Annotated in this window: 45 protein-coding genes (1 of these 45 running past the window's edge); 23 read left to right on the top strand and 22 right to left on the bottom strand. The window is 62.8% G+C overall.

The annotated features are described in order from the left end of the window. On the bottom strand, nucleotides 1–852 hold the 5' end (the start) of the coding sequence (locus tag AC3A4H_RS07605) for an NADP-dependent malic enzyme (protein ID WP_487766156.1). The gene continues 1,476 nt to the left of window position 1, outside the view; only the first 852 of its 2,328 coding nucleotides appear in the window; the start codon lies at nucleotides 850–852; its stop codon lies beyond the left edge, outside the window. 169 nt (nucleotides 853–1,021) lie between these two features. Beyond that, nucleotides 1,022–1,801: an SDR family oxidoreductase gene (locus AC3A4H_RS07600; RefSeq protein ID WP_487766155.1), complete on the bottom strand. Its 780-nt coding sequence runs from the start codon at nucleotides 1,799–1,801 to the stop codon at nucleotides 1,022–1,024. Between the two features lie 118 nt (nucleotides 1,802–1,919). Here AC3A4H_RS07600 and AC3A4H_RS07595 point away from each other — a divergent pair, with 118 nt between their 5' ends. Both AC3A4H_RS07595 and AC3A4H_RS07590 read left to right on the top strand, forming a co-directional pair. Then, the gene (locus AC3A4H_RS07595; RefSeq protein ID WP_487766154.1) at nucleotides 1,920–2,741 is read left to right on the top strand and encodes a UDP-2,3-diacylglucosamine diphosphatase; all 822 of its coding nucleotides are present in this window, start codon (nucleotides 1,920–1,922) and stop codon (nucleotides 2,739–2,741) included. A gap of 129 nt (nucleotides 2,742–2,870) precedes the next feature. Then, a complete protein-coding gene (locus tag AC3A4H_RS07590) occupies nucleotides 2,871–4,088 on the top strand; it encodes an MFS transporter (protein ID WP_487766153.1) in 1,218 nt (405 codons plus the stop codon). On the opposite strand, the gene dgcA is transcribed toward AC3A4H_RS07590, so the two are convergent. Further along, nucleotides 4,059–5,042, bottom strand: coding sequence for an N-acetyl-D-Glu racemase DgcA (gene dgcA, locus AC3A4H_RS07585; RefSeq protein WP_487766152.1), 984 nt, complete (start codon nucleotides 5,040–5,042; stop codon nucleotides 4,059–4,061). The two genes, AC3A4H_RS07590 and dgcA, sit on opposite strands and share 30 nt — an antisense overlap. A gap of 76 nt (nucleotides 5,043–5,118) precedes the next feature. On the opposite strand from dgcA, the gene AC3A4H_RS07580 reads away from it, so the two are divergent. Genes AC3A4H_RS07580 through AC3A4H_RS07565 form a run of 4 tightly spaced genes read left to right on the top strand, consistent with a single transcriptional unit; the run spans nucleotide 5,119 to nucleotide 9,201 of the window. Then, nucleotides 5,119–6,294 (top strand): ABC transporter permease, encoded by a 1,176-nt coding sequence (locus AC3A4H_RS07580; RefSeq protein WP_487766151.1) that lies wholly within the window; start codon nucleotides 5,119–5,121, stop codon nucleotides 6,292–6,294. 11 nt (nucleotides 6,295–6,305) lie between these two features. After that, nucleotides 6,306–7,124 carry an ABC transporter ATP-binding protein gene (locus tag AC3A4H_RS07575; protein WP_487766150.1) on the top strand — a complete coding sequence of 273 codons (819 nt, stop codon included), beginning with the start codon at nucleotides 6,306–6,308 and terminating at the stop codon, nucleotides 7,122–7,124. A gap of 14 nt (nucleotides 7,125–7,138) precedes the next feature. Next, entirely contained in the window at nucleotides 7,139–8,512 is a 1,374-nt protein-coding gene (locus tag AC3A4H_RS07570; protein ID WP_487766149.1) for an MlaD family protein, read from the top strand. A gap of 44 nt (nucleotides 8,513–8,556) precedes the next feature. Further along, nucleotides 8,557–9,201, top strand: coding sequence for an ABC-type transport auxiliary lipoprotein family protein (locus AC3A4H_RS07565; RefSeq protein WP_487766148.1), 645 nt, complete (start codon nucleotides 8,557–8,559; stop codon nucleotides 9,199–9,201). Between the two features lie 132 nt (nucleotides 9,202–9,333). Here AC3A4H_RS07565 and AC3A4H_RS07560 read toward each other — a convergent pair whose 3' ends face one another. Next, nucleotides 9,334–15,852, bottom strand: a complete 6,519-nt coding sequence (locus AC3A4H_RS07560) for a coiled-coil domain-containing protein (protein WP_487766147.1) — start codon at nucleotides 15,850–15,852, stop codon at nucleotides 9,334–9,336. A 276-nt stretch (nucleotides 15,853–16,128) separates the two neighbouring features. On the opposite strand from AC3A4H_RS07560, the gene AC3A4H_RS07555 reads away from it, so the two are divergent. The 3 genes from AC3A4H_RS07555 (at nucleotide 16,129) to AC3A4H_RS07545 (ending at nucleotide 18,037) form a co-directional block, all read left to right on the top strand. Then, nucleotides 16,129–16,503 (top strand): Hpt domain-containing protein, encoded by a 375-nt coding sequence (locus AC3A4H_RS07555; RefSeq protein WP_348777099.1) that lies wholly within the window; start codon nucleotides 16,129–16,131, stop codon nucleotides 16,501–16,503. A 108-nt stretch (nucleotides 16,504–16,611) separates the two neighbouring features. Continuing rightward, entirely contained in the window at nucleotides 16,612–16,932 is a 321-nt protein-coding gene (locus tag AC3A4H_RS07550; RefSeq protein WP_348777098.1) for a 2Fe-2S iron-sulfur cluster-binding protein, read from the top strand. A gap of 79 nt (nucleotides 16,933–17,011) precedes the next feature. Beyond that, a complete protein-coding gene (locus tag AC3A4H_RS07545; RefSeq protein ID WP_487766146.1) occupies nucleotides 17,012–18,037 on the top strand; it encodes an NAD(P)/FAD-dependent oxidoreductase in 1,026 nt (341 codons plus the stop codon). Nucleotides 18,038–18,073: 36 nt separating this feature from the next. Here AC3A4H_RS07545 and AC3A4H_RS07540 read toward each other — a convergent pair whose 3' ends face one another. After that, entirely contained in the window at nucleotides 18,074–18,691 is a 618-nt protein-coding gene (locus AC3A4H_RS07540) for a DUF922 domain-containing Zn-dependent protease (protein ID WP_487766145.1), read from the bottom strand. Nucleotides 18,692–18,814: 123 nt separating this feature from the next. On the opposite strand from AC3A4H_RS07540, the gene folP reads away from it, so the two are divergent. Together folP and folK are read left to right on the top strand one after the other, a co-directional pair. Then, nucleotides 18,815–19,660, top strand: a complete 846-nt coding sequence (gene folP, locus AC3A4H_RS07535; protein ID WP_487766144.1) for a dihydropteroate synthase — start codon at nucleotides 18,815–18,817, stop codon at nucleotides 19,658–19,660. A 46-nt stretch (nucleotides 19,661–19,706) separates the two neighbouring features. Next, entirely contained in the window at nucleotides 19,707–20,225 is a 519-nt protein-coding gene (folK, locus tag AC3A4H_RS07530; protein WP_487766143.1) for a 2-amino-4-hydroxy-6-hydroxymethyldihydropteridine diphosphokinase, read from the top strand. Nucleotides 20,226–20,249: 24 nt separating this feature from the next. Here folK and AC3A4H_RS07525 read toward each other — a convergent pair whose 3' ends face one another. The 6 genes from AC3A4H_RS07525 to AC3A4H_RS07500 all read right to left on the bottom strand — a co-directional run bounded on the left by AC3A4H_RS07525 (nucleotide 20,250) and on the right by AC3A4H_RS07500 (nucleotide 26,663). Further along, nucleotides 20,250–20,798 carry a DUF924 family protein gene (locus AC3A4H_RS07525; RefSeq protein ID WP_487766142.1) on the bottom strand — a complete coding sequence of 183 codons (549 nt, stop codon included), beginning with the start codon at nucleotides 20,796–20,798 and terminating at the stop codon, nucleotides 20,250–20,252. Beyond that, on the bottom strand, nucleotides 20,795–22,642 hold the full coding sequence (locus AC3A4H_RS07520; RefSeq protein WP_487766141.1) for a monovalent cation:proton antiporter-2 (CPA2) family protein: 1,848 nt from the start codon (nucleotides 22,640–22,642) through the stop codon (nucleotides 20,795–20,797). Before AC3A4H_RS07520 ends, AC3A4H_RS07525 begins: the two co-directional genes overlap by 4 nt. 204 nt (nucleotides 22,643–22,846) lie before the next feature. Then, nucleotides 22,847–23,401, bottom strand: coding sequence for a hypothetical protein (locus AC3A4H_RS07515; RefSeq protein WP_487766140.1), 555 nt, complete (start codon nucleotides 23,399–23,401; stop codon nucleotides 22,847–22,849). A 72-nt stretch (nucleotides 23,402–23,473) separates the two neighbouring features. Then, nucleotides 23,474–24,589 (bottom strand): YcjF family protein, encoded by a 1,116-nt coding sequence (locus AC3A4H_RS07510; protein WP_487766139.1) that lies wholly within the window; start codon nucleotides 24,587–24,589, stop codon nucleotides 23,474–23,476. After that, nucleotides 24,586–26,058, bottom strand: a complete 1,473-nt coding sequence (locus AC3A4H_RS07505) for a YcjX family GTP-binding protein (protein WP_487766138.1) — start codon at nucleotides 26,056–26,058, stop codon at nucleotides 24,586–24,588. The genes AC3A4H_RS07510 and AC3A4H_RS07505 overlap by 4 nt, the downstream gene beginning before the upstream one ends. A 101-nt stretch (nucleotides 26,059–26,159) precedes the next feature. Beyond that, entirely contained in the window at nucleotides 26,160–26,663 is a 504-nt protein-coding gene (locus AC3A4H_RS07500; protein WP_487766137.1) for a SixA phosphatase family protein, read from the bottom strand. A 287-nt stretch (nucleotides 26,664–26,950) separates the two neighbouring features. Between AC3A4H_RS07500 and dksA the strand changes: the two genes are divergently transcribed. After that, nucleotides 26,951–27,367 carry an RNA polymerase-binding protein DksA gene (gene dksA, locus AC3A4H_RS07495; RefSeq protein ID WP_348777088.1) on the top strand — a complete coding sequence of 139 codons (417 nt, stop codon included), beginning with the start codon at nucleotides 26,951–26,953 and terminating at the stop codon, nucleotides 27,365–27,367. A 186-nt stretch (nucleotides 27,368–27,553) separates the two neighbouring features. On the opposite strand, the gene AC3A4H_RS07490 is transcribed toward dksA, so the two are convergent. Continuing rightward, nucleotides 27,554–28,447 (bottom strand): hypothetical protein, encoded by an 894-nt coding sequence (locus AC3A4H_RS07490; protein ID WP_487766136.1) that lies wholly within the window; start codon nucleotides 28,445–28,447, stop codon nucleotides 27,554–27,556. A gap of 228 nt (nucleotides 28,448–28,675) precedes the next feature. Here AC3A4H_RS07490 and cckA point away from each other — a divergent pair, with 228 nt between their 5' ends. From cckA to hupB, 5 genes are all read left to right on the top strand, one after another. Then, nucleotides 28,676–31,273 (top strand): cell cycle histidine kinase CckA, encoded by a 2,598-nt coding sequence (cckA, locus tag AC3A4H_RS07485; RefSeq protein WP_348777086.1) that lies wholly within the window; start codon nucleotides 28,676–28,678, stop codon nucleotides 31,271–31,273. Between the two features lie 140 nt (nucleotides 31,274–31,413). Continuing rightward, complete coding sequence (locus tag AC3A4H_RS07480) at nucleotides 31,414–32,055, top strand: ATP-dependent Clp protease proteolytic subunit (protein WP_348777085.1); 642 nt, start codon at nucleotides 31,414–31,416, stop codon at nucleotides 32,053–32,055. A gap of 280 nt (nucleotides 32,056–32,335) precedes the next feature. Beyond that, complete coding sequence (gene clpX, locus AC3A4H_RS07475) at nucleotides 32,336–33,607, top strand: ATP-dependent Clp protease ATP-binding subunit ClpX (protein WP_487766135.1); 1,272 nt, start codon at nucleotides 32,336–32,338, stop codon at nucleotides 33,605–33,607. 255 nt (nucleotides 33,608–33,862) lie between these two features. Beyond that, entirely contained in the window at nucleotides 33,863–36,277 is a 2,415-nt protein-coding gene (lon, locus tag AC3A4H_RS07470; RefSeq protein ID WP_487766134.1) for an endopeptidase La, read from the top strand. A gap of 189 nt (nucleotides 36,278–36,466) precedes the next feature. Continuing rightward, nucleotides 36,467–36,739, top strand: coding sequence for a DNA-binding protein HupB (gene hupB / locus AC3A4H_RS07465; RefSeq protein ID WP_487766347.1), 273 nt, complete (start codon nucleotides 36,467–36,469; stop codon nucleotides 36,737–36,739). 99 nt (nucleotides 36,740–36,838) lie between these two features. Here the strand turns inward: hupB and AC3A4H_RS07460 are convergent, their stop codons facing one another. Together AC3A4H_RS07460 and AC3A4H_RS07455 are read right to left on the bottom strand one after the other, a co-directional pair. Further along, a complete protein-coding gene (locus AC3A4H_RS07460; protein ID WP_348777082.1) occupies nucleotides 36,839–37,102 on the bottom strand; it encodes a YMGG-like glycine zipper-containing protein in 264 nt (87 codons plus the stop codon). Nucleotides 37,103–37,228: 126 nt separating this feature from the next. Continuing rightward, a complete protein-coding gene (locus tag AC3A4H_RS07455; RefSeq protein WP_487766133.1) occupies nucleotides 37,229–37,702 on the bottom strand; it encodes an NUDIX hydrolase in 474 nt (157 codons plus the stop codon). Between AC3A4H_RS07455 and AC3A4H_RS07450 the strand changes: the two genes are divergently transcribed. Next, nucleotides 37,677–38,279: a universal stress protein gene (locus AC3A4H_RS07450; protein WP_487766132.1), complete on the top strand. Its 603-nt coding sequence runs from the start codon at nucleotides 37,677–37,679 to the stop codon at nucleotides 38,277–38,279. The genes AC3A4H_RS07455 and AC3A4H_RS07450 overlap by 26 nt on opposite strands. A gap of 30 nt (nucleotides 38,280–38,309) precedes the next feature. Next, nucleotides 38,310–39,353: a hypothetical protein gene (locus AC3A4H_RS07445; protein WP_487766131.1), complete on the top strand. Its 1,044-nt coding sequence runs from the start codon at nucleotides 38,310–38,312 to the stop codon at nucleotides 39,351–39,353. Here AC3A4H_RS07445 and AC3A4H_RS07440 read toward each other — a convergent pair. Next, nucleotides 39,298–40,278, bottom strand: a complete 981-nt coding sequence (locus AC3A4H_RS07440; protein ID WP_487766130.1) for a ribose-phosphate diphosphokinase — start codon at nucleotides 40,276–40,278, stop codon at nucleotides 39,298–39,300. The two genes, AC3A4H_RS07445 and AC3A4H_RS07440, sit on opposite strands and share 56 nt — an antisense overlap. Before the next feature lie 198 nt (nucleotides 40,279–40,476). Here AC3A4H_RS07440 and AC3A4H_RS07435 point away from each other — a divergent pair, with 198 nt between their 5' ends. The 3 genes from AC3A4H_RS07435 to chrA all read left to right on the top strand — a co-directional run bounded on the left by AC3A4H_RS07435 (nucleotide 40,477) and on the right by chrA (nucleotide 44,296). Next, entirely contained in the window at nucleotides 40,477–40,950 is a 474-nt protein-coding gene (locus AC3A4H_RS07435; RefSeq protein WP_487766129.1) for a host attachment protein, read from the top strand. A 37-nt stretch (nucleotides 40,951–40,987) separates the two neighbouring features. Then, nucleotides 40,988–42,895, top strand: coding sequence for an ATP-dependent zinc metalloprotease FtsH (gene ftsH / locus AC3A4H_RS07430; protein WP_487766128.1), 1,908 nt, complete (start codon nucleotides 40,988–40,990; stop codon nucleotides 42,893–42,895). Between the two features lie 174 nt (nucleotides 42,896–43,069). After that, nucleotides 43,070–44,296, top strand: coding sequence for a chromate efflux transporter (gene chrA / locus AC3A4H_RS07425; protein WP_487766127.1), 1,227 nt, complete (start codon nucleotides 43,070–43,072; stop codon nucleotides 44,294–44,296). Between the two features lie 44 nt (nucleotides 44,297–44,340). Here the strand turns inward: chrA and AC3A4H_RS07420 are convergent, their stop codons facing one another. Continuing rightward, nucleotides 44,341–45,546 (bottom strand): bactofilin family protein, encoded by a 1,206-nt coding sequence (locus AC3A4H_RS07420; protein ID WP_487766126.1) that lies wholly within the window; start codon nucleotides 45,544–45,546, stop codon nucleotides 44,341–44,343. 176 nt (nucleotides 45,547–45,722) lie between these two features. Between AC3A4H_RS07420 and AC3A4H_RS07415 the strand changes: the two genes are divergently transcribed. Next, the gene (locus AC3A4H_RS07415) at nucleotides 45,723–48,440 is read left to right on the top strand and encodes a bifunctional acetate--CoA ligase family protein/GNAT family N-acetyltransferase (protein ID WP_487766125.1); all 2,718 of its coding nucleotides are present in this window, start codon (nucleotides 45,723–45,725) and stop codon (nucleotides 48,438–48,440) included. 8 nt (nucleotides 48,441–48,448) lie between these two features. On the opposite strand, the gene AC3A4H_RS07410 is transcribed toward AC3A4H_RS07415, so the two are convergent. The 6 genes from AC3A4H_RS07410 to AC3A4H_RS07385 form a co-directional block, all read right to left on the bottom strand. Continuing rightward, nucleotides 48,449–49,765 carry a glucoamylase family protein gene (locus AC3A4H_RS07410; RefSeq protein WP_487766124.1) on the bottom strand — a complete coding sequence of 439 codons (1,317 nt, stop codon included), beginning with the start codon at nucleotides 49,763–49,765 and terminating at the stop codon, nucleotides 48,449–48,451. An 83-nt stretch (nucleotides 49,766–49,848) separates the two neighbouring features. Then, nucleotides 49,849–52,305 (bottom strand): phosphoketolase family protein, encoded by a 2,457-nt coding sequence (locus AC3A4H_RS07405; RefSeq protein WP_487766123.1) that lies wholly within the window; start codon nucleotides 52,303–52,305, stop codon nucleotides 49,849–49,851. A gap of 450 nt (nucleotides 52,306–52,755) precedes the next feature. Then, on the bottom strand, nucleotides 52,756–53,985 hold the full coding sequence (locus AC3A4H_RS07400; RefSeq protein ID WP_487766122.1) for a TadE/TadG family type IV pilus assembly protein: 1,230 nt from the start codon (nucleotides 53,983–53,985) through the stop codon (nucleotides 52,756–52,758). Nucleotides 53,986–54,186: 201 nt separating this feature from the next. Further along, entirely contained in the window at nucleotides 54,187–55,314 is a 1,128-nt protein-coding gene (locus AC3A4H_RS07395) for an ABC transporter substrate-binding protein (protein WP_487766121.1), read from the bottom strand. Between the two features lie 170 nt (nucleotides 55,315–55,484). After that, complete coding sequence (locus AC3A4H_RS07390; RefSeq protein WP_348777068.1) at nucleotides 55,485–55,856, bottom strand: hypothetical protein; 372 nt, start codon at nucleotides 55,854–55,856, stop codon at nucleotides 55,485–55,487. 57 nt (nucleotides 55,857–55,913) lie between these two features. Then, nucleotides 55,914–57,671, bottom strand: a 1,758-nt coding sequence (locus AC3A4H_RS07385; RefSeq protein ID WP_487766120.1) for a type I secretion C-terminal target domain-containing protein, incomplete at its 5' end; no start/stop codon positions are given.

Here is a 57,671-nt window from a genome sequence, read left to right as displayed (position 1 = left end):
CATGTGCTGCAGCAGTTCAGGGCGCAGCACGCCGGCGGCCGACAGCCCAAGGAAAACGTCGGTGCCGCCAATGACGTCGTCCAGCGTGCGCGCGTTGGTATCCTTGACGTAGGGGGCCTTCCAGCGGTCCATCTCTTCGACGCGCCCCTTGTAGGCTACGCCGTAGCGGTCGGTGACCCAGATGTTCTCGATCTTCGCGCCGAGCGAGACCAGCAGGTTGAGGCAGGCAAGAGCTGCAGCGCCCGCGCCGGAGGTGACGATCTTGACGTCCTCGATCTTCTTGCCGGCGAGTTCCAGCCCGTTGAGGACAGCTGCTGCGACGATGATGGCGGTTCCGTGCTGGTCGTCGTGGAAGACCGGAATGCGCATCCGCTCCTTGAGGCGCTCTTCCACCTCGAAGCATTCGGGCGCCTTGATGTCTTCAAGGTTGATACCGCCGAAGGTGGGTTCCAGCGCCGAGATGGTCTCCACCATGCGCTCGATTTCCGGCGCGTCGATCTCGATGTCGAAGACGTCGATGCCTGCGAATTTCTTGAACAGGACGGCCTTGCCCTCCATCACCGGCTTGGAGGCCAGAGGGCCGATATTGCCGAGGCCGAGAACAGCAGTGCCGTTGGAAATCACGCCCACAAGGTTCGCGCGCGCCGTATAGTCGGCCGCCGTGGCCGGTTCGTCGCGGATTGCAAGGCAGGGGGCTGCCACGCCGGGCGAATAGGCGAGCGCCAGGTCGCGCTGGTTGCCAAGCGGCTTGGTGGCCTGGATCTCCAGCTTTCCCGCTACCGGATATTTGTGGAAGAACAGCGCCGCCTCATCGAGGTCGGAGCGTTTGGTGTTGTCTGTTTCCGTGTTCATTTCCGCCGCTTACCCCGCGTACGGTCGCATTCGACCGCCTGTTGCCCTGTGCGATCCCCGCCCTTCAGACACCGGTGAGTGGTCGGAAAGGCACGAGGTCGATAATTCCAGTGATTCCAATTGCTTGGAACCACTATTTCGCCAATTGAGTCAGATGTGTGTCGTCGCGTCAAAACGCGCTGACATACAGGCCGCCATCCACCGGAATGTTCTGCCCGGTAATATAGCCGGCATGTACCGAGCATAGGAAGGCGCATATCTGGCCGAATTCTTCCGGCGTGCCGAGGCGCTTGGCCGGAATGTCGGCGCTCAGCCGCAGCTTGCGCTCGCGCGCGGCTTCCGGTGTTTCCTCCACGCCCGTTCCATGCGTGGTGCGCAGGCGATCGGTGTCGAGCTTGCCCGGCAGCAGGTTGTTGATGGTGACATTCCGGCTGGCCACCGTGCGCGCCACACCTGCCAGGAACGAGGTGAGACCGGCGCGTGCGCCCGACGACAGGTCGAGTCCCGGTATCGGGACATAGACGGACAGCGACGTGATGTTGACGATGCGCCCGAAGCCGCGCTCCGCCATGCCGTCAATCACTGCCTGCACGAGTTCGATCGGCGTGACCATGTTGTTGGTGACGCCTTCGAGAATCTTCTGGCGGTCGAGTTCGCGCAGCGGACGCGGCGGCGGTCCGCCATTGTTGTTGACCAGGATGTCCGGCGCAGGCGCGGCGGCGAGCAGATCCTTCTGGACGGCAGGGTCCGCGACATTGCCCGTAATCTCGATGACGTCGACGCCGAACCGGTCCCGAAGCTCGCGTGCGGTTGCCGCAAGTGCCGTCGGGTCGCGACCGTTGACGACGAGGTTGCAGCCCGCCTCGGCCAGCGCCGTTGCGCAACCGCGGCCCAGCCCGCGGCTCGACGCACAGACGATGGCCGTCTTTCCTCGAATGCCGAGATCCATGATTTGCTTCTCCTCTGCAGGGTTGCGAACCTAGCTTGCGTGGCAAAAACCGCAACCGTCATACGCCTGTTGCATGGGGGCTTCATAGGCTTGCGCGACAGCAACGGAACAGAAGCTCATGCCCGGCGAAGCGCCACGCAAATTCCGCACCCTGTTCATTTCCGATGTCCATCTCGGCTCCAAAGCGGCCAAGGCGGTGTTTCTGATCGACTTCCTGCGTCATCACGAAGCGGAGACGATCTACCTTGTTGGCGACATTGTCGATGGCTGGCGGCTGCGGCGGTCCTGGCATTGGCCGCAAAGCCACAATGATGTCGTGCAGAAGCTGCTGCGCCAGGCGCGCAAGGGCACGCAGATCATCTATATCGCGGGCAATCACGACGAATTCCTGCGGATGTTCCAGGGTGTTCATTTCGGCGGCATCGTCGTTGCCGACCGGGCTATTCACAAAGCCGCCGACGGCAAGAGCTATCTGGTCATCCACGGCGACCAGTTCGACATGGTCGTGCACAATGCGCGCTGGCTCGCCTATCTGGGCGACAAGGCCTACGACATGGCCATCATGGTCAATCGGATGGTGACGCGGCTGCGTCAGTGGCTCGGCATGCCCTATTGGTCGTTCTCTTCCTGGGCAAAGGTGAAGGTCAAGAAGGCGGTCAATTTCATTGGCTCGTTCCAGGACGTCTTGGCCGATGAGGCTCGACGTTCGGATGTCGATGGCGTGATCTGCGGGCATATTCACCACGCCGCGATCGAGGATTTCGGCGACGTGCGCTATGTCAACACCGGCGACTGGGTGGAGAGCTGCACTGCGGTGGTCGAGCATTTCGACGGGTCGATGGAGATCGTCCACTGGCCGCACGCGATCGCCCGGCCAGCACGCCGCAAGCCGCTCCGCGTGCCGGCCGAGATGGAAGAGGCCATCGGCAAGGCAGCCTGACGCCGCTCCCACCGCGCCGCACGGCCCGAAATCGGCGGCGTTGTTTGCCCGGTGGCGTCCCCATGCTATGGGGCGGCAGCGTGACCGATCCCATTTCGCATGAGTCGCGCTTTCTGGATCGCCCCCTCCATGTCGTCGTCGCAAACGCTCGCTGCGGCCCAGTTCGTGAAGCCGCGCTATTTCGAACTGCGGATATCGCTCATCTACCTGATGGTCTTCGTACCGGTGGGCGTGCACCTTCCGTATTTTCCGCTGTGGCTGGAAACCAAGGGATTCGATGCCGGCCACATCGCGATCATATTGTCGGCACCGATGTTCCTGCGCGTCGTGACCACGCCATTCATCACGAGCCTGGCAGACAAGGCGAACGACCGGGCCAATGTCCTGATTCTGACGGTAGCTGCCGCGCTGATGTTGTCGTCGGGCTACTTTCTGGAGCCCGACTATCTGACCGTTCTGCTGGTGTCCCTGGTTCTGGCCGTGTTCTGGACCCCGCACACGCCATTGGCCGATTCGCTCGCGCTCTCGGGCGTTCGGCGCTTCGGTTCGAACTATGCCGGGATGCGGATCTGGGGCTCCATCGCTTTCCTGGCCGCCAACCTCGCCGGCGGCGCCGTGCTTTCAGTCTATGGAGCGGACGCGGTTCCCGCGATGATCACCGGCGGTCTTGCCGCGATATTGGTCGTCGTGTGCTTTGCTCCGCGACTCGGGCGCCCGCGGCGTGCTTCGCCGCTTTCGGCGGCTGAGCTCCAGGACGCGGCGCCGAAGCTCCTCAATGCCTATTTCCTGTTCTTCGTCATCGGAGCGGGCATCATCGTATCCAGCCACGGCTTTCTCTATGGCTTCGTGTCCATCTACTGGAAGTCGATCGGCATCAGCGAAACGCTGGTCGGCCTGCTATGGGCCTGGGGTGTGGTGGCCGAAGTTGCCATGTTCATGGTTTTCACGAGGGTCTTCGGCCATATGCGACCCGTCGTCCTGCTGGTGATGGCCGGCGTGGCGGCAATGCTGCGTTGGGCCTCGTTTCCGCTGATCTGGCCAATGGGTGCGGGCGTTGCAGGTTTCTTCGCGTCGCAGACGCTGCATTCCTTCTCCACCGGCCTGATCTTGATCGGGGTGCAAAAGATGATTGCCGAGACGGTGGTTGAAGAACGCATGGGCGCGGCGCAAGGCATTGCTTTCTTCGCCAGCGGCTTCTCCATGGCAACGGTCACGCTGTTTTCCGGCGTGCTCTACGAACAGCTCGGTGTCGGCGGCTTTTATGTGATGGTGGCGGTGGCGGCGCTGGGCATCGCTTTCATCGGCCTGGCGGCGCGCTCAGCCCCAAAGGGCCGCCTGGGGCGGTGACACCAGAGAGCCTTCGTAGACCAGACCCGGCTCGCGGTCGCGCGCGAGCAGCAGCGGCCCGTCCAGGTCGACGAAATCGGCACCCTGCGCCAGCAGCACGGCTGGCGCCATTGCCAGCGACGTGCCGACCATGCAGCCGACCATGACGGAGAAGCCGAGTTCGCGTGCGCGGTCGCGCAATTGCAAGGCCTCTGTCAGCCCACCGGTCTTGTCCAGCTTGATGTTGATGGCGTCGTAGAGACCGATCAGCGACTCGAGATCTTCCACGCCGTGTCCGCTCTCGTCGGCGCAGATCGGCACGGGGTGCGGAATGTCGCGCAGGATCCCGTCCTTGCCCGCCGGAAGCGGCTGCTCGATCAACGCGATGCCGAGATCGGCCGCCAGTGCCAGGTTCTGCCGGATGTTTTCGTCGTTCCAGCCTTCATTGGCGTCGAGGATGATGCGGCTGTCGGGCGCAGCCTTCCGCACCGCCTCGATGCGCGCGATATCATTGTCGCTGCCGATCTTGACCTTCAGCAGCGGGCGCCAGGCATTTTCGGCGGCTTGGGCGGCCATGGCTTCAGGGCTTGAGAGCGACAGGGTGTAAGCCGTTTCAAGCGGTTGCGGCTGCGCGCCGGAAATGGTCTGCCACACGGGTATTCCCGAAAGCTTCGCTTCCAGATCCCACAGCGCGCAATCAATGGCGTTGCGGGCTGCGCCCGATGCCATCGACTTCACGAGGGCGTTGCGGTCCATGCCCGCCGCTATCCGGGGCGCCATCGCTTCGATTGCTTCGCGCACGCTTTCCATCGTCTCGCCATAGCGCTTGTAGGGCACGCATTCGCCACGGCCGACGGCCGGCCCCTCAGCGATTTCGCAGACGATCACCTCGGCCTCGGTCTTCGAGCCGCGCGAGATGGTAAAGGTGCCGGCGATCGGAAAGCACTCGGCATTGGCCGAAAGGACACGCGGCATGTTTTTTCTCCAAATTCTTGGACCGGCAAAGCTGAAAAAGTGACAGAGCCTCGATGACGGGATATGACAGGCTGTCATGACTATCAATGCTGCCGACGAAGCGAAAACCGCAAAAGAGCAGCCGCCCTTCATCGGCGAGGCGGAGCATGACGGCGTGCGCGCCTATGTCTTGTCGGGCACCTGGACGACGCGAACGGTCGCGCTGGTCGATGCTGAGATGCGCCGCCTCGAAACACGCAGGGACAGCGAGCCCGTGGTACTCGACCTTGCAGGGGTCGAAAAGATCGACACTGCCGGCGCCTGGCTGCTTGAAAGGCTGATCGCTGCGCGGGAGGCGCGCAATGCCGAGGTCAGGCTTACTGGCGCGAGCGAAGAGGCCGGCATCCTTCTCGGCGCGGTGCGCGATGCATCGCGGCGGGGCGGGGAGGTGGAACGGCCCAAGCCGCCCGGTCTCGTCATAGCCTCGCTGGAGGCGATCGGGCGCACGGTCTACACGATCCGAGACGACTTCCTCGCCTCCATGAACATCCTGGGCTCCACCATTCGCGGGGCGCAGTTGAAGCTTGGCCGCGGCCATGCCGTCAATCTGGCTGCGATCTTTCACCAGATCGACCGCATGGGCGTGGGCGCAGTGCCGGTCGTGGTGCTGATGTCGGCGATCGTGGGCGGCATCGTGGCCCAGCAGGGCGCCTACCAGCTTCGCTATTTCGGCGCCGACATCTTCGTAGTCGACCTGGTCGGTATCCTGATCCTGCGCGAACTCGGCGTGCTAATGACGGCGATCATGCTGGCAGGCCGTTCCGGCAGCGCCATCACCGCCGAGATCGGCTCGATGAAGATGCGCGAGGAGGTCGATGCGCTCAAGGTCATCGGGCTCAATCCCGTCGGAGTGCTGGTCTTTCCGCGCCTTGTTGCGCTGGTTATCGCGCTGCCATGCCTGGCCGTCATCGCCAACTTCGCCGCACTCGGCGGCGCTATCGTGATCTCGTACTTCTATTCGAACATCACGCCAACGGCATTTCTCGACCGGTTGCGGGTCGGCATAAGCCTCAGCACGATCTTTTCCGGGCTGATCAAGGCGCCTTTCATGGCCATGGTCATCGGCATTCTTGCCTCCGTGGAGGGGCTGAAGGTCGGCGGCAGTGCCGAGTCGCTCGGGCGCCACGTGACTGCCTCGGTGGTGAAGGCGATCTTCATCGTCATCATCATGGATGGCGCATTTGCCATCTTCTTCGCTTCGATCAACTTCTGAGGCGAGCGGCGATGGTCATCGAAACGACTACGGACCAGGTGAATGGATACGGCCGCCCGGACGGCGAGATCGTTCTGGAGGCACACGGCGTCACTGTCGGTTTCGGCGACAACATCGTGCTCGAGAACCTTTCGCTGGACATACGTCGTGGCGAGATCCTCGGTTTTGTCGGCGCGTCCGGCAGTGGCAAATCGGTTCTCCTGCGCACCGTTCTCGGCCTGACCAAGAAGCGCGCCGGCACGATCAGGCTCTTCGGGGTGGATGTCGACGAGGCCACCGACATGGAGCGGATGAGGCTGGACATGCGCCTCGGCGTGCTTTTCCAGCATGGCGCGCTGTTTTCCTCGCTGACCGTGCGGGAAAATGTCCAGGTTCCGATGCGTGAATATCTGGACCTGCCGAAGAAGCTGATGGACGAGCTGGCGCTCCTGAAGGTGGAACTGGTGGGGCTTCCACGCGATGCGGCAGAAAAGTTCCCGTCGGAACTGTCGGGCGGCATGATCAAGCGTGCGGCGCTGGCCCGCGCCTTGGCGCTTGACCCTGACCTCGTGTTTCTCGACGAGCCGACCTCGGGCCTGGACCCCATCGGCGCGGCCGACTTCGACGAACTCGTGTCCAAGCTACGGGACACGCTGGGTTTGACCGTCTACATGGTGACACACGATCTCGATAGTCTGTTCACCGTGTGTGACCGAATTGCCGTTCTCGGCAAGAAAAGAGTGCTCATCGAAGGCACGATCGAAAACATGCTTGCCAGCGAGGAGCCGTGGGTGAAGTCTTACTTCCGCGGCAAGCGCGCGCGGCACATCGATCTGTCGGCCAGGAGATAGAATAAAAGTCGCGAATGGAAACCAGAGCCAACTACGTAATCGTCGGAATTTTCACGCTCCTTGCGATCCTCTCCGCCTTTGCCTTCGTCTATTGGACCGCGGCGATCGGCGAGAGGGGCGAGACCGCGATGTTGCGCGTGCGTATTCCGGGGTCGGCATCAGGCCTGGGGCGCGGCAGCGCCGTGCTTTTCAACGGCGTGAAGGTTGGCGATGTACGGCGCGTCTTCATCGATGTCGAGAACCCGAGCGTGGCGATCGCCGACACCGAAATCGATCGCCTGACCCCGATCACCAAGTCCACTCAGGCCGATATCGGTCTCACCGGCCTTACGGGCCAGGCGAACATCGAGCTCAAGGGCGGCAATCCGCACGAGGTAAATCTGTTCGAGGAGGCCGAGTCGCAGGGCAAGGTCGCGGAGATTACTGCCAGCCCCTCTGCCGTGACCAATTTGCTGCAGACGGCGCAGGACATATTCAAGCGCGCCGATACTCTGCTCAGCCAGCTGGAAGGCTTTGTGAGCGACGTTCGCGTGCCGCTCACCCACACGGTTTCCAATGTCGAAAAGTTCTCCAACGCTCTTGGCCGCAATGCCGAGGGCGTGGACAGATTCCTTTCGAGCGTCAGCAAGCTCTCCGAGGAACTGGTGGGCGTCTCGGGGAGGCTGGATAGCACCCTGAAGGCGGCGGAGGATCTGCTCAAGGCGGTGGACAAGGACAAGGTTTCGCAGATCGTCACCAATGTCCAGAAGGTCACCCGCGATCTGAGCGAGAACACGAAGGAATTCGACCGGATCATTGCAGGGGCTCAGAAAGCCGTCGGCTCCATCAACACCTTTGCCGAACGGAGCACCAATACCCTGAACAAGGTCGACGGCATTCTGGATAGCGTCAATCCGGAGACGGTGCGCACCACGCTCGGCAACATCGAGTCTGCGAGCCGCGACGCCAAGAGCGCGGCAAGCGACGTCGCGAAAGTCACCGAGAAGTTCAGGGGCCGCTCCGGCGATATCGATCGCATGATCGGCGACGCGACCGAGCTGGCCCACCGCCTCAACGCCGCTTCGGTGCGGGTGGATGGCATATTGGCCAAGGTGGACAAGCTGCTGGGTTCCGGCCAGACGGAGGGCATGATGGCCGAGGCCCGCGACACGCTGAAGGCCTTCCGGCAGGTTGCCGACACGCTCAACGCGCGCCTGGGCACGATTTTGAGCGGCCTTCAGCAGTTTACGGGACCGGGCTTGCGTGACGTGGAATCTTTCGTGCGCGACGGTCGCCGGGCGATAAACCGGATAGAGCAGGCGATTACGGATCTGGAACGCAACCCGCAGCGCATCCTTACGGGTGGAGAGGGAACCGTCCGCGAATATGACGGACGCGCGCGGCGTTGACATTGACGGACGCCCATTCGAAGAAGGCGTTCTAGGGTGAGGGAATGACCGCCAGCTTCGTGCAAAGCTGGGATCGTGGGGACGGATTTGCGGTGAAAACGCTTCAATTGATGTCGGGCATTGCCTTTGTCGCATTGTCGCTGTCGGGTTGCGCCCTGCTGGGCGCCAAGCCCGAGCCACTCGACACCTACGAACTGTCGGCGCCGGCGGCCGAGGCGAAGCATGCGCGCCGGCGCATGCAGATACTCATCGCCGAGCCGCCCGCACTCAAGATGCTGGACGGTCAGAACATCGTCATCAAGCGCAAGTCGGGCGTCATCGAATATCTGAAGGGTGCGCAGTGGGCGGACCGGCTGCCGCGCGTCGTTCAGGCGCGGCTGGCCGAGACCTTCCAGCGTTCGGGCGCCTTTGCCGGCGTGGGATTGCCGGGTGAGGGGCTGGCGATCGACTATCAGGTCATTGCCGAGCTGCGCGCCTTCGAAGTGTATGTCGACGGCAGCCGCAGTGCGGATGTCGAGCTGTTCGTGCGGCTACTCAACGATCGCAACGGCGAGGTGCGCGCGTCGCGCAGCTTCAGTGCCACCTCGCCGGTCTCCGGCAGCGGCAACGATTCCTATATGCGCGGACTGGACCGTGCCTTTGGCGAGGTCGCGCTCGAAATCGTCAATTGGACCGAGTCGACGATCTGACCACGGTCCGGCTCTAACCACGTTGAACCGGCCAGGCGGCAGTGAAGCCCCGGAGCAAGTTTCACAAACAATCAGCAGGCAAAGAAAAAGGCGGGAAGTTCCCGCCTTTTTCTTTTTCCGGTGGACTGCCGCTTACCGCAGGCGCCCGCTGGCGTGAGCCAGCATGGTGTAGACCTTGCCGGTGTCAGACGACAGATAGGTCTGCGACATGACGTTGTCCTGGTCGTTCCGTGACACGTCCTTAAGCAGCTTATCGAAATCGTCGCAGTAGCGATCCACGGCGGCACGGAACTCGCCGTCGGCCTGATACTTGCGGCGGATCTCGTCGAAAGTCTGCTGCCCCTTCAGCGTGTACAGGCGTCGCGTGAACACGTCGCGTTCGCCACGGCGATAGCGGTTCCACAGCTCGATCGAGGCGTCATGATCGATGGCGCGCGCAATGTCGACCGAGAGCGAATTCAGCGATTCGACGACATGGGCCGGTGACCGCGCGGGCGCGGCAGGGCGGGGTGCGTCGGCGACCGCCGCCTTGCGCATGCTGTCCTCGCGCGACGCGCCGGTCAGCAGGTCGCGAACCCATCCACCAGGCTGGCTGCGTGCGCCTTCACGCGGGCGCGCAGTCCTCTCGGCATCGACATCCAGCGTACCGCGCAGGGCGAGGTCGCCCGCCTGCGTGGGCTGGGGCGCAGCCGGACGGCGTGCCGGCTCGGCCGGCCGCGGCTGAGGCGCACGTTCGCCAACGTCCATCGTGCGGCCGGACTTTGCGACGATGTCCGACAGCTCCTTCAGCGCCTTGATCTGCTCGCTCACGGCGCGGCGCATCGCGGTTGTCGACTGCTTCGCCTCCTCCGGCATTTCGAGCACGCCCTGCTTCAGCTCGGCGCGGGTCGCGTCTAGGTCGGTCTTGATGGAGCTGGCCGTGCGGCGCATCTCCTCGGTGGCGTCGGCGAAGCGCTTGGTGGCCGACTCGACCACTTCGGTGATCGCATTGCGGATCTTGTCGGTTGACGCGATGGTGCGGCCTTCCGCCTTCTCCAGCGCCTTGCCGACGAGGTCTTCGAACGAGCGCATGACGCGTTCGAGATCCTCCGACTTCTTGACCAGGCCGACGGCCAGGTCGTCCAGCGAGGATTGCCGCCCCAGCGTGTGCTCCAGGTTGTTCTGGGCCGCGCTGAGCAGTTCGGACGCGCTCGAGAGGAGGCGGCCGTGCTCGTCGAAGCGCGTTGCAATCGACGCCACTTCCTTCAGCGTGTTCGACGACAGGTCGGCGAGGCGGCCGGTGTTGGAGTCGATCAGCCGAGCCGAGCTTGCGAAGGTCTGCGCCGCCTTTTCGGTGGTCGCGGCGAAGCTCTGCGTGCTGCCGGCGAGACGTTCGTCGACATTGGCAAGGTTGGTGGCCGCGCGTTCGATGAGCTCATTGAGCTGCGCGCTGGAAACCGAAAGCCTGCCGATCAGGTCGCCGACGCCATCGGCCAGCGAACTGCGAGCGCCTTCCACTGCCGACAGCGTCTCCGCTGTGCGAGTGGCGAGCGCGTTGACGAGTGCGGCGTTCTCGGCACGCAGGCGTTCGGTGGCGCGCTGCGTGGCGTGCTCCAGGCCGCGCTGCAGCTCGTTGCCGCTTTCGGCCAGACGGTCCACCAGCGGGCGTGCGTTCTCGTCCAGGATCTTGCCGATCTCGGCCGAGCGCTCTGCAAGCATCGCGTTCAGTTCGCGGGTGTTGGCGCCGATGGTGCGGGCGGCCTCGTTGGTGCTCTGGCCGATGTGCTGTCCCACGGCGGTGAAGGTGTCGGCGATGGTGCTGGCACGTGCGACGAGCTGTGCCTCTGCCTGCGAAACCTGCTCGTTGAGCTTCTGGCCAACCGTTTCGGCGCTTGCGGCGAGGCGGTCTTCCGCTCGCGCCACATGTTCGTCCACGCGCGCGGCCGCCTGGTTGATGCCCGAAGCGAAGCGCTGGTCTGCGCCCGAAAGCGTCTCTTCGATCGCCTTGGTGCGTGCGTCCAGTTCGGCAGCCGTCTGCTGCGCGCGGGCAACCACTCGCTGCTCGGTTTCTGCAAGGGCGTCTGCAACGCCGGAGACCTGCGAGCCGATGACCGTGGCACCCTCGGCGATGCGAGCGGCGATGCGCTGATCGGCATTCTCGAAGATCTGCCCGATTTCCGAAGCGCGTCCGGCAAGCGATTCGGCGCTTTCGTTGATGCGGGCAGCGATTTGCTGGTCCGCGCTTTCGAAGACGCGGCTGATTTCGGCTGCGCGCCCCACCAGCGCATCGGCGCTGGTGTTGACGCGGGCGGCAATGCGCTGATCGGCGTTCTCGAAAACCTGTCCGATCTCCGCCGCGCGGCCGGCAAGGGCGTCGGCCGTTTCATTGACCCGGGCCGCCAACCGCTCGTCGGCTGCCTCGAAGTTTCTGACGATCTCCACCGCCCGTGCGCCCAGCGTGGTCGCACCGTCGGAGATGCGCGAGATGAATTGCTGGTCGGCTGCATCAAAGATGCGGCCGAGCTCGGCGGCGCGGGCGGCAAGCGCCTCGGCCGATTCGCCGATGCGCTGGCCGAGACGGTGATCGGCGTCCTCGAAGTTGCGCAGAATGTCGCCGGCGCGGGTTGCCAGCGAGTTAGCGGTTTCGATGGCACGGGCCACCAGCTTCTGGTCGGCATCGTCGAACGTGCGGACGAGATCGCCGGCGCGGGCCGCAATGGCCTCGGCGGTCTCTTCGGCGCGCGCAATAAGCGTTCCGGACGTTTCCTGGGCGCGGGCGGCGAGACGAGTGTCAGCCTCCTCGAAGGCGCGGGTGATGTCGTTGGCGCGTGCGAGCAGGGCGGCTGCGGTCTGTTCGGCGCGCGCCGCGATCTGGCGGTCGGCATCGGTGAAGGCGCGGCCGGCCTCCTCGTTGAGAGCCGCGGTAACCTCCATGACCTTCTCGCGCAGCGAGCCGGCAACCACCACGGCGCTGTTCTCGAGCACTGTGCGGACATTGTCCACGCCCATGGTCAGAGCGCGTTCCATGGTGCTGGTGCGCTCTTCGATGACGCCGGTCTGGCGGCGGAAGGCTTCCTCGATCTTCTCCACGTCGGAGGCGAGGGCCTCGGAAATGTCGATGCGCTTGTCGGCGATGATCTGGATGTGCGTCGAGACGGCGTCATCGATCTCGCGGCGCGTTTCAGCCAGACGCGTCAGGTCGTCGTCGAGGGCGCGGGTCAGCATGTCGCGGCCTTCGGCGAGCTTGCCGATTTGGCCCGCGATGATTTCGTCGATGCCCGAACGGCTGTCCACAACCTTCTGCAGGTCGGCTTCAAGCGCCTGGGTGAGGATGTTTCGGCCCTCTGTGATTTTTTCGACCTGGGCAGCGACCAGTCCGTCGATCTGCGAGCGCGAATCCGCCAGCTTCTGAAGGTCGGCCTCTAGAGCGCGCCTGAGAATGTCGCGACCCTCAGCCAGCTTCTCGACCTGGCCGGCCACAAGGCCATCGATGCCAGAGCGGCTCTCGGCCAGCTTCTGAAGATCTTCTTCCAGGGTGCGGGCCAGCATGGCGCGGCCTTCTTCCAGGCGGCGGGTCTGGCTGGCGATCAGGCCCTCGATATTTGCGATGTCGGCCTCCAGCGCGCGGGTCAGCACGCCGCGGCTCTCGCTCACCTTCTCGGCCTGGTTCGCGACGACGCCGTCGAGGCTGGCGACATCCGCTTCCAGCGCCCGCGAGAGCATCTTGCGGCCTTCGACCAGCTTTTCGGCCTGTGCGGCAACAAGCCCCTCGATGCTTGCAATATCGGCTTCCAGCGCACGGGTAAGCACGTCGCGGCCATGGGCGAGGCGTTCCAGCTGGCTGCTGACGACGCCATCGAGCGAGCCGTGGCCATCGGCCAGCTTCTGAAGGTCTTCTTCCAGCGAGGCCGTCAGCATGCGGCGGCTCTCGTTGAACTTCTCGGCGTGGCGGCTGATCATCGCGTCGATGCTGGCGACGTCCTGCTCCAGCGCGCGGCGCAGGATATCGCGCCCCTCGGCAAGCTTTTCGACCTGTCCGGCGACGAGGCCATCGATGCTGGCCCGGCTCTCGGCCAGCTTGCCCAGGTCGTCTTCGAGCGCGCGCGTCAGGAGTTCGCGGCCCTCCGCCAGCTTTTCCACCTGGCCGGTGACGAGCCCATCAATGCTGGCGCGGGTGTCGGCCAGCTTGTTGAGGTCCTGCTCCAGGGCGCGCTTGAGGATGTCGCGACCCTCGGCGAGCTTTTCCACCTGACCAGCCACGAGGCCATCGATGCTCGAGCGGGCTTCGGCCAGCTTTTCGAGGTCCTGCTCCAGCGCGCGCTTGAGGATGTTGCGGCCTTCGGCAAGCTTTTCGACCTGACCGGCAACGAGGCCATCGATGCTCGAGCGGCTTTCCGCGAGTTTGCTCAGGTCATCCTCGAGCGCACGTGTCAAACGCTCGCGGCCTTGATCCAGCTTCTCGATCTGGCCATCGACCAGATGGTCGATCGTGGAGCGGCTTTCGGCGATCTTACCGAGATCGGCTTCCAGGGCGCGCGTGAGCACTTCGCGTCCCTCGGCGATCTTTTGGACCTGCCCGACGACGAGATTGTCGATTTCGCTGCGGCTCTCGGCGAGCTTGTTGAGATCGGCTTCCAGGGCGCGAGAGAGAATGTTGCGGCCTTCACCGAGCTTGCCGACGTGGCTGGCGACCATTTCGTCGATGTTGGCCCGGGTCTGGGTGAGCTTGTCCGAATCCTCGGTGAGGGCGCGGGCGAGGCTTGCGCGGCTCTCGGCCAGCCGTTCCAGATGTTCGCCGAGCGAGGCGTCGATGGTGGCGCGCGATTCGTTGATCTTGCGCAGGTCCTCTTCCAGCGCCTGCGAAATCTGTGCACGGCCTTCTGCCAGCTTCAGAACCTGCAGGTCGACCGCCTCGTCGATGCCGGCGCGGCTTTCCTCGAACTTGGCCAGATCGGCCTGCAGCGTCGAGGCGATGCGCTCGCTGCTTTCCGCGAACTTGCTGGCGTGGGCGTCCACGGCTTGGTCGATGCCCTGGCGCGCATCCGCAAGCTTCTGGAGGTCTGCCTCGAAGGCATCGGACACGGTATGCCGCGCCGCTTCCAGGCGGTCGGCGAATTCGTTGGCGCGCGCCTCCAGCATGGTGGAGGTCGACATGACCATATCGCCCATCTGGGAACCAATTCTCGCGCGGCCTTCCTCGATCATCGCCGAGAGATTTTGGTTGCCGTCCGAGAAGGTGGTGGCGATCTCGCGAGTGCGCTCGACCAGGGTCTCGTTGATCTGGCGTGCGCGCGCCTCAAGTGCGGCGTTGAGCTTCTGCGTGCCGGTGTCGAGTGCCTCGGCCCGGGTCTGGAACTCGCTGATCAGCGCCTGGCCGCGCTCGGCCAGGGTGCGTTCGATGCCCTTGAGATTGGTGTCGAAGTCGGCGTTGAGCGTGCGCGTGGCGTCCCCAAGCAGCGAAACCATGCCGGCAGTGCGGTCGTCGAGCAGTTGCGACAGCGAGCGCGTCATGTCGTCGGCGCTCTGGTTCAGCTTGGCGATGCGGGTATCGAGCAGGCTGGCAAAGGCTTCGCCCGAGGTGCTGATGCGATCGCCGATCGTGTCAAGGCGCTGATCGATCGATTCGAACAGCGACGAGCCGCTTTCATTGATGCGATCGATCAGGGAATCACCGGAGTTGGTGATCGTCATCGACAGTTTGGTCGATGCGCCGAGAATGTTCTGACGGATGATGTCGCCGGCCGAATCGAGTTCGTCGCGGAGCGTTTCATGCGCACCGGCGATGGACGCGCGCACGCGCTCGGCGTGGGTGACGACAGCCTCGCGCTCGCTGCCCAGGCCGTCGACCAGCGTGCGGATGCGCGCTTCGTTCTCGGCATAGGAGCGCTCGATCTGGCTCACCTCGGTGTGTACCAGCGTTTCCAGCTCGACGGCGCGAGCGAGCGTGCGCTCGATGCCTTCGCCCATGGCCGCCACTTCGCGGCGCACGGCCTGGCCGACGGCCATGACGCGGTCCTGGGCCAGGTTTTCCGGCTCGGCGAGGCGGAACGCCACCTCGGTCATGGATTGCGCGGCAAGCCGCATTTCCTGGGCGCGGCGAATCATCAGGGCAAACGCCCAGAACAGGATGATCGGCGTGATCGTGGCCACGCCAAGCAGGATCATGTAGGGCTGCGCCAACACCTGGTCGATCGACCTGATCTCCAGGAGGCCCGGTGAAAACAGCTTGTTCGCCAGCAGGGCTCCGCCGCCCACCCAAATTGCTGAAAGCAGTGCGACAGCCCAATAGACACCGCTCGACGAACGGCGGTTTATGCTGCCGAGCAGCGTGCGGTAGTCCTTTTGCTGGTCGTCGTTCGCGGGCGAAAGGCCGTTCGGCCGCGGGCTCGAGGTTTCGACAGGGCGGAGGCTGCTCGGCAACGCGGGTGCCGTATGAACCGAGGGCTTGGGCTCCTGCTTGACGGGTGCACTGGCGGCGGCCGCAGCCTTTTCGGCGCGGCTCTCGCGGGCCAGTTCGTCAGCCGCCTGGGATATCTGCGCCTCCAGGTCTTCCATGGAGGCGGCTATGTCCAGCTCGTCAGCGCCGGCTGCCAGATCAAAATCGAGGGCTTCCTCAAGCTCCTTGGCAACGTCCAAATCGAGATTCTTCGTTGTCGAGCTTTTTTTCGCCATGTCGCCGTTACCCTGTACTCATTGCCGCGAGGCCGCCAAAAAAGTGGCTCATAAAAACTCGCGTCGAGGCTTTTTATGGACTTTACGTATCGTACTGGCACAGTCCGGTAAAGGAAACTTGAATCCCCGCCGATGCGTAAAAGTTTAAATATACGGTTAACGATGCCGGGATTTTGGCGGATTTGCGGACGGTTCCGCCACTTTGGCCATTAACCCGTTATCCACATGATTGAGTGAGTCTGGCGCCGCGTCAGGCATAGTCCAAAGAAGGCAGAAATGACACCCCTGGAACCCAACGCCGTCGCCTTTTCCATGCCGGGGGGCGAGGGTAGCTGCTCGACGCCGGCGCGCCCTGTGGATCTCGTCCATCTCGGGCGGCAGACCATGGGCGACCGCGCGCTTGAGCAGGAAGTGCTCGATATGTTCATGCACCACGCGCTGCAGGTGCGCGATCAGATCGCCGAGGCCACTGTAAACGAGCGCTTGAGCCTCGCGCATGGGCTGAAGGGTTCAGCGCGCGGTATTGGCGCGTTTGCCATAGCCGATTGGGCGTCGGCGATCGAGAGGCAACCGCAGGACCAGCACCTGCTGCAGCGCCTCGCCGACCTCATAGACGAGGTGCGGGACTTTATCGCCACAATCAACCGCTAGCAATTTCGCGGCAGCCACTGATTGCGTCGCAGGACGCCGCTTTTGCGCCGCAGTTGACTTGCGCGCCGGAGTGATTATCTCGGCAGCATACTCGTTTCAGGGGCTATAATGACCAAGCTTTCCTTCGTTGCCTTCGACGGCACCCGTTTCGATGTGGAGGCCGAGAACGGCTCGACCGTCATGGAGAACGCCATTCGCAATGCCGTCCCCGGCATCGAGGCGGAATGTGGCGGCGCATGTGCCTGCGCAACCTGTCATGTCTATGTCGACGAGGCGTGGACCGACGTGGTCGGCGAGCCGGAGCCGATGGAAGAGGATATGCTGGACTTTGCCTATGACGTGCGGCCCAATTCGCGGCTGTCCTGCCAGATCAAGGTCCGCGACGAACTGGACGGCCTCGTGGTGCAGGTTCCTGAAAGGCAAGGCTGACTGTCCGCCTCCCGGCGGGCAGGTTGCGGCGACGTTCCGGTGATTGCGGGCCGCCGATCGGCAAGCGGGGGGAAGGCAGATGGACACCTTCAAGACTGATGTTCTGATCGTCGGGGCGGGGCCGGTAGCGCTTTTTGCGGTTTTCGAGCTCGGCCTCTTTGACATGAAGTGCCTGCTTGTCGACATCCTCGACCGGCCCGGCGGACAGTGCACCGAGCTCTATCCGGAAAAGCCGATCTACGACATTCCGGCCTGGCCCTCGATCTCCGCGCAAGGTCTCGTCGACCAGTTGATGCAGCAGATCGAACCGTTCAAGCCGCAATTCCTGTTCAACCGCATGGTCAGCGGGCTCGAGCGGCTTGAGCAGGGCGGACTTCGCGCAACCACGGACGCCGGCGAGACGGTCGAGGCCAAGGTGGTTGTGATTGCTGCCGGCGCCGGCGCCTTCCAGCCGAAGCGGCCGCCGATCCCCGGCATCGAGGAATACGAGGGAACCAGTGTCTTTTATTCGGTGCGCCGGATGGAAGAGTTTCGCGGGCAGGACCTCCTCGTCGTCGGCGGCGGCGACTCCGCGCTGGACTGGACGCTCAACCTGCAGCCCGTAGCCAAGAGCGTGACGCTGGTGCACCGCCGGCCGGAGTTCCGCGCCGCGCCCGACAGCGTCAACAAGATGCTTGCAATGCGGGACGAGGGGCTGATCGACTTCCAGGTCGGCCAGGTAACGAAGTTGACCGGCGAGGGCGGCCAGCTGACTGCCGCCACGGTAAAGGGACCGGACGGAGATGTCGAGGTTCCCTGCACGCGCATGCTGCCCTTCTTCGGCCTCACCATGAAGCTCGGCCCGATTTCCGACTGGGGCCTCAACCTTCACGAGAACCAGATCCCTGTCGATACCGAGAAGTTCGAGACCTCGGTGCCGGGCGTCTTCGCCATCGGCGACATCAATTGGTATCCGGGCAAGCTGAGGCTTATCCTGTGCGGCTTTCACGAGGCGGCGCTCATGGCGCAGGCCGCCAAGAAGATCGTCAGCCCTGCCGAACGCATCGTGTTCCAGTACACGACCTCTTCATCGAGCCTGCACAAGAAGCTCGGGGTCCCCGACTAGCCCCGTGGCATAGGCTCCCGGCGGGACAGCCTTGGTTCAGCCGGGCAGGCGGCCCAACTTGATTTGCTGGATGCGGTATTTCAGCAGCTTCGTAATTCGGCTCTCGAAATTTTTCCCTTCGATCTTGTCGAAGTCAGCCTGCGCCTTGTCATGACGGGCGAGCACGCGGGCCGTGGTGGCCTTCGCCTTCTCGGACACGGTTTGGCAGTCCTTTTGCCGCCCTATCGCCTGCAACTTCTGCTCCAGTTCACGGGCATAGTTCTTGGCAATCACCAGATGGCTTTCCTCGTGCCGCTTGATGTCGGAAGCCAGTGTATCCCAGATCAACTTCACATCAGGGTCCGGCTTACGCGGCTTCCGCCATTTGGGAAGCATCACCTTTGCCGTGACGGTGGTCCTGGCATCCAGGACCTGGCAGGAATTCTTCCCCTGGGCCGTGATAAGCTTCGTCGTGAACTGCATCTGCGTGGCACCGGGGTGGCGGGCGTCCGATCCGGTGACGCGCGGCCCTTGCCGCGACAATTCGTCGACGATGTCGTCCAGGGTTTTTCCGCCGACAGAAAAATAATTGTAGGTCTTGGAAACGGAGGCGGAAGCCGCTGGCGTGGCCATGCAGGCGAGCGCCACGGCGGTCAGCAGGGTGGGTTTCATCATATTGCCTCTTAAATTGCCTTGCATTACGGGCATATGCCACGCAATGGAAATCGTGGCTTCCGCGTTCCATCTGAAGGAGCCGAATTTTTGTGACCCCGCTTCATCGGTAAACAACAGACTGCTATGACCATACGATGGCAATTGGCTCACGGGCGCTTTCTCGACATCGGCGCTAGCGCGCTGGTGATGGGCATCTTGAACATCACCCCGGACAGTTTTTCCGATGGCGGACAGTTCGTGGACCTCGAGCGCGCCGTCGAACAGGCCCGCCGCATGATGTCAGAGGGCGCCGTCATCATCGACGTGGGTGGCGAATCCACTCGGCCGGGTGCCACGCCGGTTTCACCCGAGGAAGAGCAGGCGCGTATCCTCCCGGTCATCAGCGCTCTGGCGAAATCCGGCGATGTGCTGATTTCCGTCGATACCTATCGCGAGGAAACCGCCCGGCTTGCCGTGGCCGCAGGCGCGCACATCGTCAACGACGTCTGGGGGCTCCAGCGCGAGCCCGGCATTGCCCACCTCGCAGCCGAGACAGGCGCCGGGCTGGTCGTCATGCATACCGGCCGCGAGCGCGAAAAGAATCCGGACGTGATCGTCGACCAGTTCGAGTTCCTGAAAGAATCGCTGCGCATTGCAGGCGAGGCAGGGGTGGCCAAAGAACAGATCGTGCTCGATCCCGGCTTCGGCTTCGCCAAGGACGCCGAAGAGAACCTGCAGCTGATGGCCCGTTTTGGCGAACTCCACCCGCTCGGCTTTCCCTTCCTCGTGGGCACTTCGCGCAAGCGCTTCGTGGGCCATGTCTCGGGGCGCGTTTCCGAAGCGCGGGATGCGGCAACGGCGGCAACCAGCGTCGTTCTGCGGCTCAAGGGCGCATCGCTGTTTCGCGTGCACAATGTCGCAATCAATGCAGATGCCCTGGTCGTGGCCGATGCTATCCTTGCACGCGAAACGCCGAAGTCAGGCTCCTGATCGTCTGATCCGTTCAATTCCGTTCTTCGATCAGTCGAGGTAAGGCTTGTCCAGTCACAGCAAAGAGCGCGTCTATCTCAGCCTCGGGGGCAACCTGGGCGATCCTGCCGCCACGATGGCGGCGGCACTTCGGCTGTTGGACGCGGACCCGCAGACCGAAGTCGTGGCGGTCTCCTCGCTCTATCGCACGCCACCGTGGGGCAAGCTTGACCAGCCGGATTTCCTCAATGTGGCGGCCGAGATCGCCACAAGCCGCTCGCCGCGCGAGCTGCTGGAGCTTTGCCTGGAGGCCGAGCACAAGCTGAAGCGCGTGCGCCAGGAAAGATGGGGGCCGAGGCTGGTCGACATAGACATCCTGGCCTTCGGAGATCGCACGATAGATGAAGCGGGCCTTGAGCTGCCGCATCCGCGCATGTTCGAGCGCGCATTCGTGCTCGTGCCTTTGCTGGAAATCGCGCCACACTTCGACGCGTGCGGCGTCAGCGCTGCCGATTGCCTGCCGCGCGTCGATCTTGCCGGCATCGAGAAGCTGCCGTCCGGCCGGGATTGGTGGCGCGACTCCTGACCGGCGTTCGCGCCCATGAAGGCGTCAGCCAGCAAAGCCGCCCGAATCCAGGAAAGCCTGTTCTTCCGGCGTGGTTTCGCGGCCGAGCATTGGATTGCGATGAGGGAAACGCCCGAAGCGCTGGATGATGTCGCGGTGCTCGAGGGCATATTTCATGTAGGACTCGTCGAGAAGCAGGGTGAGTTCTACCGAACGATACTGGTCTGCGATGTTTTCGGAGTGCTCGAAGGGCAGATACATGAACACCCGCAACTCCGGGTCCACCTGCTCGTCATGGCCCGCCCCGACTGCCTTCGTTGCGTAATAGCGGGCGAGCGGGTCGGTGGCGTACATATGCGCCGTCCCGCGGAAGCAATTTCGCGGAAACTGGTCGAGCAGGATGAGCAGGGCCAGCGACCCATCGGCGTGCTCGGCCCAGTGGTCGAGTTCGCGCCGGGCCGCCGCAAAATGCAGTTCGCGGAACAGGTCGTGAAACTCGGTATCGAAGACGTCGTCTTTCGAGAACCAGCGCTCGGGCCCTGCCTTGCGCCAGAAATCGATCACTTCCGCGGGACTGCAATTGGCCTTCATCATGCATCAGGTCCTTCTTTGGTTTCTGTAGATTTTCCGAGAACGCTTGCCGTTTCCTGGTCCATGGCGCGACCGGGGCGGCGCGGCGGCGTCAGCGGGGCGGGCACCGGCAGGTTGCCCTTCATGAAGATGCGCCCAGCCTGCAGGCCGCCGACGAGTTGAGCGTCGAGCCGCGCGGCGTCGCGCTCGCGTACGTCCTGGACGATTTCGGCGGCTTCGTCCCTGTCGATGCCCAGCTGTTCCAGCGTGGCCTGGCCGAATGCGAGAGCCGATTCGAAGGTTTCGCGGATCTGGTAGTCGACGCCTATCTGGATGAGGTCCATGGCGAAGCCGCGGTCGAAGGCGCGGGCAAGAACCGGCACGAGAGGAAATTCGGCCTTCATGTACTCGGCGATCTTCACCGCCGTGTCGCCCTTGTCGACGCAGATCAGCACGGCGCGGGCACGCCCGGCGCCGGCCGTGTGCAATATGTCCAGCCGCGTGCCATCGCCATAGTAGACCTTGAAGCCGAAGGTCGCGGCAGCCTGGATCATGTCGACATCGTTGTCGATGATCGTGACGTCGACGCCACGTAGCAGGAGCGGCTGGCTGACGATCTGGCCGAAGCGGCCGAACCCTATGATCAGGACGCTGCCATTGAGGTCCTCGGCAACATCGATGCCGTCGAGGCTCTGTTCGACCGTCGGCATCAGCCTGTGCAGGAGCAGGATCGCGAGCGGTGTCAGCAGCATGGAGATGATGACGATTGCCGTCAGGATGGCGTTTGCCTCGCCGTCGATGATGCCAACGGCCATGGCCGAGGAATAGAGCACAAAGGCGAACTCGCCGCCCTGGGCCATGGTGACCGCCCGTTCCAGCGCCATGCGGTTGTCGGTGCGGAGAAGGCGGGCAACGACATAGATGCCCAGCGCCTTAACCAGCATGTAGGCGAGCACATAGAAGGCGATCATGCGCCAGTTTTCAGCCACCACCCGCAAGTCCAGCGACATGCCGACGGCAAGGAAGAAAAGACCGAGCAGCACCCCGCGAAATGGCTCGATGTCGGCTTCGAGCTGGTGGCGGAAGGTGGATTCGGAAAGTAGTACACCGGCCAGAAACGCGCCCATGGCCATCGACAGTCCGCTGAGCTGCATTGCCAGCGCAGAGCCGAGCACGACCAGAAGGGCTGCGGCGGTCATGACCTCGCGGGCATGCGAGTCGGCCAATATGCGAAAGAGCGGGTTGAGCAGGTAGCGCCCGGCGATGATCAGGCCTACTATCGAGGCCACGCCCACGGTCACATTCGCCAGCCGATCCGCCCAGCCGGCATCGGGATGATAGGCGGGGGCGAGGAAGGCAACGAGTGCCAGCAGCGGCACGATCATCAGGTCTTCGAGCAGCAGAATGGAGACGATGCGCTGGCCGCCTTCGGAAGATATTTCGCCGCGCTCCTCCAGAATCTGCATCACGATGGCGGTGGAAGTAAGCACGAAGCCGGCCCCCGCCACGAAGGCCTGGGAGGCCGGAAATCCGGTCAACAGCCCGACGCCTGTAAGCAGGGCCGCGCAGACGCCGACCTGAAGCAGCCCAAGCCCGAAGATCTGCCGCCGCATGCTCCAGAGGCGCGACGGCTGCATTTCCAGGCCGATGATGAAGAGAAACATCACCACGCCGAGCTCGGCCACCTTGAGTATGGCAGCGGGGTCATAGAAGATTCCGAGCCCGAACGGCCCGATGACAAGGCCTGCAGCGAGATAACCGAGGATCGAGCCGAGCCCCATGCGCCTGAAGATCGGCACTGCCACCACGCCCGCGGCAAGCAGCGCCACAGCCTGGGTCAGATCGCTGCTGGAAGCCTCTACGGCCATGTGAATGCCTTGGTTCGCGCGCCCGACCACTGCGACGGATTGGGTCGAGCCAGCAAGATAGGTGCTTGCGACGTGTGCGGAAAGCCCGCTCGACCACCAGCGGGCCGATAAGCACGCCGCTTCAATCGGACTGTCGCCCGTTCGCCGCCGGATCAAACAAAAAACCGGGCGCGATGCCCGGTCTTTGAAACAGCCTGCGAAGCCCTACTTGCGGGCTATGGAGCCCACGGCCCCATTGTCGACGCGCTTCAGGCTCATGCCGATCACCGGAACGAGCTCCTCGTCCACGCGCACGGAAACCGTGACGTTCATTGTGTTGTCGTCGGGAATGCGCGCCTGCATCACGCCCTTGAGCTGGTTCCGGTTGAGCGCGAACACCACCTTGCGAGAGTCGACCACATTGCCGGAAATGATGTCGAGGCCCTTGCCGGCAGCGCCATCCAGGAAGCTGCCCTTGTAGCCCTTGCTGCCGCTGTGCTGGACGGTTGCGGACATCTTCTGACTGAACACGCCGACCCGGCAGTCGCCGTCGAGCGTCATGCCCACCGCGCCGGAGGGCGTAGAGCCGGTGAAGCTGCAGCTGAATTTGGTGCCCTTGTACTTGCCGGCGACGATCTCGCCAGGGCCGACCCATTCGCCTTCCACGCTTTCGAAGAACTTCTTGTCCCTGTCGGCGCCGCGCAGCGTCTCGGCCTTGCTCGCGCCGGCGGTGGCTATGGCCATGACAGGCAGCAGGGTGAACAGGAATGCGCGTTTCATCAGGGGACCCGAACTACAAAGAAGCGTTTTTACGACGTCTCGGAACCATGAACAAGATTGGTTAATGCTTCGTCACTCCGCCTTTCGGTCGCCGGCAGGCCGTTCTCGTTCCTTTCTGCCTTCCTTCGTGGCGAATGTGGTCAGTGCCGAGAGAAAATCGCCCATTCCAGGCCGGCTTACGGCGATGAACGGCAGGGGGCGGGCGGTTTCCATGGCAGCGATGCCGATCCGGGCCGTCATCATGCCGTTGACGACACCTTCTCCCAGCTTGGCCGAGAGGCGCGCGGCCAACCCGTGGCCCACGATCTGCTGCACGAAACTGTCGCCCACCGCAATCGATCCGGTCACCGCCAGGTGAGCCAGGACGCTGTTGGCCAGCCGGAAGAAGCCGAGCGTGCCGGGGCGGCCGCCATAGAGTTCGGCCAGGCGGCGGATCAGGCGGCTGGCTTCAAAAACGACATAGGCAATATCGACCAGCGCGCGGGGGCTGACCGCCGTGACGAGCGAAACCCGCTTGGCCGCGTCCAGGATCAGGGTCTTGGCGCGCGCATCGAGCGGGGTCAGGATTTCGGTTTCGGCCAGCCTTATCAGGTCGCCGCCGTCAATGATGTCGTCGCGCAATTCGGCAAGTATGCGACGGCCGGCCGCCGTTTCAGGCTTGGCTGCGACGAGGCCTGCCAGTTCGTCCACAACCACGCGCGCGGCGTGGGGATCGTTTCGAGCCATGGCGTCGGCCGCGCGGCGGCGCAGCTTCATCACGGAGGCGAGACGGATGAGCGCCAGGGCCTCGCGCAACAGGATCGCCACGAGCGCCACGGCAGCAATCGCCGCCACGCCGGCAGCAAGCCAGCCCAGCCATTCGGCCCGCTGGAACAGGTCTCTGACAAGGCGGTCGGTCCACAAGCCGATGGCGAGCGACGCCAGTACGCCGAGCGCCCCGAGGAAGACCGCGCCAAGCCTGGAGTGGCGTGGCGGGGCCGGCGCGGGCGGCGGCTCGCTGGTAACCAGGGCGGTCTCGTCGAATATGTCGACCTCGGCCGGGGTGACGATCGCAACCTCGGCCTTCACCGCGCGAGGCTTGCGTGGGTTGTTGCCCTCATGCGGCCGCTTCGCCGTGGCGGGAGCTTCGTCCTTGGCCGGTTCCGGTTGCTCGACGCGAAAGGCGGCCGGCTTGCGCGGAAAAGTCATGCCAGGCGATCTCCGATAAGGAACTGAAGTGCGCGGTCGAGCCGGATGTGCGGCAGAGACAGCGTGACGCCTTCCGCCGTCCGCTCTAGCCTTGGCGGACGAAAACGCACGAAGCGGATGGATGGATCCGCCTCGTCCTGGCGATGGTTGCCATTGGCGACTTCAAACACAGATTCCGCTTTTACCGGTAAGTCACCGGGAAATATGGCCGTTTCGGTTTCGCCGTCGAAGGTTTCTCCGGCGATCGTCTCGCCCTCGAGCGGCGTGCCGATGATAACGGGAAGAACCTCTCGGCCCTGCTTTACCGTGCCTTCACGCGTGGCGCGCACGGCCGCCATTGCCAGAACATCGACCTCGGCGCCCGAGAGATTGGCGCGCTGGGCGGCGCGTTCGGTCAGGCGCCGCACGATTGCCTGCAATCGGCTGTGGCTTTCGTGGTGAAGCTGGTCGGCCTTGGTGGCGGCTACGAGGATACGGTCGATGCGTCGCGAAAACAGGTCGGTGAGAAGGCTGCCGCTGCCGGGCCGGAAGCAGGCGAGGATTTCGGTCACGGCGCGCTCGAGATCGGCCATGGCGCCAGGCCCGGAATTAAGCGCCTGCATGGCGTCGATCAGCACGATCTGTCGGTCGAGCTTGGCGATGTGCTCGCGAAAGAACGGCTTGACCACATGTGTCTTGTAGGCCTCGTAGCGCCGCTCCATCATGGCGTGGAGCGAGCCGGGGCGAGGGCGTTCGCCAAGTCCGGGCAGCGGCGCGAAGGTCAATGCCGGCGATCCCTCCAGGTCCCCGGGCATGAGGAAGCGGCCCGGGGGCAGGGTGGACAGCGCCCGCTCGTCGAGCTTACAGGCCTTGAGATAGGCCGCAAAACTCTCGAACAGGTTGCGGGCAGTCATCTCGTCGGCGTCGGCATCGGGGTCTGCCGCCTGCGAAAGATCGCGCCATTCCTGGGAGAGATCGGCGCGCACCGGCAGTACGGCCATCTCAAGCGCCTCGCGCGAAAACTCGCGGTACGATTTGCCCAGAAGAGGCAGGTCGAGCAGCCATTCGCCGGGATAGTCGACAATGTCGACACAGAGCCTGCCGCGCGAGAACACTCTGTTCCAGCCCGACGCGGATTCATATTCGATGGTCAGGCGCAGTTCCGAGATGGCGCGGGTGGACTCCGGCCAGGTCCTGGCATTTACCAGCGCGTCGATATGGTCTTCGTACTGAAAGCGCGGGACGGCATCATCCGGCTGTTCTTCGAGAAAGGCCCTGGCAATGCGTCCCGACTTCTGCGCCTCGAAAAGCGGCAGCCTTCCGCCATGGATCAGATTATGGACGAAGGCAGAGATGAAGACGGTCTTGCCCGCGCGGGAGAGGCCGGTGACGCCTACACGCAGAGAAGGCGAGAAAAGGTCGGTCGCCCGGCTCGTTAGCGTATCCAGCGCAATCCGCGCCTCGTCGGTGAAAGTGGTCAGAGACGCCAAAGGCTGCACCCCGCTCCGTGGACGCCTCCGATATAGGCAATGATACCGCGATTTGAAATGGCTGCTCGCTGAGCGAGGCGTTTGCGCGAAGGCCTTCGCCTTCATGCGTCGGGCGGAGTAAGCACAGCCTCGAGAAAACCTTTGCCTGGTGCGGCTTCGGAAAGGCTGCCGTCGAACCGGATCACGGCCAGGCCGGAGGTGGGGAAGCCTGCATGGAGTGTAGCTCGCGCGTCGTCGTCTCCGTCTTCGGCCAGCGCGAGCGCAAGGTCTTCCATCATCGGGTTGTGGCCGATCACGAGTAGCGATCCGACACTGCCAACCTTTCGGATGATGGTGAGGTAGCCGGCAGCATCTTCGCTGTACAGGTCGTCGACAAACATCACCCGCCCTGTATCGGTGTTGCCGGCAATGCCCTCCAGCGTCTGGCGGGCACGCACGGCATTTGAGCAGACGGTGAGGTCGGGAATGTAGCCGCCGTCGCGCATGGCGATGCCGGTCGTCTCCGCGTCAGCCGCGCCCGTTGCGTCCAGGGGGCGATCGAAATCGCGCATGCCCGGCGAAGCCCAGGCGGCCTTGGCATGTCTGAGAAGAAAAAGCCTGCTCACGTCGCCCCCTCCGCCATTTTCGGCAATCGCTTCTGACCGCCGGACATCGACGAGGATTTAGTCATCGCAGCATTCTTGTGCAACAAAGCGCAAGACATGGAGAGTGTCTTTCCGCTTCTGCAGGCGGCTTTACAATGCAAGCGCACCCCGCCTTCGCGCCCCGAAGATCGGACACTTGGAACTGCCACTGACATTAGCGTGAGTGTAATGCTGATTGCGCTTGTGTGGTCAACGAACGGTGAATATATAGGCGCAAAAAAACGGGTAATGGTAATGGGGTGAATCGAATGAACGATCTCGTTGATGCCGCTTACGTTCCCTCGGAAGACGAACCGTTCATGAATGAACGGCAGAAGGCATACTTCCGCCAGAAGCTTACAGCCTGGAAAGCCGACATTCTCCGCGAAGCACGCGAAACGCTCGAAATTCTCCAGCAGGAAAACGCAAACCATCCCGACCTGGCCGACCGGGCGTCCTCCGAAACCGACCGCGCGATCGAACTCAGGGCGCGTGACAGGCAGCGCAAGCTGATTTCCAAGATCGACTCCGCCCTTCATCGCATCGATGAAGGCACATATGGCTTCTGCGAGGAAACCGGCGAGCCGATTTCGCTGAAGCGCCTGGACGCGCGGCCGATAGCGACGCTGTCGATCGAGGCTCAGGAGCGCCATGAGCGCCGTGAGAAGGTCTACCGGGATGACTGAGCCCGTCGCTTATGACACGCGGCTAACGAATTAAGGCGGCTTCGGCCGCCTTTTTCGCGCTCGCTGCTCAGGCTGGCAACGGCCAGCCAATCGGAGCGGTTTCGTCGCCTGTTCGTTCAGACGCAGGCGGCAATCACCTGCCGCGCTGCACTGTCAAACCGATGAGGTGAGCAGGCTCACCCCGTTTCATCGCTTCTGGTTCTGGTTCGAAAGCTCGCCCAGCAGCCTGGCCATCTCGTCGTCCAGCGAAACCTCCGGGGCGGCGTGGCCGCGCTTTTCCTCCTCCTGGAACGAAACTTCGAGTTCCTTCAGGAGAGACTCGTCGATGCCGTCATGCTCCGGAGAGGGCAACTGGGGCTCTGGCGCGGGTGAGGGAACCTGGGGCGCCGGTGCCGAAGGCGCCGGCTCCTGCCGGGCAACCGGCGGCACAGGAGGCGTGCTCAGCGGAATTCTCGGCTCCGGTCGCGGCATTGGCGCAGGCGCAGGTCTCGCCATCGGCTGTGGAGCAGCAGGCGGCACCGGCTGCGGAGGGAAGGGCGAGACTGGCTGCGGCGCGGCGGCCATTGGCTGTGGTGCGGCAGCCATCGGCTGCGGCGCAGCGTAGGGGGCGCTCGGCGCCGTGCCGGGCTGCCCCGGTGCCATGCCCGGCTGCGGCATCGGCCTTGCCACCGGCTCAGCGGCCCGAGGTGCCGGCGCGGGGCGAGGAGCAGGCTGCTGCTCCAGCGGGCGCGGCCGCGCAGGTTGATCGAGATTGTTTTCGCCCGCCAGCGAGGGGCGCCGCTGCTGGTTCAGCCTGATGTCGCGCTCGACCAACAGGTCGGTGGGGCCGCCGATCAGAAGCAGATGTTCCACATCGTCGCGGCGCACCAAAACGAGCCGCCTGTTGCTATCGACGGCCGTCGCGTCCATGACAGCCAGCCTGGTCTTGCGGTTGCGTCCGCCGGCGACGAAAGTGCCGGAGGTCAAGCTCCTGACCAGCTTGATGATGACAAGGACGATCACAAGCAGAATGAGAGCGGCAAACGTCCAAAGGAGCGCGGAAGTGTATCCTGCGCCAGCTATGTTATCCAACCAATCCATTCTTTATACCCCCGCTCGGTTCTATCGCCGGGCGCGACACTAGACCGCCTGACGTGATATCCGCAAGTTGCACTTCTTGTTCATCGGCGCTGAAAAGTGCCCCGAAAGGCAAAGCCAGGTTTTTCGCGGGGCTTTTTCAAGCTAGGCCTATGCGCGTTTGACAGAATGTGATTCAACCGCTTCCGTGCACTTACAACGCAGAGCCGGGCAAAATTAGGCAAGAGACGCATGGCCAAGGAAACGCGTGGCGATTTTTATCCGGTTCCGATCGTCGACCAGAATACGCGTCCTGGCGCGATAACGCGACTTGTCATCTTCATTGTGGTGCTTACCGCCGCCGCAATCGTGTTTGGCATCTTCCGCGAAAGGCTTGGCGATCCGTTCCTGCTCGGCATGCTGGGCGTGCTGGCGATGATCGGCGTGGGCTATCTTTTCGCCACCGCAATCGGCTTCGTGCAGATTGCGCCGCGCTCCACCACCGACGAATTGTCAAAGGCCTTTGTGGATTCGATGTCCCAGGGGCTGGTCGTCACCGATACAAAGGGCCGTGTGGTTTATGCCAACCGCGCCTATGCCGAGATGACCGGTGCGTCGACGGATGCCGATGTGAAGACCGTCGAGGCGTTGCTGTCCGATATTCCCGAGGCGGCGCCCACCGTGTATCGCGTCGCGTCTGGGCTTCGCGACGGCCAGGCGGGCGACGGCGAATTTCGCCTGTCGCAGTCGGTGCGGCCAGGCGCCGAGCCTGGCGCGCGCTGGTACAGCGTCCGTGGCCGCGCCTTCAACGTGCCGGGGCAGAGGCAGCCGTTGCTCGCGTGGCAATTGGCCGACATATCGCGGGAGCGGGCCGAACAGGAGCGCTTCTTCCTGGACCTGCAGAAGGCCATCGATCATCTCGACCACGCGCCAGCCGGTTTTTTCTCCGCCGACCAGGATGGGCGGGTCACCTATATCAACGCAACGCTGGCCGAGTGGCTCGGGGTGGATCTGGCGAGCTTTACGCCGGGCGCGATAACCCTGCGGGACATAGTCGCCGGCGATGGCATGGCGCTGGTGCGCTCGGTCAAGGCCGATCCGGGCTCCACGCGCAACGCCGTCATCGATCTCGACCTGGCGACCGCGACGGGCGAAGCCTTGCCGGTGCGCTTCATGCATCGCGTTTCCGCAAGCCGTGAGGGCGTGAGCGGTCCGAGCCGCACGATCGTCCTCAACCGTACCCAGGGCGAGGACGCCTCGGCCGAATTGCGCGCGTCTGAAGTGCGCTTCACCCGCTTCTTCAACTCGACGCCGATGGCGATTGCGGGCGTCGACAAGGACGGGCGGATCTTGCGCACCAATGCGCCGTTCCTTTCGCTGTTCTCTTCCGTCGTGGACCGTGATGCCGTCGACCGCCGCGTCAGGCTGGATACGGTCGTGCACGAGCGCGACAGGCCGGCACTTGCCGCAGCCCTCGAAAGGGCGCGGCAGCGCCAGGCCGACATTGCCCCTATCGAGACGGTGTTGCCGAACAACGAGGACCGCCACCTCCGCTTTTATGTGAACGCGATCGCCGATGGCGCCGGAGAAGAGGGCGCGGAGGAAGCGGCGATCGTCTATGCCGTCGAGACTACCGAGCAGAAGGCGCTCGAGAGCCAGATGGCGCAGAGCCAGAAGATGCAGGCCGTGGGGCAGCTGGCAGGCGGAATAGCGCACGATTTCAACAACGTGCTGACGGCCATCATCATGTCGTCGGACCTGTTGCTTACCAACCACCGGCCGTCGGACCCGTCGTTCCCCGACATCATGAACATCAAGCAGAACGCCAACCGCGCCGCCTCGCTGGTGCGTCAGCTGCTGGCCTTCTCGCGCAAGCAGACGCTGCGGCCCGAGGTGCTCAATCTTACCGACGTGCTGGCCGACCTGCGCATGCTGCTGGCTCGCCTGGTTGGCAACGCCGTCAGCCTCAAGGTCGATCACGGCCGCGATCTGTGGCCGGTGAGGGCTGACGTCGGCCAGTTCGAGCAGGTGATCGTCAATCTCACCGTCAATGCGCGCGACGCCATGCCCGAGGGTGGCGAGCTGACGATCCGCACCAAGAACATGGACGCCGACGACTGCAAGTCCTTCGGCTATCGCGAACTCGTGCCGGCCGACTACGTGGTGGTCGAGGTCGAGGACAGCGGCACCGGCATCCCGCCGGAGGTGGTGAAGAAGATCTTCGAGCCCTTCTTCACCACGAAGGAAGTGGGCAAGGGCACGGGCCTCGGCCTGTCGATGGTCTATGGCATAGTCAAGCAGACCGGCGGCTTTATCTATTGCGATTCCGAGGTGGGCAAGGGAACGGTCTTCCGCATCTTCCTGCCGCGTCATGTTGCAGAGGTTCGGGCTCTGCCGGAGGGCACGCAGGCTGCGGCCGTCGAGGCGGGCGCCGCGACGGCTCCCGCTGCCAAGGTCGCCGATGCCGCGCGCGACCTCTCCGGTTCCGCGACGGTTCTGCTGGTCGAGGACGAGGACGCCGTGCGCATGGGAGGCATGCGTGCGCTCACCTCGCGTGGCTACACGGTCCACGAAGCCACATCGGGCGTCGAGGCGCTCGAGGTGTATCGCGAACTGGAAGGCAAGATCGATATCGTCGTCTCTGACGTGGTCATGCCCGAAATGGACGGCCCGACGCTGCTTGGCGAACTGCGCAAGCTGCAGCCGGACATCAAGTTCATATTCGTGTCGGGCTACGCGGAAGATGCGTTTGCGCGCAACCTGCCTGCCGATGCGCAGTTCGGTTTCCTGCCAAAACCCTTCTCGCTTAAGCAGTTGGCGACGGTCGTGAAGGAAATGCTCGAGAAATAGAGCTGCCGATGTCCCTGGCGGCCCGGGCCCTTCAGCTCGGCCTTGCACAACGGGGACGCGGCATCCTATTTATCGGAGAACATTCAATCGCTGATTCCGCCGGCTGGCGCCGGGATCCCATCCTCGTAAAGGGACGTTTCATGAAGAACCCCGTGGAAACCGCAATGAACCTCGTTCCGATGGTGGTCGAGCAGACCAATCGGGGCGAGCGCGCCTACGACATCTTCTCGCGGCTTCTGAAGGAGCGCATCATCTTCATCACCGGCCCGGTCGAGGACGGCATGGCGACGCTGGTCTGCGCCCAGCTTCTCTTCCTGGAGGCCGAGAACCCCAAGAAGGAAATCTCGCTCTACATCAATTCGCCCGGCGGCGTGGTGACTTCCGGCATGGCGATCTACGACACCATGCAGTTCATCAAGCCGGCGGTTTCCACGCTGTGCATCGGCCAGGCGGCTTCGATGGGCTCGCTGCTGCTGTGCGCCGGCCATAAGGACATGCGCTTTGCGACGCCCAACGCCCGCATCATGGTGCACCAGCCTTCGGGCGGTTTCCAGGGCCAGGCTTCCGACATTGAGCGCCACGCCCAGGACATCATCAAGCTGAAGCGCCGCCTGAATGAGGTCTATGTAAAGCATACCGGCAAGGACTATGACACGATCGAGCGCACGCTCGACCGCGACCATTTCATGTCCGCCGATGAGGCGCAGGCCTTCGGGTTGATCGACAAGGTGATAACCAGCCGCGAGGCGATCGAGGCGCCGGAGGCTGTCCCGTCGAAGTGATGGCATACCGCAAAAGCCTAGTATGACGCAGTTTTGACTCGGCTTGCGGCATTTCCGTCACAATTTACTGTTTCCTCGACGGGGGCTCCGGCCTACGTTAAAGCTATATTGAGTTTCGGCGGCTTAGTTTCGGGCTTGGCGCCGTGAGGAATCGCACCGCTTTCCCTCCGTGTGGCAGAGGGGTGGCGGAGCGGGCGTAGGTGTCAGGCGGGATCCGCTGCGAAATGCGTATAGTTCAGCCAGCATACCGGCCGGGCAGCACTGAAAGGACTTGGATAAGATGAGCAAGGTCAGCAACGGCGGCGATTCCAAGAATACGCTCTATTGCTCGTTCTGCGGCAAGAGCCAGCATGAGGTGCGCAAGCTGATCGCCGGCCCGACGGTGTTCATCTGCGACGAGTGCGTCGAGCTTTGCATGGACATCATCCGCGAGGAAAACAAGACCTCGATGGTGAAGTCCCGCGAAGGCGTGCCGACGCCGCAGGAAATCCTCAAGGTGCTGGACGACTATGTGATCGGCCAGCCCTACGCGAAGCGCGTGCTTTCGGTGGCTGTCCACAATCACTACAAGCGCCTGGCGCATGCGTCCAAGAGCAACGACGTCGAACTGGCGAAGTCGAACATCCTGCTGATCGGCCCCACCGGCTGCGGCAAGACGCTTCTGGCGCAGACGCTCGCCCGCATCATCGACGTGCCCTTCACAATGGCCGACGCCACGACGCTGACGGAAGCGGGCTATGTCGGCGAGGATGTCGAGAACATCATCCTCAAGCTGCTGCAGGCGGCCGACTACAATGTCGAGCGCGCCCAGCGCGGCATCGTCTACATCGACGAGATCGACAAGATTTCGCGCAAGTCCGACAATCCGTCGATAACCCGTGACGTTTCAGGCGAGGGCGTGCAGCAGGCGCTGCTGAAGATCATGGAAGGCACGGTCGCCTCCGTGCCGCCACAGGGTGGCAGGAAGCACCCGCAGCAGGAATTCCTGCAGGTGGATACGGCCAACATCCTCTTCATCTGCGGCGGTGCCTTCGCAGGCCTCGACAAGATCATTTCCGACCGCGGCCGCAAGACCTCGATCGGGTTTGGCGCCACGGTGGCTTCTCCGGAGGATCGCCGCACCGGCGAGTTGTTCCGTATGGTCGAGCCCGAGGATCTGCTCAAGTTCGGCCTGATCCCCGAATTCGTCGGCCGTCTGCCGGTCCTGGCGACGCTGGAGGACCTCGACGAGCCAGCGCTGATCCAGATTCTGTCCGAGCCGAAGAACGCCCTGGTCAAGCAGTACCAGCGCCTGTTCGAAATGGAGAATGTCGAGCTGACCTTCCACGAGAACGCGCTTTCCGCGATCGCCAGGCGCGCGATCGAGCGCAAGACGGGCGCTCGCGGCCTGCGTTCCATCATGGAGGCTATCCTGCTCGACACGATGTTCGAGCTTCCGGCGCTGGAAGGCGTGCAGGAGGTGGTCATCTCCGAGGAAGTGGTGACCGGCAGCGCCCGGCCGCTCTACATCTATTCGGAGCAGAAGGAAAAGAAGGGCAATGTCAGCGCGTAATCGCGCCGTCTGCCGCGACACAGCAACGGCGCCGCAAGGCGCCGTTTCCTGTTCCAGCGAGATGGTCGATGAACGAGCACGGTTTTGTGCTTTGCCCTTGATCTTTGTTAGCCGCACATCCAACTAACACCGTGAAGGCCGTGGGCATTCCGTGCTACAGCCATTGTGCAAACAGTGGTAGGCGGAACGGTTCACGGCCGTTAATATGAGATTTGCGGTTGGCCAAGTTGCGACCGCGAAATGAAAGGTTAGACAATGGCCAAGGTAACCAGGTCTTCCGGCGACGGTGCATATGCGGTTCTGCCGCTGCGCGATATTGTCGTGTTTCCGCACATGATCGTGCCGCTCTTCGTCGGGCGGGAAAAGTCGATCAAGGCGCTGGAAGAGGTAATGGGCGCGGAGAAGCAGATTTTGCTCGCGACCCAGATGAATGCAGCCGACGACGATCCCGAGCCGGGCGCTATCTACGAGGTGGGCACGCTCGCCAATGTCCTGCAGTTGCTCAAGCTTCCCGATGGCACCGTCAAGGTGCTGGTCGAGGGGGCCGCGCGTGCGCAGATCACCGGCTTCACCGATCGCACCGACTTCCACGAGGCCGAGGCCACCGTTCTCGCCGAACCAGAGGAAGATGAGATCGAGATCGAGGCTCTGTCGCGCTCGGTCGTCTCCGACTTCGAGAACTACGTCAAGCTGAACAAGAAGATCTCGCCGGAAGTGGTCGGCGCGGCCAGCCAGATCGACGACTATTCCAAGCTCGCCGATACGGTGGCGTCGCATCTGGCGATCAAGATTCCCGAGAAGCAGGAAATGCTCGCTACGCTCTCCGTGCGTGAGCGGCTGGAAAAGGCCATGGGCTTCATGGAAGCCGAGATTTCCGTCCTGCAGGTGGAAAAGCGCATCCGCTCGCGCGTCAAGCGCCAGATGGAGAAGACGCAGCGCGAGTACTACCTCAACGAGCAGATGAAGGCGATCCAGAAGGAGCTCGGCGAGGGCGAGGACGGCCGCGACGAGGCCGCCGAGCTCGAGGCGCGCATCAAGAAGACCAAGCTTTCCAAGGAGGCCCGCGAAAAGGCGGACGCCGAGCTGAAGAAGCTGCGGTCGATGTCGCCGATGTCGGCCGAATCCACGGTCGTGCGCAACTACCTCGATTGGCTGCTTTCAATCCCCTGGGGCAAGAGCTCCAAGGTCAAGCATGACCTGAAGCTGGCGCAGGAGGTGCTGGATCACGACCACTACGGCCTCGACAAGGTCAAGGACCGTATCGTGGAGTACCTGGCCGTCCAGAGCCGGCAGAAGAAGATGAAGGGCCCGATCCTGTGCCTCGTCGGCCCTCCCGGCGTCGGCAAGACCTCGCTCGGCAAGTCGATCGCCAAGGCGACCGGACGCGAGTTCGTGCGCATGGCGCTGGGCGGCGTGCGCGACGAGGCCGAGATCCGCGGCCACCGGCGCACCTATATCGGCTCGATGCCCGGCAAGGTCATCCAGTCGATGAAGAAGGCCCAGAAGTCCAACCCGCTCTTCCTGCTCGACGAGATCGACAAGATGGGCCAGGACTTCCGCGGCGATCCGTCGTCGGCGCTGCTGGAGGTGCTGGATCCCGAGCAGAACTCGTCCTTCATGGATCACTACCTGGAGGTCGAATACGACCTGTCGAACGTCATGTTCGTGACGACGGCCAACACGCTGAACATCCCTGCGCCCTTGATGGACCGCATGGAGATCATCCGTATCGCCGGCTACACGGAGGACGAGAAGGTCGAGATTGCCAAGCGGCATCTGCTGCCCAAGGTGGTTCGCGATCACGCGCTGCAGCCGAAGGAGTTTTCGGTGAGCGAGGATGCCATCCGCGCGGTCATTCAGACCTACACGCGGGAAGCCGGCGTGCGCAGCCTGGAGCGCGAGCTCATGAAGCTTGGCCGCAAGGCGGTGACCGAGATCATCAAGACCAAGAAGAAGTCCGTGAAGATCACGTCCGACAATCTGGCGGACTATCTCGGCGTCCCGCGCTTCCGCTTCGGCCAGGTCGAGGCTGACGACCAGGTTGGCGTCGTGACCGGTCTTGCCTGGACGGAAGTGGGTGGCGAACTGTTGACCATCGAAGGTGTCATGATGCCCGGCAAGGGCAAGATGACCGTCACCGGCAACCTGCGCGACGTGATGAAGGAATCGATCTCGGCTGCGGCGTCCTATGTCCGCAGCAGGGCCATCGACTTCGGCATCGAGCCGCCGCTGTTCGACAAGCGTGACATCCACGTCCACGTTCCGGAGGGCGCCACGCCTAAGGACGGCCCGTCGGCCGGCACGGCCATGGCCACCGCGATCGTCTCGGTTCTGACCGGCATTCCGGTACGGGCCGATGTGGCGATGACGGGCGAAATCACGCTGCGGGGCAGGGTGCTGCCCATCGGCGGCCTGAAGGAGAAGCTGCTCGCGGCTCTTCGCGGCGGCATCAAGAAGGTTCTGATCCCGGAAGAAAACGCCAAGGACCTGGCTGAAATTCCGGACAACGTGAAGAGCGGAATGGAAATCGTTCCGGTCAGCCGCGTCGGCGAAGTGTTGCGCCATGCGCTGGTGCGCATGCCCGAACCGATCGAATGGGTGGAGCCGGTAGAGGCTGCTCCGGCGAAGGCCGAAGCGACCGACGAAACCGGAAAGACCCTCGCCCATTGAGGTGTCCAAGCGGCAATTGTGCCAAACAGGTGAGAAGCCGGGCCTCAGCGCCCGGCTTTTTCGTTGAAAAACCGCAGAAAACCAAGGAATCCTGGACTTTCCGGCTTGGTTGAAGCAGCGGTTCTTTCTAAAGTCCCTTCCTCGCCGGCTGAGTCTTTCGTCTCCGGTTTTCTCATGGAAGGAAATTTTATGAACAAGAACGAATTGGTTTCTGCTGTCGCCGAAGCTGCGAATCTCTCGAAGAGCGATGCGCAGTCCGCTGTCGAGGCGGTCTTTTCCGTCATTGCCGGCGAGCTGAAGAAGGGTGGCGACGTTCGTCTCGTCGGCTTCGGAAATTTCGCCGTGTCAAAGCGCGCCGCTTCCACGGGCCGCAACCCGCAGACTGGCGCCGAAGTGCAGATTCCGGCGCGCAACGTGCCGAAGTTCACGGCTGGCAAGGGCCTCAAGGACGCCGTTAACTGAACCATTGTTCCACAGCACAATGGCGAAAAGCCGGGCTCAGAGTGGCCCGGCTTTTCTTTTGTCGCGGCTTTCGGCCGATTGTTTTCTGACAGTTTCCAATTACCAATAACCGCGCGGGCAGCGCGCGATGTAACGAGCTCCGCGATAATCGCGATAAACACAACGGCCCCGCTCCGAGGCGCGGCCGATCAAAGCCCCGGCGGTTGCGCCAATGGCGCCGCCGACGACTGCGCCCTCGACATCTCCGGAAACCGCACCGCCGATCGCCGCGCCGGTGGCGCCACCGATGACGGCGCCGCGCTCCGTCTGGGTGCAGCCGGCAAGCGCCGCCGCAGCAGCCAAAGCTATAAGAGTATTTCGCATTTTGCGCTCCCTCTGACGTGACTAATGGACCCTCAACAGCCAGACACGGGAAATTGTTCCGCCCGTTACCGTAAGTGATTGTTACACTTGTCGCTTTGAGTTGATCGAAGAGCGGCGCCTTATCCGTCAGCGGCGATAGTCCGCAGCGAGCAGCTCTTCGAGCCGTTCGAGAAACGGCAGTTGCCCTTTCAGGATCTTTTCGCGGGCTTGCGGTATGGAGAACCAGGCTGCGCGGTCCACTTCCGGGAACGAGCGGATATGACCGCTGCGCGGTGGCCACTCGAGTTGAAACTGGTTGCTTACGACGGCACTCGGGTCGATCTCGCCCCTGAGCGCAAAGGCAGTGACGAGTTTTCCGCCGGGCTGGCGGTATTCGCCGAGAAGGTGCAAGTCTCCCGTCGGCTCTATGCCCGTTTCCTCGTGGAACTCGCGCCTGGCGGCCACATCGAGCGCTTCGCCGTCTAGCGGCTCCCCCTTTGGCATGGTCCAGGCACCAAGATCCTTGCGCTGCCAGAACGGACCGCCGGGATGGACCAGGAAGACCTCTATCGCTTCCGGCCTGCCTCGGAACATCATGATGCCGGCGCTCACTTTCGGCATTCTGCTTTCCGCCGAGTGTTTTCACATGGTCGCTGTTGTGCCGCCGCTGCTCACTAAAAGCGCCAACGGGACTTTTGATCCTGGTCAACGCACATTGATGCTGCTTCCGCTAGACAAATCGTGGAGGAGTGACGAGCCGATGTACAATCATATTCTCATTCCAACCGATGGTTCGCCGCTCTCTACAGTTGCGGTTGAAAAAGGCCTCGCCTTTGCCCGTGACGCCGGTGCCAAGGTCACCGTGTTGACGGTGGTGATGCCGTTTCACGTCATTTCGGGGCGCAGCGATCAGCTGTCCAGCACCCCCGCCGAGTACGAGCAGCAGTCGCAGGAAGCGGCTTCGGCCTATCTCTCGGAGGCGGAAATGAAGGCCAGATCGCTGGGGGTGCCTTGCGAGGCGGTTCTGGTGCGCCACGACCAGCCCTACAGGGCCATCATCGACACGGCCAAGGACAAGGGCTGCGACCTGATCGCGATGGCTTCCCACGGCCGTCGTGGGGTTTCCGCGATCGTGCTGGGCAGCGAAACCGTAAAGGTCCTGACGCACTCCACCATCCCGGTCCTGGTCTATAGGTGATGCATGCCTGATGGATGACGGGGCTGCTGAATGACGGGGCTGGCCGAAAAGGTGCGGTTTCTGAGCGACCCGGCATCCTATGCAGGCACGACGACGCATGTGGAGACCCACGAGACCCACATGTCATGGGTGTTTTTGACGGACAGGCGCGTCTACAAGCTCAAGAAGCCCGTGAAATACCCGTTCCTCGATTTCAGCAGCCTGAGGCGGCGGTATTTCTATTGCAGGGAGGAATTGCGGCTCAACCGCCGATTGGCGGAAGCAACCTACATCTCGGTGGTTCCACTCAGGCGAGACACGAGCGGCCACCTGTCGCTCGGCGGGCAAGGCATAATCGTCGATTGGCTTGTGGAGATGCACCGGCTTCCTGCCGCGGAGATGCTGGACGTCCGCATTCGCGACGGCCGCGTCACCGAGCAGGAAATCCAGCGTGTGGGCGAAATCCTGGTCGGCTTCTACTCGCACTGCCCGCCGGAGGTTGCGATGGGCGAGGCCTATCTGCATCATCTGGTCCGCGAACATGCAATCAACCGCTCAATCCTGGAGCGGCCGGAATTCGGCCTCACTGTCGCGTCCGCCGCTGCGCTGGAAAAGGTCGAGCATGCGCTGGATCGCTTACGGCCGCGCATCGAAGAGCGGATCGCCAGCGGATGGATCGTGGAAGGGCACGGCGACCTCCGCCCGGAGCACATTTGCCTGGCTGACCCGCCGCAGATTATCGATTGCCTCGAATTCAACCGCGCCATGCGCATCATCGATCCCTATGACGAGGTGAACTATCTGGGGCTCGAATGCGACATGCTCGGCGCTGGCTGGATACGGCCCATGCTGGGCGCCATACTGAGCAAGCATCTGGGGCATGCCCCGGACCCGGCGCTTCTGGCGCTCTACGGTGGGTTCCGCGCCCTTCTCAGGGCTCGCCTGTGCCTTGTCCATCTGCTTGAGAGCCACATGCGCCGCCCCGAGACCTGGCGCCCCCTGGCGATCCGTTACCTCGCAGAGGCGGACAGGGTGTGCGTCAATCTTCCATTCCCAGAAGGTCGCCGATCGACCCACGCGTATGGAGACGCCTGACGGCCTCCCCGATCAGGGGACCGCAGGGCAGAACATCCAGCTTCGCTGCAGGATGGCGCGCAACCGCCTGTTCCGCCGCGGGCAGACTGTCGGTTACGACGATGCGATCCAGGAGCGGACTGGCAAACAACTGTTCCACCCCCTTGCCGAACACGCCATGTGCGGCCAGGGCGTACACTTCCTTGGCGCCGCGCTCGCGGCACGCGGCTGCGGCGCGCAATATTGTGCCGCCGGTGTTGATCATGTCATCGACTATGAACACCGCGGCGCCGTCCACGTCTCCGGCAAACAGATCGCCGGACACGATGCCACGGCTCCGCCGTTTCTCCATGAACCCAAACCCGGCCTCTGCGCCGGTGTCGGCCTCAAAGGCCTGCTCGAGAAGCTGCGCCCGTTTCACGCCGCCTCCGTCGGGGGAGAAGATCGTAACCGGCAGGTCGGCGGCGAGCGTGTGGACGACCGGGCAAAACAGTTTTCGGGTGTCCAGGTGAACGGTTTCGCACCGGAACGCATTCTGGAACGCCGCGAAATTGTGCACGTCGACGACGATCACGCGGCCGGTCCCCATGGCTTCGAACAATTGCGCGACATAGCGCGTCGTGACAGGGTCGCGGGCCTTGGTCTGCCGGTCCTTGCGCGCATAAGCCATATAGGGCGTGATGGCGGTGACCCGTTCCGCCCCGTTCTCGCGGCAAGTGGCGATGAAGAACAGGAGCTTGCACAGCTTGTCATTGGCAGACGAGCCTGCGCTCCCTGCAAGACTGTGCAGCACGTAGACGTCCTCGCCGCGGACGCTCACCAGCGGGCGCGCCTTGTGCTCGCCATCCTCGAAGTCGCGCTCTTCATGCGGGTCCAGTTCGGTCCACAGGGCATGAGCCACTGCGGCGCCCAGATCTTCCGAACCTTTCAGCGCAAACAATCTCATGGGCTTCTACTATCATATCGCGTGCAAATAGATTTGACGCGCGTCAAAGGCGCAATGTCGAGCCCCATGCCTGATGATGGAACGGCATGCGGAATTTTTCGTTTCATCAGGATGATGCCGGCGCTGCTTTCTTGATTGGGATCAAGGCTGCGCCTTGCGAGACCATCGACACTTCGGGCGATGTCCGGGAGGTGAAACATGAAGCCGCTTCGAATCTGGGTTCTCGTGGCGGATGGCGCCCACGCCCGTATAGTGCGCAATGCGTTCCATCGCAGCGAGATGGGAGAACCGCTCGAGGAGCTTGTCTTCAGCGCTCCCCACAAACGGCTGAAGGAGATCATGGCCGACAAGCCTGGCCGCGCCTTCGCGTCAGCGGATTCGCGCAGCAGGTCGGCCATGGAGTACCGTTCCGATCCGGTGCATGAAGAACAGCAGGCATTTGCCGGCATGCTTGTCTCCGTGCTCGACGAACACCGGCTGGCCGGCGACTTCGACCGGCTGGCGATCATTGCCGCTCCGCGCATGCTTGGCGATCTGAGGGACGCCATGTCCGAGGGCCTGAGCGAAATCACGGTTGCGGAAGTGCCGAAGGACCTCACCAAGTTGACGGACCTGGAGCTGCGCGAGGCCATCGCGCAACTGGAAGTGAAGCAGGTGAGAAGCCCGGAATAGGAGCGGAAGCCCGATGCCAGGACTGGTGCCGCGTCAAATGGACAAGAAGCACACATTCAATTTCGGCTACTTGATCGCGGCCTTCCTGTTGATCACCCTTTTCCAGTTCTGGCTGGCATATCGTTCGGTGGAGCAAATCACCTACAGCGACGTCATGCGCCTTGTAAACGAGGGTAAGGTCGCTTCGGTTACGCTGACCGAAACCATGATCGAGGGGCATTTCAAGGAACCGCAGAATGGAAAGACGCTGTTCGTAGCCAATCGCGTCGACCCGGCGACCGCCGCGGTCTTCGAAAAGGCTGGCGTTCAGGTGTCGGGGGCAAGCGACAGCAACTGGCTGACGACGCTGCTTTCCTGGGTGGTGCCGGTGCTCATCTTCTTTGGCCTCTGGATGTATCTGTTCCGCGGGTTCGCAGAACGGCAAGGCATGGGCGGGCTGATCAATATCGGAAAGTCAAAGGCCAAGGTCTATCTCGAGCGAAAGACCGGCGTGACTTTCGACGATGTTGCCGGGGCGGACGAAGCCAAGGCGGAGCTGAGGGAAATCGTTTCCTTTCTGAAGGACAAGGACAAGTATGGGCGCCTCGGCGCGCGCATCCCCAAGGGAATATTGCTGGTCGGTCCGCCAGGCACCGGCAAGACGCTGATGGCGCGGGCTGTGGCGGGCGAAGCCGGTGTTCCGTTTTTCTCCATTTCAGGCTCCGAGTTCGTCGAAATGTTCGTCGGCGTCGGTGCGGCGCGCGTGCGGGACCTGTTCGAACAGGCGCGCCAGGCCGCCCCGTGCATCATCTTCATCGACGAGCTTGACGCGCTGGGGCGCGCTCGGAGCCCCTATGCCGGCTATGGCGGCGGCGATGAGAAAGAGCAGACACTGAACCAGCTTCTCTCCGAGCTCGACGGCTTCGACCCCCGCGTGGGTATCGTCCTGCTCGCGGCGACGAACCGCCCTGAGATACTCGACCCCGCTCTGCTACGTGCCGGGCGCTTTGACCGCCAGGTTGTGATGGACAGACCGGACCGCGAAGGACGGGTCGCGATCCTCAAGGTTCACATGAAGTCGATAGCCGTGGCGGAGGATGTCAGCGTCGACGAGATCGCGGGCATTACGCCCGGCTTCACCGGCGCAGACCTGGCCAATCTCGTCAACGAAGCGGCTATTTTCGCTACCCGGCGCGACGCGGACAAGGTGGGAATGGTTGACTTCACTAATGCCGTGGAGCGGCTCGTTGTCGGCCTGGAGAGGAAGAGCAGGCTTCTCGGGCCCCAAGAGCGCGAGCGCGTCGCCTACCACGAAATGGGCCACGCACTGGCTGCGACGGCGTTGAAGGGAGCCGACCCGGTCAGGAAGGTGTCGATCATTCCGCGCTCCATCGGTGCACTCGGCTATACGCTTCAGCGTCCGACCGAAGACCGGTTCCTCATCACCGAGGCGGAATTGAAGGACAAGATGATCGCCCTGCTTGCGGGCCGTGCGGCGGAAGAGATCATCTATGGCGAAATCTCAACAGGTGCCGCGGACGATCTTGCCAAGGCCACCGATATAGCGAGGCAGAGCGTCACGCGTTTCGGCATGAGCGGCACGGTGGGGCAGGCGGTGCTTGAAGAGCAGACATCGCAGTGGCTGGGTGAGCATCAGGTCGGCTTTCGACCCAGGGACTATTCCGAGGCCACCGCCCGCGAGGTGGATCTGGCGGTCCGCAAGATGATCGACGAAGCCTATCATGCCGCGCAGGAACTGCTGCGTGCCAGGCTGCCTGACCTGAAAGCCGGGGCCAAGCTGCTGCTGGAACGCGAGACCATAACGCCTGCCGATTTCCCGCCTTTGCAGCGCGCGGAGGAGCCGATCGCTGCCGTCATTCAGGAGCCGTCTCCCGCGGATGCATCGCCATCACCCGCACCGGCGGCGAAGCGAACACGAGTCGCAGCGGGAAACAAGCGAGCTTGATCGGCACGGTCGACGCCGCGCCGGTCCGCGCCCTCGAAAGCGCCAGCCGCGCCGCGACAAGAAACTGCTTTCGGGCAATGAAAGCAGCGAATAGGCCGTTCGGGCTTTGCAAACGACCATTCGGCACCTATGCATCCCTGGATGCAAAGGTGAGGGCGGGTGCCGCGGACGGCCATGACGATATCAAAGAATGCCGCAACCACGGCCGAACCAGGTTCCCATTCGCCTTTCGAGGTCTTTCGCGTTTTCCTGAAGCTCGGCCTGACCTCGTTTGGCGGGCCGATCGCTCATCTTGGATATTTCCGCGACGAGCTTGTCGTCCGGCGGCGCTGGATCGATGAGGCGGGCTATGCGGATCTGGTCGCGCTCTGCCAGTTCCTCCCAGGCCCGGCCTCCAGCCAGGTCGGCTTTGCGCTCGGAGTGCTGCGCGGCAATGGCCTGCTCGGCGGACTTGCGGCCTGGCTGGCCTTCACCATGCCCTCGGCGCTCATCCTGTTTGCGTTCGCGCTGGGTGCTTCCGGTTTCAGCGGCCCCGCCGCGGAAGGCTTCCTGCACGGGCTGAAGCTCGTTGCTGTCGCTGTCGTCGCGCAGGCAATCTGGGGTATGGCCCGAACGCTCACGCCGGACGCGCGGCGTGGCGCGATTGCCCTGATGGCCATCTTCATTGTGACCTTCATCGGCGGGTCTTTCGCGCAGATCGGCGCCATAGCGCTGGGCGGTGCGGCAGGCCTTTGGCTGTGCCGTCAGGAAGGAGCTGTCCTTTCCGGCCATTTGCGCTTCCCGGTTTCGCGCCGGCGCGGGGCCGTTTCTCTTCTGCTCTTCGCAGTTCTGCTTGTGGCGCTTCCCGTCGTGGTCAGCGCTACAGGCATACAGGGGCTTGCGCTCTTCGATGCCTTCTATCGTTCCGGGGCGCTGGTCTTTGGCGGGGGGCACGTGGTGCTGCCGCTTCTGCAGGCAGAAGTCGTTGCGCCCGGCTGGGTCACGAACGAGGCATTTCTTGCCGGCTATGGCGCCGCACAGGCTGTCCCCGGGCCGCTCTTCACTTTCGCGGCCTATCTCGGCGCAGTGATGGAACCGGCGCCCAATGGCTGGGTCGGCGCATCGATCGCGCTCGTGGGCATATTTCTGCCGGGCGTGCTGCTGGTCTACGGAATGCTCCCGTTCTGGGATACGCTTCGCCTGCGTTCCTGGGCCCAGGCGGTGATGCGTGGCACGAATGCAGCCGTGGTGGGCATTCTGGGGGCGGCCCTGTACAATCCTGTGTGGACCAGCGCCGTGAACGCCCCCCGCGATTTTGCGCTCGCTCTTGCTGGCTTTCTGCTCCTCACCGTGTGGAAGGCACCGCCCTGGACTGTGGTTGTGGCCCTCACGGCGGCCGCAATGGCGCTCCATCTGATCTGATTCTGATCCGCCGATAGCCTGCCCCCGTGCTTCCGCGCGCGGTGTCAAACCGTCTTGTCTTCGGCCGGTGGGGGCGGCGGCCCCTCCACGGGCGCCTGCTGCACGGGGCGGCGTGCCGCCAGGGCCTCCAGAAGCCAGATCACTATCCCGCCGAGGCCGAGAAAGAGGATGAGCAGATTGATCAGCCATCCGAAAAACGGAATGAAATTCAGGGCGGCCGCCACGATGAGGCCCACCGCGAGCACGACGAGCCGCGCCGCCGTTGTCGGTTCGAGAGTGCCAAGCCCGGTGGCCACCCGCCAGGAGAGCGCATAGATGCCCAACAGGTATCCGGCGATCCAGCAGACGACTATGGCGAAGAGCACCACCGGGATCAGCGGAATTCCCACCAACGAAATAGCGCTCAGCGGAACCAGGCCGATCAGGGTGCCGAGGCCGAGGACGCCAAGGCACATTGACAGGAACGGGCGGGTTATCGCGCGTTCGCGCATTCTTTCAACGCCGGCCGGCGCCGCCGCAAGCAGTATCGCCGCCACCACGAACAGAAACGCCAAGGTTATGAGGAAACCGAAGAAGATGCCGAGGAACGAGGGCCAAAAGCGCGGCATGTGATCGTGCATGGCTCTGTGGAAAGGCCCCAGCCGCTCCTGCATCTCCCACTTTTCGAAATGGACCTTATTCGGCGCTATCACGCTCGGCGCTATCTCGATAGGCTCGCGGGCGAAGTAGGTCAGGGTGCCGCCGATCTTCGCATCGGGGCCGAATTTGAGCTTGCCGGCGGCCAGCCTGGCGTCGCCGCCTATCTGGCCGTTGACGGTCAGCGTGCCCGCGGCCGCAAGCAGGCTGCCGGTTACCGGAGCGTCGACCACGAGGGTGCCGGCTGCAAGCCGCGCATTGCCGCCCACAGTCGCGTCCTTTTGCACAAGCACGTTGTAGCCGCTGGCGGAGAGATCCTCGCCGACCGGCTGACGGATATTCACGGAAAAGCCGGAGGCATAAAGGTCTTGTCCCACGGGCGCGTCGACATCGACGCTGAAGCCCATGGCATGGGCATCCTTCTCCACCTTTCCGGTGACGTCGACCGAAAACGCGGCTGCCATGAGGTCGCGCGGGCTAGGCTCTGAAAGCAGCACGTTCTGGCCCGAAGCATAGGTGTCGCCCCCGAGCACAAGCTGGTCGTCGGCGCGTGCGGCCGTGGCGAACAGAAATGCGCAGAAGACAGCCACGACATGCCGGTTTTGCAAGATCATGCCGAGCCTCCTCCAAGCCGCGTATGCGCAGAGCAACAACATAGCATGACAGTTCAAGGCTGCGGCGCATTGATCGCGCTCAACCCCACGTCGCACTGTGCCTGCATCGGGTTTGACGGAGCCCTGTGGTGCTCCATAATGTTTGTGCGGGTTCGGTGAGACGAAGGAAGACGGTTATGACCATCCGGAATCTCGAACATATGATCAATCCCGGGAGCGTCGCCGTCATTGGCGCTTCCGATCGCGAAGGCTCGGTGGGCCGGGTGGTCATCAGGAACATCATCAACGGTGGCTTTGAAGGCGAAATCTGGCCGGTAAATCCGAAGCATCGGGAGATAGCGGGCCGTCGCAGCTATGCAAACATTGCTGATACTCCCGGTGTTCCCGATCTGGCGGTCATCGTGACGTCACCAGAGACGGTGCCGGGCATTATCCATGAGCTTGGAACGAAGGGCACGCGCGCGGCGGTCGTCATTACCGCGGGCCTGAACGAGCGGAACGGGTTGAAACAGGCGATGCTGGATGCCGCAAGGCCATTCCTCTTTCGCATCGTCGGGCCGAATTCGGTGGGGCTGCTGGTGCCCCGGGCCAAGCTGAATGCCAGCTTTGCGCATATGACAGCCAAGCCGGGCGGCGTTGCCTTGCTGTCGCAGTCGGGCGCCGTCGTCACCTCCTTGATCGACTGGGCCGCAGACAAGCAGATCGGCTTCTCATGCATCGCTTCCATGGGCGATATGGCCGATGTCGACGTCGCGGATCTCATCGACCTGTTCGCCGGCGATGCCGATACCCATGCCATTCTGCTCTATCTTGAATCCATCCCGTATCCGAGAAAGTTCATGTCGGCTGCAAGGGCGGCCGCCCGGCTCAAGCCGGTTGTGGCGATCAAGGCCGGAATACATGCCGAAGCCGCAAAGGCCGCCGCCACCCACACAGGCGCGCTGTCGGGTGCCGATCGGGTGGCCGATGCGGCCTTGAACCGCGCGGGCATCTTGCGGGTTCGGGGTCTCGCCGATCTATTCGACGCCACCGAGACAATCGCGCGCTTTCCCCCGCTCGAGCAGTCGAGGGTGGGCATCGTTACCAATGGGGGCGGGGCGGCGGTGCTCGCGATCGATCAATTGATTGAAAGCAAGGGCCGCCTGGCGGAGTTTTCCGCTGAAACGATCGCGCAACTCGACAAGGTCCTTCCGCCGACATGGTCGCGCGCAAACCCGGCCGACATCATCGGCGACGCGTCGCCGGAGCGATACAAGGTCGCGGTCGAGGCTGTGGCTTTGGACCCGCAGGTGGACACGCTGCTTGTGATGAACTGCCCCACCGGTCTTGCGTCTTCGGCAGCGGCAGCAACCGCAGTCGCTTCGCTTGCCACACGTGGAATGATCCAGGGAAAGCCGGTGCTCACCTGCTGGCTTGGCGAACACACCGCGCGGGCCGGGCGGACCATCCTGGGTGACGCCGGCATCGCAACCTTTGAAACCCCGGCGGACGCGGCCACCGCCGTCTCATATCTCAGCGACTGGTCCCGCGCACAGAACGCGTTGTTGCGCGTACCTTCCACCCGCAGCGAAGACATTTCCGGTGACCGGGACGCGGTGCAGGCCATTTTCCGCGCCGTTGCCGCAGACAATCGGCGCATCCTGACCGAACCGGAAGCCAAGACGGTCATTGCGGCCTATGGCATTCCGGTCCCCGAAACGGTTGTCGCGTATTCGCCCGAAGAGGTCGAAGCCGCCGCACAGCGGATCCTCAGCAACACGGGGAAGGTGGCCGTGAAACTGCTGTCCCGAACCATCTCCCACAAATCCGATGTTGGCGGCGTGGTTCTCGGCATCGAGACGGCCGAGGCCGCTCGCCAGGCCGCGGAGCATATCCGCGAACGTCTGGCCCAGATGGGTTCGGCCGATGCCATCGATGGATATTCGGTGCAGCCCATGATCGAGCGCAAGAATGCACAGGAGCTGATACTTGGCGTCAGCCGGGACCCGGCCTTCGGCCCGGTGGTGCTTTTCGGCGCGGGCGGCACTGCCGTCGAGGTGGTGGACGATACCGCGATTGCCTTGCCGCCTCTCGACGATGTGCTTGCATCGGATCTGATCGATCGCACACGCATCGGCCGCCTGCTTGCGGGCTTCCGCGACCGCAAACCCGCCGACCGCCGCGCCATCAATCTGGCGATCAATGGCGTGTCGCAGTTGATCGTCGATTTTCCGTGCATCGTCTCCATGGACATCAATCCGCTGCTCGCCGACGAGCAGGGGGTGCTGGCGCTTGACGCGCGGATCGAGATCGATCCCGTCGATGTCGAGACGCCCGGCCCGAACCAGGCGCTGGCGATACGGCCGTATCCGGAAAGCTGGCAGGCGCACGTGTCGCTTGATGGGGTCGACTACCTGATCCGGCCGATAAAGCCTGTCGATGTGGCGCTCCATCAGAGCTTCCTGTCGAGAATTTCGCCGGAAGACATGCGGTTGCGGTTCCTCGCTCCGCGCAAGAATTTTTCCGGCAAGACACTGCTGCGTCTGACGCAGCTTGATTACGATCGCGAGATGGCGTTCGTGGCGCTGGAACCCAGCGGTGACCTGGCCGGTATTGTCCGGCTATGCACCGATCCCGATCATGAGTCCGGCGAATACGGCATACTCGTCCGCAGCGATCTGCAGGGCCATGGGGTCGGCTGGGCCCTGTTGCAGCATATGATCCGCTACGCGACTGCCGATGGCCTGAAACAGGTTGAAGGGCTGATCCTCAGCGAGAACACCAGGATGCTGGAGATGTGCCGCGAATTGGGTTTTGTGCTAACGGCCCACCCAACCGAACGCGGACTGGTGCTGGCAACGCTCAAGCTTGAAGCCGTGGGGCAGGGCGCTGTTGACGCCTCCGGCGAGGAGTAGGCGGCTGTCTACAGCCATTCGCCTGAAAAGCCTGCTCGGCGCAGGCCGGTCAGTATTGGCGGGCAACGTCGCATCAGGTTCCAGATCAGCCCGGTTCGATAGTTCTCGATCATGAGAACCACCGGGCCCTGGTCGATGCCGAAGTGGTAGGGACTCACCCACCAGCCGGTGGGACTGTCTTCCATCGAAAAAGTGGCGTTGAACGAAGGCCTGAATCCGTAAAGCCTGTCGGCACCGAGGTGCAGTGAAGAAAAATACCGCACCGTCGGAAAGACGATTTCCGGTGCGAAGGGCAGGGAGCCTATGACGACCCAGGGAGACACCGTGCCGTCGTCTGGGCCGAATGGTGCGCCGCGTGCGATGTAGTCGAAGAAGTTCCGCTCCACGCCGTCTATCACGCGAGTGCGCCAGCCGGGTCCATCGCTTGCGGTGAAACCCCAGCAGAATTGCCCGTAAAGCGCGAACCCCATCGGGTTCCGGATCGCATACTGCTGCTGCACCAGTGTGGCTTGCCGGCTGTTCTGGAAATAGTCGCTGCCGCGCTCTCGCATGAATTGGTCCTGGAGGCCTCTGAAGTCGATCCACATGTGCGAGAGCTGGTGGGTAAACAGCGGTCCCGAATAGAGAAGCTCGTGGCCGTAGATTTCCTTCCACTCGTAGGTGGCGGTGTATGCGGCATAGCTTTCAGGCGGCAGCGGATGGGTTGGGGAGCCAAGGCCGAGAATGTAGAGCAGAAGGCCTTCGTCGTAACCGCGCCAGCGGTGGGGAATGAACCCGCTCTCCGGGTGCCAGCCATGCGTCAAGGTCGCGCCGCCGTTGCGGGCCCAGTCCCAATCCGCGCGTTCATAGAGCGCGTTGGCCAACAGGCGGATTTCCGCTTCGTCGGCGCTATCGCCGTCGAAATAGGAGGCGACGGTGAGGGCGCCGGCAAACAGGAATGCTGAGTCGATTGTCGACAGCTCACATTGCCAGACGCGACGGCCGGTTTCGATATCCAGGAAATGATAGAAGAAGCCCTTGTAGCCGGAAACGTCAGGCCCGGGGCCCTGCGGACATTCGAACAGGAACTGCAGACGCTTGCGTGTTATCTTCGCCGCGAATTCGCGGATGATCACCCCGCGCTCCACCACCACCGGAATCGTCGCAAGCGCCATCCCGAGCGCAGCTATGCTTGCGGGCGAAACCGGGTTCGTATTGTCGCGCACCAACCCGTTGTCCGGGTTGGTGACCTGCAGATAATACAAGAGGGTGGTAAATTGCAGCCACCCCAACTCTTCGTCGGTTGGCGGCACATCGCTGGCCAGGTCGGTTAAAAGCATTGGCATTGGCTTACGCCGTTTACCTGCGGGACGACACGAAGAAAGAGCCGGTGAGCAGCGCTGCCGCCAGGGCCGTCAGACCGAGCGGCTCAGATGTTATCTCCTTCCGTGGAGGTTTTCTGAGGCGTTCCCTGGGCCTCGTCCACTCCCCACCTCCAGTTTTTGATCGCAGGCATGTCATCCCCGTACCGGTCGATATATTCCCGGTGCTCGATGAGCTTTTCGTGGATCGCCTGCTTGAAATAGGCGGCCCGCGCTCCGAGCTGTGGCAGCCGGTCGATCACGTCCTCCACCAGATGGAAGCGATCGAGGTCGTTCAGCACCACCATGTCGAACGGCGTCGTTGTCGTGCCCTCTTCCTTGTAGCCGCGAACATGCAGATTATCGTGGTTGGTCCGGCGATAGGTGAGGCGGTGAATGAGCCAGGGGTAGCCGTGGAAGGCGAAGATGATCGGCTTGTTCTTCGTGAACAGGGCATCGAAGTCGCGATCCGACAAGCCATGCGGATGCTCGCTCGATGGCTGCAGCTTCATCAGGTTCACCACATTGATCACGCGAACCTTCAGTTCCGGCAGGTGCTTGCGGATCAGTTGCACTGCGGCCAGCGTTTCAAGCGTCGGGACATCGCCGCAGCACGCCATGACCACGTCGGGCTCCGAACCCCTGTCGTTGCTGGCCCATTCCCAGATGCTAAGACCCTCGGCGCAGTGCTTTATGGCCTGATCCATCGTTAGCCATTGTGGCGCCGGCTGCTTGCCCGCGACCACGACGTTCACATAGTCGCGGCTGCGCAGGCAGTGGTCCGTGACCGACAGCAGCGTATTGGCGTCGGGTGGCAGGTAGACCCGGATTACTTCCGCCTTCTTGTTGACGACGTGATCGATGAAGCCCGGATCCTGATGGCTGAAGCCGTTGTGGTCCTGGCGCCAGACGTGGGAACTGAGGAAATAGTTGAGCGATGCGATCGGCCGGCGCCACGGGATCTCCCGGCTGACCTTCAGCCATTTCGCATGCTGGTTGAACATCGAGTCGATGATGTGGATGAAGGCCTCGTAGCACGAGAAGAAGCCATGCCTTCCCGTCAGCAGGTAGCCCTCCAGCCAGCCCTGGCATTGATGCTCGCTGAGAACCTCCATCACACGGCCGTCAGGTGCCAGATGGTCGTCTTCCGGATAGATCTCCGCCATGAAGCAGCGGTTGGTGACTTCCAGCACGTCCTGCCAGCGGTTGGAGTTGTTTTCATCCGGGCTGAACAGGCGGAAGTTCTTGCTGTCCAGGTTGAGCTTCATCACATCGCGCAAGAACTTGCCCATGACGCGGGCCGATTCCGCTGTTGTTGCGCCGGGGCTGGGCACATTCACTGCATAATCCCTGAAGTCGGGAAGCTTGAGGTTGCGCAGCAAGAGCCCGCCATTGGCATGCGGGTTGTCGCTCATCCGACGATGGCCCCTTGGGGCCAGGGAAGCAAGTTCGGAAAGGAACCGTCCGTCCTGGTCGAACAACTCTTCAGGGCGGTAGCTCTTCATCCATTGCTCGAGGATGCGGACGTGTTCGGGCTTGTCCATGTCGGCCATGGGCACCTGGTGCGAGCGCCAGTAGTCCTCGCATTTCTTGCCGTCGATTTCCGCAGGGCATGTCCAACCCTTCGGTGTGCGAAAGACGATCATCGGCCAGGAAGGGCGCTTCAGGTTGCCGTTCTCGCGCGCGTCTGCCCAGATCCGCTTGATTTCCGCCACTACCGTGTCCAGAACGGCCGCCAGCCTTTGCTGCACGCGCGCAGGGTCACGCCCTTCCACAAAATACGGCGTGTAGCCCATGCCCTCGAAGAACTTTCTCAGCTCGTCCTCCGGGATGCGCGCCAGGAAGCAGGGATTGGCGATCTTGTATCCATTCAGATGAAGGATCGGCAGGACACAGCCATCACGCGCAGGATTCAGGAATTTGTTGCTTTGCCAGCCGGTGGCGAGGGGGCCCGTTTCGGCTTCGCCGTCGCCAACGATGCAGGCCACGATCAGGTCCGGATTGTCGAAGGCAGCGCCGTAGGCGTGGCTGAGCGCATAGCCCAGTTCACCGCCTTCGTGGATGCTGCCGGGGGTTTCCGGCGCCACGTGGCTCGGAATTCCGCCCGGGAAGCTGAATTGCTTGAAAAGCTTCCTCAAGCCTTCCGCGTCCTGGCTGATGTTCGGGTACACCTCGCTATAGGTCCCTTCCAGGTAGGCATGCGCCACCAGCGAGGGGCCGCCATGTCCCGGTCCGATGATATAGATCATGTTCAGGTCATCGCGCTTGATCACGCGATTGAGCTGGACGTAAAGCATGTTCAGGCCCGGCGACGTACCCCAGTGGCCCAGCAACCTCGGCTTGATATGCTCGCGCTTCAGCGGCTCTTTCAGCAGCGGATTGTCGAGTAGATATATCTGGCCGACCGACAGGTAGTTGGATGCTCTCCAATACGCATCCATGGCCTGCAGTTCATGTTGCGAAAGCGGGCCCGTTTCGGCGACGGAAACGGTCCTCTCGTCTTCGGCAAGTTTGGCGGGAGTCATGGGGTCCTCTCACTATCGTTGGGGACCTGCAGGGGCGAGACGCCTACCGTCACCGCCAATTAGCGCCGAGGCTCGCTCTCACGCTACATGCACCGCAGATAGCTCCCACCCCCGGCGAAAGGGACGAGCGCCTGAACGGAGCGCCGCGATAACGTCGAAGTCATGGATCTGGTTCCGCGCGAGGCATCGCTTTGGCCGGTGGGTCGACCGCGGTCGCAGTGCTGCTTGCACCCTGCAGAGGACGAAACAGCGTCAGGGGGCCTCGTCACGCCGTGCGCCGTCCGCCTCGATCTGGCCCGATGCCTCATTGGCGGTGAGGCTATCGGGCCAGATTATGGCGCCGGGCGGGAGCCACGGCGCATCCATAGGCGCGCATGGCTTGTGCCAGGCTGGTGCATCGCGAGTGTCCGGCCGGCCAGTCTCACTTTGCTGAGCACGCCCGCAGGCGTTTCATTTCACCAGCGCCACGTGCCGGCCCGCCAACATTTCACGCCCCCCCAGCTGCGTCTTGCAATCGGACTCGATGGCCGAGTTGCCGGTCATCTCGATGGTGTCGCCGATCAGGCGAAGGCAGGCGCTGGCTGAAGCGGTCGAGTTGCCTGCAAAGAAGATTTGGGCCTTGGGAGCATAAACGAAGCCGCTGACCTTCGAACCGGAGGTGCCGTTGATGGTGACCTTTTGGGGATTGTCCCGGGCCTGGTAGATGGTGATGCCGGCATAGGGCCCCGACGTCGGCGGGGACAGGTCTACCAACTGGTTGGCGGTGATGGAGAAGCTCGCGCCTTCCAGCAGGAAGATGGTGACGCCGTGCCCGACCAGGCTTCCGTTGCCCTTGAGCTCCACGTCTCCGCCCCGCAGCACATAGACCCCCGGTTGAAGCGTAATGTTCCCGGAAAAGCTCTGCTTGCAATAGGTGCCGGGCGTCAGGGTCTTTGCGTTGTTGCCGTCCGGAACGGTCCTGTTGCATCCATCATTCGGCGGCGTGATGTTGAGCAGCGGATCGAGCGAGGCGAACTGCTGCTCCAGCGGTGCGCCACAGGCCAGCTTGGACGACGAGCCGGACAGTCCCGAGGTCTTGCCGACAGTCACGACGCATTCGGCGGCCACTTGCGCGGAGCCGCCTCGTGAAACCGAATCCGCGGCCCTGGAATTCGCCGCGATGACGCATCCGTTCAGCGCGACCTGCGTGGATCCCTGAAGCTTCACGGCAGCCGAAGCGCTCGGGTTCAACGCCATCACGCATGCGGGCGACCCCGGCATCACGCGGACGCTTGAAGACCGATGGGCGTTCCAGGTGAAGGGGCCGCGCATGAAGCCGGGGTTGAAGATCGTCGACGACACATCGATGGTGCCGTTTGGCCCCGATGGGACGTCGACCTTGAATTTGGAAACGGTGTCGGCCAACGGGTCGGTTTCGTCGATATCCTCGGAAAGCCCGTAGAGATTTGCGGCGAACAGTTCCCGGCCCATCTGGTTCATTTCCTCGGCCGACATGCCCGGATAGTACTTGGTGCCGATCGCCAATGCGGATGCATCGAGAGCGTTCTGCAGCCTTGAAGCCTTGGTATAGGTAGTTACCACATCGATTGCGCCGGCTACGGCCGCCATCGTGGGTAGAGACGCGATAGCCAGTATTGCGGCGAAGTTCCCCTCTTGGGACTTCCAAAAACGCCTTAGCATGCGGTGTCCCTCCTGTGTGCCTGATTGTCACGGCTGATTGGGCCACAGATGCATTCAGGCTTTATTGAAAGAACTGCTAAATTTGGAAGTATCGGTGGAGATTAGCGGGTTTTGGCGCCGTCGTGCTGGGTCGACGCGCTCTTGTCGGCCCTTTGTGGTGGCTGTGCCGCAGGCGATACTGTCGGGGCAAGCTCGCCCCACTTACCCCGATGCGGACTTGGCGACCTGCTTGAGCGCGCCTTTCTGGATCCGGTAGAACGGCATGGTTCTCTCGCTGCCGCCGTCAGGCCTGAAGCGAAATACACCGGTGGACCCGCGGAACCCGGCCGGATTTTCAAACACGCTCTTCTGCAATCCATCGGCCCCGAGCGCATTGGCGATGCCCGCCGTCAGCGCAACGGTGTCATAGGCATAGGCGACCGTGATATCCGCCGGGTAGTTGAAGGTTGTCTTGAAGCGCTCGGCGATGGGGCCGGTCTCCGTTGAGTCCAGCGTGGCAACGTAGGCGCCTTGCAGGGCAGGATCGTCAACCGAATGCTCGAGCCAACGGTTGGTGCCGACCAGCACCATGTCCTTCTTCAGCAGCCCTTCCGAGCGCAGCGCTGCCGCGATGAACGCGGGGTTGCCGCCGCCGGTGGCCAGGACGATCGCTTCCGGCGCGTCGACCAGAGCTTTCATGTCAGCCACGGCTTTGGTGGCGCTTTCGTTGATGTCATAGGCTACCGTCACCGCCAGCTTGGCCCCGTAGACGCTGAGGCTGTTGGCGACGCGCTTTTCAAGCATTGCCGCATCCGGGCCGCGGGGAACCAGCAGCACGAATTTTCGCGCGCCCTTTGCGGCGATTGCGCCTGCGCCGGCGGCCGCGCTGTCGCCTTCGTTCAAGGGCACGGAATAGATGCCCGGCGCGCCTTCGAAATTGTCGGCCAGGGTAAGCACCGGCGGCAGGTTTCCAGATACCCGGGCAAGGTGCCGCACGGCGGTAAGTTCCGTGGGACCGATGACGACCCGCGACGAAAGCGCCTTCACGGCCAGTTCCTTGGCGCGTGCTTCGTCGCCGCCGGTGTCTTCGATTGTCAGCGTAAGCACGTCATTGCCCAGGTCGCTCATGGCGAGCTGGGCCGCATCCTTCATCTTCCTGCCCAACTCGCCTTTCCGGCCGGAGGCGGAAAGCGGCAGCAGCATGGTCACCTTGGTCCGGCCTTTGCCCAACACCAGTGATGCCGCCTGGGGTGTCGTGGTGGCCTGTTCCGGCGATGTGCCCGCGCCGGTGGAATCGAGCGCCTCCGAAACGGTTCCGTTCGACTGACACGCCGCGAGAAGAATTGCCAAGACCAAAGCGCCTGCCAGAAGCGGAAATTTATGCATGTCGGCTTTCAGCAATTTCCAGGCCCAGAAGTGGGCTCGAGAACAAGGGCCCGAGCAAAAACACGGCACGCCCGGCAAACACCGGGCGCGCCTTCATCGCGTAAGACGAGCACACTGCACGCATCCCAGGCCGGTCAGTTCATGTACTCGACCATCCGGCTATGGAAGCATGCGCATTTGTTGAGATTGTCCTCGTCGAGATAGTTGGTCTTCAGGTAGCCGAAGGCTCTGCCGCAGGCCGCTTTCGCCTCCACGGCCCAGACGAATGCGGGCCGCCGGGAGTAGATCCACTGCGGATCCTCCGACACGGCCACCGACTCGTCCATCAACCGCACAACCGTGGCCGTCAGCTGGCCGACGTTCCCGGTGAGTAAAAGCGCAGTCGGGCCGGACGCCGGACAATATTCGATCTGCGGGCCTCCGACGAGATCTGCGGCATAGCCCGCAGATCCGGCCGGCGCCAGGAGCGCCGCGCAGCAAAGCAAGGACTTTGCAAGTTTTTTCATGCTGAGTTCCCTCCAGCAATTTCTTTATATCACGAGCTTGCGTTTGCACACCATAGATCAGCCCTCGCTTGGTGCGGTGGTATGCTTGTCGTCGTCGTAGAGAAGCGTGATCGTGCTCGCCAACGGCATGTTCTCCAGCGTCGCCACATGGACGAAATTGCTGCCATTGGCCGCGCCGTCTTGATCCACGCTCAGGACGCCCGTCGACTGGTCGTATTTGACGAAGTGGCTGATGTCCTCGCCATTGGTGCTGAACAGGGAGGTGAGGTCTATCACGTCGCCATCGCCGCCGATGCCGCTGTAGTCGGTGATCAGGTCGTTGATGTCCAGGCTGTCGAGCTTGAACGTATCGGCGCCTGCACCGCCCGTCAGCGTGTCTCGCCCCAACCCGCCGATCAGCAGGTCATTGCCATCACCGCCGATGAGGATGTCGTTGCCCGGACCGCCGTCCAGTATGTTGTTGACACCGTCGCCGCCGACCAGGAGATCGCTGCTGTCGGAGCCCATGATGTGCTCCGCGACAGTTGGGCTCGCAAGAGCCTCGATCCCGGCAGCAGTCGGCTGGCCGTCGCCTGTGTAGTCGAAGGCAACGATCGAGTGCGAAACATCCAACGCCTGGATGTCGTTGTGCATGGCCGAGGTTGCTTCAGCGTAAGGTGTCAGGCCATTGGCCACATGAACGTTGAAGTTCGCCGTCCCGGTATGATCCCCGTCCCCGTCCGTGAGTTGCAGCGTCACCGGGATCGTATGGTCGACCGTGGTGGACGTTACGCCGACGTTCGTGAGGTTGAGTTTGGTCTTGCCCGACGACTCGTACGCATCGATCCATGCAATTTGCGCACCGGAAGGCGATGTGATCGTCAGTGAAGTGATGCCATTTGTCGGGGTGTAGGCACGAAATGTTCCATCGGTGAAATGGGCGACGAACTCGATCTTGTTGTTCGAACTAACCGCATCGAACGTGAATGTGGCATATGATGCATTGGCCAAAGTGATGTTAGGCGGCGTGTAGGGACCTGCGCCATCATAGTCATTCGGCGTTCCGAAATCGAAACGCATGAACTCGCCTTTGTCGAAGTTATTGTTTCCGAGACCCCAACCTTGGCCAGAGCCGTTGACGTCGTTCGTTTGAGTGAGCGAGGGATTGCCGCCACCCAACCAAGCCGATTCGTGTTGTGAGGTGAAGACGCCATTAGCATCGGTGGGCTTCCAGCCGGTTACCATGACGATATTTTGGCCGCCTTGCGTCACGATGACTGAAGAGCTTGGACCGCTGCCGAAAGAACTGCCGCTACCGATCGAAACAGGAGTTGTCTTGCCATCCAGCGGCGCCAGCAGGTCAAAAACATACTGTCCCGATGATGGGTTCACGGTAATGGTGAATACCGCAGTATCACCTTGGTTATAGGTACCGTTGTTGTCATTGTCGGCATAGGCGGTCAACACGTTACCCGTCTGCACCGTTATAAGATTGTGGCCGCCAGAGGTAATGCCGGTGGTATTAGCTGTAATCGTCATGGCCGACCCGACGCCATCGGCTCCGGCCACAAAGTCGATATGTCCGACTGCAGGTGTTTGCGAAGGATCGTTGCTTGCCTGCTGACTCTGCACGCTGTTCAATATCGGAACATCGTCGACGATGTCGATGACCAGATTGCCGGCGGGAGCCGGATCGCCGTCGGCGTCCTTCACCACCACCGCGAAGCTGACCGAGGTGTCGTCGCCGGACGTGTTGCTCAGCAGCGTGTAGCTGTAGTGGATCGTACCCACGCCCGTCGTGGCATTGTATTCGTACCAGGCCGTCAGTTCACCCGT

It is taken from the genome of Pseudaminobacter sp. Soil_N_29 (assembly GCF_057656055.1).
The sequence above is the reverse complement of the archived record's forward strand: the minus strand, read 5'-3'. Positions and strand labels throughout refer to the sequence as shown.

What these genes read in the sequence shown, in the direction of transcription:
- AC3A4H_RS07420 (WP_487766126.1), bottom strand. Translation starts at nt 45,546, where the DNA reads ATGATCTTGCAAAACCGGCATGTCGTGGCTGTCTTCTGCGCATTTCTG.
- AC3A4H_RS07575 (WP_487766150.1), top strand. Translation starts at nt 6,306, where the DNA reads ATGGTCATCGAAACGACTACGGACCAGGTGAATGGATACGGCCGCCCG.
- AC3A4H_RS07400 (WP_487766122.1), bottom strand. Translation starts at nt 53,985, where the DNA reads ATGCTAAGGCGTTTTTGGAAGTCCCAAGAGGGGAACTTCGCCGCAATA.
- AC3A4H_RS07600 (WP_487766155.1), bottom strand. Translation starts at nt 1,801, where the DNA reads ATGGATCTCGGCATTCGAGGAAAGACGGCCATCGTCTGTGCGTCGAGC.
- AC3A4H_RS07460 (WP_348777082.1), bottom strand. Translation starts at nt 37,102, where the DNA reads ATGCGAAATACTCTTATAGCTTTGGCTGCTGCGGCGGCGCTTGCCGGC.
- AC3A4H_RS07490 (WP_487766136.1), bottom strand. Translation starts at nt 28,447, where the DNA reads ATGGATTGGTTGGATAACATAGCTGGCGCAGGATACACTTCCGCGCTC.
- AC3A4H_RS07390 (WP_348777068.1), bottom strand. Translation starts at nt 55,856, where the DNA reads ATGAAAAAACTTGCAAAGTCCTTGCTTTGCTGCGCGGCGCTCCTGGCG.
- AC3A4H_RS07580 (WP_487766151.1), top strand. Translation starts at nt 5,119, where the DNA reads ATGACTATCAATGCTGCCGACGAAGCGAAAACCGCAAAAGAGCAGCCG.
- AC3A4H_RS07545 (WP_487766146.1), top strand. Translation starts at nt 17,012, where the DNA reads ATGGACACCTTCAAGACTGATGTTCTGATCGTCGGGGCGGGGCCGGTA.
- AC3A4H_RS07410 (WP_487766124.1), bottom strand. Translation starts at nt 49,765, where the DNA reads ATGCCAATGCTTTTAACCGACCTGGCCAGCGATGTGCCGCCAACCGAC.
- AC3A4H_RS07570 (WP_487766149.1), top strand. Translation starts at nt 7,139, where the DNA reads ATGGAAACCAGAGCCAACTACGTAATCGTCGGAATTTTCACGCTCCTT.
- ftsH (WP_487766128.1), top strand. Translation starts at nt 40,988, where the DNA reads ATGGACAAGAAGCACACATTCAATTTCGGCTACTTGATCGCGGCCTTC.
- lon (WP_487766134.1), top strand. Translation starts at nt 33,863, where the DNA reads ATGGCCAAGGTAACCAGGTCTTCCGGCGACGGTGCATATGCGGTTCTG.
- AC3A4H_RS07525 (WP_487766142.1), bottom strand. Translation starts at nt 20,798, where the DNA reads ATGATGAAGGCCAATTGCAGTCCCGCGGAAGTGATCGATTTCTGGCGC.
- dgcA (WP_487766152.1), bottom strand. Translation starts at nt 5,042, where the DNA reads ATGCCGCGTGTCCTTTCGGCCAATGCCGAGTGCTTTCCGATCGCCGGC.
- AC3A4H_RS07450 (WP_487766132.1), top strand. Translation starts at nt 37,677, where the DNA reads ATGATGCCGGCGCTCACTTTCGGCATTCTGCTTTCCGCCGAGTGTTTT.
- clpX (WP_487766135.1), top strand. Translation starts at nt 32,336, where the DNA reads ATGAGCAAGGTCAGCAACGGCGGCGATTCCAAGAATACGCTCTATTGC.
- AC3A4H_RS07445 (WP_487766131.1), top strand. Translation starts at nt 38,310, where the DNA reads ATGACGGGGCTGGCCGAAAAGGTGCGGTTTCTGAGCGACCCGGCATCC.
- AC3A4H_RS07565 (WP_487766148.1), top strand. Translation starts at nt 8,557, where the DNA reads ATGACCGCCAGCTTCGTGCAAAGCTGGGATCGTGGGGACGGATTTGCG.
- AC3A4H_RS07455 (WP_487766133.1), bottom strand. Translation starts at nt 37,702, where the DNA reads ATGCCGAAAGTGAGCGCCGGCATCATGATGTTCCGAGGCAGGCCGGAA.
- cckA (WP_348777086.1), top strand. Translation starts at nt 28,676, where the DNA reads ATGGCCAAGGAAACGCGTGGCGATTTTTATCCGGTTCCGATCGTCGAC.
- AC3A4H_RS07515 (WP_487766140.1), bottom strand. Translation starts at nt 23,401, where the DNA reads ATGAAACGCGCATTCCTGTTCACCCTGCTGCCTGTCATGGCCATAGCC.
- chrA (WP_487766127.1), top strand. Translation starts at nt 43,070, where the DNA reads ATGACGATATCAAAGAATGCCGCAACCACGGCCGAACCAGGTTCCCAT.
- AC3A4H_RS07595 (WP_487766154.1), top strand. Translation starts at nt 1,920, where the DNA reads ATGCCCGGCGAAGCGCCACGCAAATTCCGCACCCTGTTCATTTCCGAT.
- dksA (WP_348777088.1), top strand. Translation starts at nt 26,951, where the DNA reads ATGAACGATCTCGTTGATGCCGCTTACGTTCCCTCGGAAGACGAACCG.
- AC3A4H_RS07480 (WP_348777085.1), top strand. Translation starts at nt 31,414, where the DNA reads ATGAAGAACCCCGTGGAAACCGCAATGAACCTCGTTCCGATGGTGGTC.
- AC3A4H_RS07510 (WP_487766139.1), bottom strand. Translation starts at nt 24,589, where the DNA reads ATGACTTTTCCGCGCAAGCCGGCCGCCTTTCGCGTCGAGCAACCGGAA.
- AC3A4H_RS07590 (WP_487766153.1), top strand. Translation starts at nt 2,871, where the DNA reads ATGTCGTCGTCGCAAACGCTCGCTGCGGCCCAGTTCGTGAAGCCGCGC.
- AC3A4H_RS07405 (WP_487766123.1), bottom strand. Translation starts at nt 52,305, where the DNA reads ATGACTCCCGCCAAACTTGCCGAAGACGAGAGGACCGTTTCCGTCGCC.
- AC3A4H_RS07520 (WP_487766141.1), bottom strand. Translation starts at nt 22,642, where the DNA reads ATGGCCGTAGAGGCTTCCAGCAGCGATCTGACCCAGGCTGTGGCGCTG.
- AC3A4H_RS07555 (WP_348777099.1), top strand. Translation starts at nt 16,129, where the DNA reads ATGACACCCCTGGAACCCAACGCCGTCGCCTTTTCCATGCCGGGGGGC.
- folP (WP_487766144.1), top strand. Translation starts at nt 18,815, where the DNA reads ATGACCATACGATGGCAATTGGCTCACGGGCGCTTTCTCGACATCGGC.
- AC3A4H_RS07540 (WP_487766145.1), bottom strand. Translation starts at nt 18,691, where the DNA reads ATGATGAAACCCACCCTGCTGACCGCCGTGGCGCTCGCCTGCATGGCC.
- hupB (WP_487766347.1), top strand. Translation starts at nt 36,467, where the DNA reads ATGAACAAGAACGAATTGGTTTCTGCTGTCGCCGAAGCTGCGAATCTC.
- AC3A4H_RS07435 (WP_487766129.1), top strand. Translation starts at nt 40,477, where the DNA reads ATGAAGCCGCTTCGAATCTGGGTTCTCGTGGCGGATGGCGCCCACGCC.
- AC3A4H_RS07415 (WP_487766125.1), top strand. Translation starts at nt 45,723, where the DNA reads ATGACCATCCGGAATCTCGAACATATGATCAATCCCGGGAGCGTCGCC.
- AC3A4H_RS07440 (WP_487766130.1), bottom strand. Translation starts at nt 40,278, where the DNA reads ATGAGATTGTTTGCGCTGAAAGGTTCGGAAGATCTGGGCGCCGCAGTG.
- AC3A4H_RS07550 (WP_348777098.1), top strand. Translation starts at nt 16,612, where the DNA reads ATGACCAAGCTTTCCTTCGTTGCCTTCGACGGCACCCGTTTCGATGTG.
- AC3A4H_RS07560 (WP_487766147.1), bottom strand. Translation starts at nt 15,852, where the DNA reads ATGGCGAAAAAAAGCTCGACAACGAAGAATCTCGATTTGGACGTTGCC.